The sequence below is a fragment of the Marinobacter sp. B-12 genome (genome assembly GCF_056857915.1).
On the sequence record NZ_JBSXOB010000059.1, the window covers coordinates 1 to 57,671 of the forward strand.

At 55.8% G+C, this 57,671-nt stretch carries 49 protein-coding genes, 1 tRNA gene and 1 pseudogene (1 of these 51 running past the window's edge); 20 read left to right on the forward strand and 31 right to left on the reverse strand.

All coding sequences use genetic code 11. The features are described 5' to 3' along the window. Positions 1–132 precede the first annotated feature (132 nt). Complete coding sequence (locus tag AC13D2_RS13520) at positions 133–1,500, forward strand: hypothetical protein (protein ID WP_482938759.1); 1,368 nt, start codon at positions 133–135, stop codon at positions 1,498–1,500. 13 nt (positions 1,501–1,513) lie between these two features. Here AC13D2_RS13520 and AC13D2_RS13525 read toward each other — a convergent pair whose 3' ends face one another. Beyond that, a complete protein-coding gene (locus tag AC13D2_RS13525) occupies positions 1,514–2,914 on the reverse strand; it encodes an SEC-C metal-binding domain-containing protein (protein ID WP_482938760.1) in 1,401 nt (466 codons plus the stop codon). Between the two features lie 185 nt (positions 2,915–3,099). Here AC13D2_RS13525 and AC13D2_RS13530 point away from each other — a divergent pair, with 185 nt between their 5' ends. Continuing rightward, a complete protein-coding gene (locus AC13D2_RS13530) occupies positions 3,100–3,723 on the forward strand; it encodes a hypothetical protein (RefSeq protein WP_482938761.1) in 624 nt (207 codons plus the stop codon). 282 nt (positions 3,724–4,005) lie between these two features. Here the strand turns inward: AC13D2_RS13530 and AC13D2_RS13535 are convergent. Then, positions 4,006–4,096 (reverse strand) — tRNA-Ser (locus tag AC13D2_RS13535). Positions 4,097–4,315: 219 nt separating this feature from the next. On the opposite strand from AC13D2_RS13535, the gene AC13D2_RS13540 reads away from it, so the two are divergent. The 5 genes from AC13D2_RS13540 (at position 4,316) to AC13D2_RS13560 (ending at position 6,542) form a co-directional block, all read left to right on the forward strand. Then, positions 4,316–5,011 (forward strand): Bax inhibitor-1/YccA family protein, encoded by a 696-nt coding sequence (locus tag AC13D2_RS13540; RefSeq protein WP_420388839.1) that lies wholly within the window; start codon positions 4,316–4,318, stop codon positions 5,009–5,011. Positions 5,012–5,137: 126 nt separating this feature from the next. Next, on the forward strand, positions 5,138–5,554 hold the full coding sequence (tusD, locus tag AC13D2_RS13545; RefSeq protein WP_482938762.1) for a sulfurtransferase complex subunit TusD: 417 nt from the start codon (positions 5,138–5,140) through the stop codon (positions 5,552–5,554). A 7-nt stretch (positions 5,555–5,561) separates the two neighbouring features. After that, entirely contained in the window at positions 5,562–5,912 is a 351-nt protein-coding gene (locus AC13D2_RS13550; protein ID WP_292050185.1) for a DsrE family protein, read from the forward strand. Positions 5,913–5,943: 31 nt separating this feature from the next. Further along, on the forward strand, positions 5,944–6,225 hold the full coding sequence (gene tusB, locus AC13D2_RS13555) for a sulfurtransferase complex subunit TusB (RefSeq protein ID WP_420388842.1): 282 nt from the start codon (positions 5,944–5,946) through the stop codon (positions 6,223–6,225). Beyond that, positions 6,225–6,542: a TusE/DsrC/DsvC family sulfur relay protein gene (locus AC13D2_RS13560; RefSeq protein ID WP_292050183.1), complete on the forward strand. Its 318-nt coding sequence runs from the start codon at positions 6,225–6,227 to the stop codon at positions 6,540–6,542. Before tusB ends, AC13D2_RS13560 begins: the two co-directional genes overlap by 1 nt. On the opposite strand, the gene AC13D2_RS13565 is transcribed toward AC13D2_RS13560, so the two are convergent. The 3 genes from AC13D2_RS13565 to nfuA form a co-directional block, all read right to left on the reverse strand. Continuing rightward, on the reverse strand, positions 6,537–6,866 hold the full coding sequence (locus tag AC13D2_RS13565) for a hypothetical protein (protein ID WP_292050182.1): 330 nt from the start codon (positions 6,864–6,866) through the stop codon (positions 6,537–6,539). The genes AC13D2_RS13560 and AC13D2_RS13565 overlap by 6 nt on opposite strands. Before the next feature lie 48 nt (positions 6,867–6,914). Beyond that, on the reverse strand, positions 6,915–8,081 hold the full coding sequence (locus AC13D2_RS13570; RefSeq protein WP_420388843.1) for a DUF445 domain-containing protein: 1,167 nt from the start codon (positions 8,079–8,081) through the stop codon (positions 6,915–6,917). A gap of 285 nt (positions 8,082–8,366) precedes the next feature. Then, complete coding sequence (gene nfuA / locus AC13D2_RS13575; protein ID WP_007152088.1) at positions 8,367–8,954, reverse strand: Fe-S biogenesis protein NfuA; 588 nt, start codon at positions 8,952–8,954, stop codon at positions 8,367–8,369. Positions 8,955–9,139: 185 nt separating this feature from the next. On the opposite strand from nfuA, the gene metH reads away from it, so the two are divergent. The 4 genes from metH to AC13D2_RS13595 all read left to right on the forward strand — a co-directional run bounded on the left by metH (position 9,140) and on the right by AC13D2_RS13595 (position 15,636). Beyond that, complete coding sequence (metH, locus tag AC13D2_RS13580; protein WP_482938763.1) at positions 9,140–12,847, forward strand: methionine synthase; 3,708 nt, start codon at positions 9,140–9,142, stop codon at positions 12,845–12,847. A 42-nt stretch (positions 12,848–12,889) separates the two neighbouring features. After that, positions 12,890–13,156 (forward strand): DUF2970 domain-containing protein, encoded by a 267-nt coding sequence (locus tag AC13D2_RS13585; RefSeq protein WP_300494572.1) that lies wholly within the window; start codon positions 12,890–12,892, stop codon positions 13,154–13,156. Between the two features lie 331 nt (positions 13,157–13,487). Then, positions 13,488–15,140: a nitrite/sulfite reductase gene (locus AC13D2_RS13590; protein ID WP_300494543.1), complete on the forward strand. Its 1,653-nt coding sequence runs from the start codon at positions 13,488–13,490 to the stop codon at positions 15,138–15,140. Beyond that, positions 15,133–15,636: a DUF934 domain-containing protein gene (locus AC13D2_RS13595; protein ID WP_300494540.1), complete on the forward strand. Its 504-nt coding sequence runs from the start codon at positions 15,133–15,135 to the stop codon at positions 15,634–15,636. The genes AC13D2_RS13590 and AC13D2_RS13595 overlap by 8 nt, the downstream gene beginning before the upstream one ends. A 183-nt stretch (positions 15,637–15,819) precedes the next feature. Here the strand turns inward: AC13D2_RS13595 and AC13D2_RS13600 are convergent, their stop codons facing one another. Both AC13D2_RS13600 and sohB read right to left on the reverse strand, forming a co-directional pair. After that, on the reverse strand, positions 15,820–16,818 hold the full coding sequence (locus AC13D2_RS13600; protein WP_292050177.1) for a YhdH/YhfP family quinone oxidoreductase: 999 nt from the start codon (positions 16,816–16,818) through the stop codon (positions 15,820–15,822). 24 nt (positions 16,819–16,842) lie between these two features. Continuing rightward, complete coding sequence (gene sohB, locus AC13D2_RS13605; protein ID WP_300494536.1) at positions 16,843–17,907, reverse strand: protease SohB; 1,065 nt, start codon at positions 17,905–17,907, stop codon at positions 16,843–16,845. 231 nt (positions 17,908–18,138) lie between these two features. Between sohB and AC13D2_RS13610 the strand changes: the two genes are divergently transcribed. After that, positions 18,139–18,453, forward strand: coding sequence for an SCP2 sterol-binding domain-containing protein (locus AC13D2_RS13610; RefSeq protein ID WP_007154761.1), 315 nt, complete (start codon positions 18,139–18,141; stop codon positions 18,451–18,453). Positions 18,454–18,544: 91 nt separating this feature from the next. On the opposite strand, the gene AC13D2_RS13615 is transcribed toward AC13D2_RS13610, so the two are convergent. The 4 genes from AC13D2_RS13615 to AC13D2_RS13630 form a co-directional block, all read right to left on the reverse strand. Further along, positions 18,545–20,251 carry a FimL-related protein gene (locus AC13D2_RS13615; protein WP_420388849.1) on the reverse strand — a complete coding sequence of 569 codons (1,707 nt, stop codon included), beginning with the start codon at positions 20,249–20,251 and terminating at the stop codon, positions 18,545–18,547. A 247-nt stretch (positions 20,252–20,498) separates the two neighbouring features. Then, positions 20,499–21,209 (reverse strand): DNA polymerase III subunit epsilon, encoded by a 711-nt coding sequence (gene dnaQ, locus AC13D2_RS13620; protein WP_420388850.1) that lies wholly within the window; start codon positions 21,207–21,209, stop codon positions 20,499–20,501. Between the two features lie 48 nt (positions 21,210–21,257). Beyond that, positions 21,258–21,704, reverse strand: coding sequence for a ribonuclease HI (gene rnhA, locus AC13D2_RS13625; RefSeq protein WP_420388851.1), 447 nt, complete (start codon positions 21,702–21,704; stop codon positions 21,258–21,260). Continuing rightward, on the reverse strand, positions 21,704–22,525 hold the full coding sequence (locus AC13D2_RS13630; protein WP_292050172.1) for a class I SAM-dependent methyltransferase: 822 nt from the start codon (positions 22,523–22,525) through the stop codon (positions 21,704–21,706). The genes rnhA and AC13D2_RS13630 overlap by 1 nt, the downstream gene beginning before the upstream one ends. A gap of 93 nt (positions 22,526–22,618) precedes the next feature. On the opposite strand from AC13D2_RS13630, the gene gloB reads away from it, so the two are divergent. The 7 genes from gloB to AC13D2_RS13665 all read left to right on the forward strand — a co-directional run bounded on the left by gloB (position 22,619) and on the right by AC13D2_RS13665 (position 31,792). Next, positions 22,619–23,413 carry a hydroxyacylglutathione hydrolase gene (gene gloB / locus AC13D2_RS13635; RefSeq protein ID WP_420388852.1) on the forward strand — a complete coding sequence of 265 codons (795 nt, stop codon included), beginning with the start codon at positions 22,619–22,621 and terminating at the stop codon, positions 23,411–23,413. A gap of 174 nt (positions 23,414–23,587) precedes the next feature. Then, entirely contained in the window at positions 23,588–25,312 is a 1,725-nt protein-coding gene (locus tag AC13D2_RS13640) for a lytic transglycosylase (RefSeq protein ID WP_482938764.1), read from the forward strand. Positions 25,313–25,392: 80 nt separating this feature from the next. Next, positions 25,393–27,162 carry an extracellular solute-binding protein gene (locus AC13D2_RS13645; protein ID WP_482938867.1) on the forward strand — a complete coding sequence of 590 codons (1,770 nt, stop codon included), beginning with the start codon at positions 25,393–25,395 and terminating at the stop codon, positions 27,160–27,162. Positions 27,163–27,200: 38 nt separating this feature from the next. Beyond that, complete coding sequence (locus AC13D2_RS13650) at positions 27,201–28,286, forward strand: microcin C ABC transporter permease YejB (RefSeq protein ID WP_482938765.1); 1,086 nt, start codon at positions 27,201–27,203, stop codon at positions 28,284–28,286. 2 nt (positions 28,287–28,288) lie between these two features. Beyond that, positions 28,289–29,311 carry an ABC transporter permease gene (locus AC13D2_RS13655; protein WP_482938766.1) on the forward strand — a complete coding sequence of 341 codons (1,023 nt, stop codon included), beginning with the start codon at positions 28,289–28,291 and terminating at the stop codon, positions 29,309–29,311. 1 nt (position 29,312) lies between these two features. Then, positions 29,313–30,902: an ABC transporter ATP-binding protein gene (locus AC13D2_RS13660; RefSeq protein WP_482938767.1), complete on the forward strand. Its 1,590-nt coding sequence runs from the start codon at positions 29,313–29,315 to the stop codon at positions 30,900–30,902. A 104-nt stretch (positions 30,903–31,006) separates the two neighbouring features. Next, positions 31,007–31,792: an enoyl-ACP reductase FabI gene (locus AC13D2_RS13665; protein WP_036205512.1), complete on the forward strand. Its 786-nt coding sequence runs from the start codon at positions 31,007–31,009 to the stop codon at positions 31,790–31,792. A 47-nt stretch (positions 31,793–31,839) separates the two neighbouring features. Here AC13D2_RS13665 and AC13D2_RS13670 read toward each other — a convergent pair whose 3' ends face one another. Together AC13D2_RS13670 and AC13D2_RS13675 are read right to left on the reverse strand one after the other, a co-directional pair. Next, entirely contained in the window at positions 31,840–32,250 is a 411-nt protein-coding gene (locus AC13D2_RS13670) for a PilZ domain-containing protein (protein ID WP_292050165.1), read from the reverse strand. A 29-nt stretch (positions 32,251–32,279) separates the two neighbouring features. After that, positions 32,280–34,103 carry a DUF1631 family protein gene (locus tag AC13D2_RS13675; RefSeq protein ID WP_292050164.1) on the reverse strand — a complete coding sequence of 608 codons (1,824 nt, stop codon included), beginning with the start codon at positions 34,101–34,103 and terminating at the stop codon, positions 32,280–32,282. A gap of 124 nt (positions 34,104–34,227) precedes the next feature. On the opposite strand from AC13D2_RS13675, the gene AC13D2_RS13680 reads away from it, so the two are divergent. Continuing rightward, positions 34,228–35,301, forward strand: a complete 1,074-nt coding sequence (locus AC13D2_RS13680; protein WP_292050163.1) for a 3-deoxy-7-phosphoheptulonate synthase — start codon at positions 34,228–34,230, stop codon at positions 35,299–35,301. A 2-nt stretch (positions 35,302–35,303) separates the two neighbouring features. On the opposite strand, the pseudogene cobA reads toward AC13D2_RS13680, so the two are convergent. The 18 genes and pseudogenes from cobA to leuB form a co-directional block, all read right to left on the reverse strand. Next, positions 35,304–36,125 (reverse strand): annotated as a pseudogene (gene cobA, locus AC13D2_RS13685) (uroporphyrinogen-III C-methyltransferase); the annotation flags it as partial. A gap of 14 nt (positions 36,126–36,139) precedes the next feature. Continuing rightward, positions 36,140–37,414: a serine--tRNA ligase gene (gene serS, locus AC13D2_RS13690; protein WP_482938768.1), complete on the reverse strand. Its 1,275-nt coding sequence runs from the start codon at positions 37,412–37,414 to the stop codon at positions 36,140–36,142. Between the two features lie 90 nt (positions 37,415–37,504). After that, a complete protein-coding gene (locus AC13D2_RS13695; RefSeq protein ID WP_420388857.1) occupies positions 37,505–38,848 on the reverse strand; it encodes a replication-associated recombination protein A in 1,344 nt (447 codons plus the stop codon). Continuing rightward, the gene (gene lolA, locus AC13D2_RS13700) at positions 38,848–39,504 is read right to left on the reverse strand and encodes an outer membrane lipoprotein periplasmic chaperone LolA (protein WP_292050160.1); all 657 of its coding nucleotides are present in this window, start codon (positions 39,502–39,504) and stop codon (positions 38,848–38,850) included. The genes AC13D2_RS13695 and lolA overlap by 1 nt, the downstream gene beginning before the upstream one ends. A 12-nt stretch (positions 39,505–39,516) precedes the next feature. Continuing rightward, positions 39,517–42,096, reverse strand: coding sequence for a DNA translocase FtsK (locus tag AC13D2_RS13705; protein ID WP_292050159.1), 2,580 nt, complete (start codon positions 42,094–42,096; stop codon positions 39,517–39,519). A gap of 6 nt (positions 42,097–42,102) precedes the next feature. Continuing rightward, positions 42,103–43,344 carry an O-succinylhomoserine sulfhydrylase gene (locus AC13D2_RS13710; RefSeq protein WP_292050158.1) on the reverse strand — a complete coding sequence of 414 codons (1,242 nt, stop codon included), beginning with the start codon at positions 43,342–43,344 and terminating at the stop codon, positions 42,103–42,105. Positions 43,345–43,373: 29 nt separating this feature from the next. Beyond that, positions 43,374–44,897, reverse strand: a complete 1,524-nt coding sequence (gene purF, locus AC13D2_RS13715) for an amidophosphoribosyltransferase (protein WP_292050157.1) — start codon at positions 44,895–44,897, stop codon at positions 43,374–43,376. A 35-nt stretch (positions 44,898–44,932) separates the two neighbouring features. Further along, positions 44,933–45,502, reverse strand: a complete 570-nt coding sequence (locus AC13D2_RS13720; RefSeq protein ID WP_292050156.1) for a CvpA family protein — start codon at positions 45,500–45,502, stop codon at positions 44,933–44,935. A 95-nt stretch (positions 45,503–45,597) separates the two neighbouring features. Next, positions 45,598–46,257, reverse strand: a complete 660-nt coding sequence (locus tag AC13D2_RS13725) for an SPOR domain-containing protein (protein ID WP_482938769.1) — start codon at positions 46,255–46,257, stop codon at positions 45,598–45,600. A 112-nt stretch (positions 46,258–46,369) separates the two neighbouring features. Beyond that, positions 46,370–47,695 carry a bifunctional tetrahydrofolate synthase/dihydrofolate synthase gene (folC, locus tag AC13D2_RS13730; RefSeq protein WP_482938770.1) on the reverse strand — a complete coding sequence of 442 codons (1,326 nt, stop codon included), beginning with the start codon at positions 47,693–47,695 and terminating at the stop codon, positions 46,370–46,372. Beyond that, positions 47,679–48,605: an acetyl-CoA carboxylase, carboxyltransferase subunit beta gene (accD, locus tag AC13D2_RS13735; RefSeq protein ID WP_292050153.1), complete on the reverse strand. Its 927-nt coding sequence runs from the start codon at positions 48,603–48,605 to the stop codon at positions 47,679–47,681. Before accD ends, folC begins: the two co-directional genes overlap by 17 nt. A gap of 40 nt (positions 48,606–48,645) precedes the next feature. After that, positions 48,646–49,458 (reverse strand): tryptophan synthase subunit alpha, encoded by an 813-nt coding sequence (trpA, locus tag AC13D2_RS13740; RefSeq protein WP_292050152.1) that lies wholly within the window; start codon positions 49,456–49,458, stop codon positions 48,646–48,648. Between the two features lie 73 nt (positions 49,459–49,531). Then, complete coding sequence (trpB, locus tag AC13D2_RS13745; protein ID WP_292050214.1) at positions 49,532–50,740, reverse strand: tryptophan synthase subunit beta; 1,209 nt, start codon at positions 50,738–50,740, stop codon at positions 49,532–49,534. Beyond that, positions 50,733–51,362, reverse strand: a complete 630-nt coding sequence (locus AC13D2_RS13750; RefSeq protein WP_300494508.1) for a phosphoribosylanthranilate isomerase — start codon at positions 51,360–51,362, stop codon at positions 50,733–50,735. The genes trpB and AC13D2_RS13750 overlap by 8 nt, the downstream gene beginning before the upstream one ends. Before the next feature lie 7 nt (positions 51,363–51,369). After that, on the reverse strand, positions 51,370–52,266 hold the full coding sequence (gene truA, locus AC13D2_RS13755; protein ID WP_300494505.1) for a tRNA pseudouridine(38-40) synthase TruA: 897 nt from the start codon (positions 52,264–52,266) through the stop codon (positions 51,370–51,372). Between the two features lie 106 nt (positions 52,267–52,372). Beyond that, entirely contained in the window at positions 52,373–55,561 is a 3,189-nt protein-coding gene (locus AC13D2_RS13760) for a FimV/HubP family polar landmark protein (RefSeq protein WP_482938771.1), read from the reverse strand. 383 nt (positions 55,562–55,944) lie between these two features. Next, positions 55,945–57,060, reverse strand: coding sequence for an aspartate-semialdehyde dehydrogenase (gene asd, locus AC13D2_RS13765; RefSeq protein WP_292050147.1), 1,116 nt, complete (start codon positions 57,058–57,060; stop codon positions 55,945–55,947). A 133-nt stretch (positions 57,061–57,193) separates the two neighbouring features. Beyond that, on the reverse strand, positions 57,194–57,671 hold the 3' end of the coding sequence (gene leuB, locus AC13D2_RS13770) for a 3-isopropylmalate dehydrogenase (RefSeq protein ID WP_292050146.1). Its footprint extends 596 nt past the window's final position; the window shows 478 of its 1,074 coding nt (coding positions 597–1,074); its start codon lies off the right edge, out of view; its stop codon occupies positions 57,194–57,196.

Here is a 57,671-nt window from a genome sequence, read left to right on the forward strand (position 1 = left end):
GTCTGCCGCCTTCAACCTCTTTCAGGATCTTGACGATCTGGGACTCGCTGTACCGTGACTTTTTCATGTCGCTCTCCGTTTGCCTCATTGTAGGCCGGAGAACTCTAATTACGCATGCACCGATTTTAGGGGATGGTTACAGAGTTAGCGTATTTGCTTTTAAACAAAGCCCGACGTTCCGTTGTAGAAGCATCTTTGCGAGAAAGGTTGAGGGGCTGCGCATTTGAGACTGAGATAGTCGAAATCTTGCAGATCTTTTGGCTTGCCAGGCTCAAAGACCCGAAATTCTCAATCGATCCCGGCATTGGTGATGAGATCAACGCTCGATCACTGTTATCCGATCAATTCCTCATGAGTTTGAACCCGGGTACAGAGCGATTCGGGAAGAACCTAGCACCTTTTAAAGCAATTCAAGATTGCTTCAAAGTCCCATCTGACCTATTGAACGCTGAGTCTGTTCACTTCCCCATCATCTTGAGGAATACCTTAAGACTCATGGAGGCCGCATCAGGCGAACCATTTGAAGCCCAATTTTTTTATGAATGGGAAAACAGCAAATCGAGGATACCCTTACGGTGGAGTTTGATGCATCACTTTCTTGAAGGACGACCAGGCTCTACTACAGGTCAATTTTTTAGTAGTGTTAGCGCCCGAGCCCGATCTGCTTTTCTAAGAACGCTCACAGTTTCGCATGAACACAACTGGCTTTCGACGCGAGAACTCGAAGATAGAGCAATAATGACTCTACCTCTTGATCCTTCAACAGCATGGCTGCGTAGCAATGCCCCCCCGTTTTCCCTTCCGCAACTAGCAAGTTCAGATGCCAATTCCGATCCTGAGGAGATCGTTAGACAGCTATTGACCGCATCCGTCAGCGGTAAACAGATACTTGGAGCCATTTCTTGGCCCGTGTTTTACTCAAAATATGAATTTGTAGAAATCGAAATAAAGCTCTACTGGCTTGAGAACAAGCTAACAAAGACTAAACCGCCCCGGAACACCATTCCTAATTTATTGAGCGGCGAAGCGCTTAATTTGGAGTCAACCATTCTCTACCCGGCCTCGAACGAACCGATCCACGGCCGCTCAGATTATAAACCTATTACGCATCTGATTTTCCCCTGGAGATGTGGATACGCTCAAGCGGATATAAATTTCAGAGGCCTATACGCGCCCACATCGATTGCTCCATCTACCGTAACTGCTATCCCCCATCGTGACTGTATTCAGTTCTACGAGGATAAAAAATTACTTGGCTCTGGAGGCTATTGGACAAATAATTGGGAGCCATGCTATCCGGTTGGCGCGAAGCCTAGAATTGGAACCTATTTAATGGTTGAAAAAACGTTTTTATCTGACCTAATTGCAGCCCAAAAAAAGGAAGGAGAGATAGTTTTCCATTGGGTTGCGGAATCATTTCACAAGAAAAATGAAATTGATTCCTATGAGACATCCCAACTAGAAGGAAAAATATCTCTGTCTGAAATCACAAAATTATAAGTATTGAACCAAGTCATAGATCAGTTAAGGCGAAATTTATTGGTTTATCCCGGCAACATTTTTTATATTTTTTTCCTGAACCACAAGGACATAGATCATTAACTCCGACTTTTTTAGTGGCTCTCTTTGGCTCAACTTTTTGTTCTTTTAGAGTTTTCTCAAGTTTTTGACCCAATTCATAAAAGTAATCTGCCATATGCGAAGCCAAATCGTGGAACTCGACGGTATAATAAACCCTAGCCCTTATGCTGCCAGCATCAATGGCTTCGACTAGAAGCTTTTCCGCTCTCTGATCATCTTTTTGGACGCCTAATCCCTTGTGGTAGGCTTCGCCTAATTCGGAAATGCAGTCAGGACATCCCAGACTAATCCCCCTATTTACATATTCCAATGCATGGTCAATGTCTGGCTGGCGTGCCTTTCCTTCTGCAAAATATTTAAATAAAAATCTAAGTGCTAAAGGTTCATCTTGCTTCTCAGCTTCCTTGAGATAACTTATGGCCTCATCAAATCGTGATTCTACGTAGGAGTAAGCTCCATAAAGCGCCTGTGCAGGAGCATATCCCCTATTGGCAGCGACTTTCATGAGGTTATACCCCGAGGCTTTACGGTCGTCGCCTAAATATCCTTCACTCGTTAGTATCGAGAACCTAAAGAGAGGTTCCACATCTCCATGATTTTTTGTGAACGTCTCTAATTCTTCGATTTCACCACTTACCATTAAACCCCGTATGCGCCCATCAACGTCAGCACTAATTTTGTATGCGGCTTCATACAGAGAAGCCGCAATCTTATAGAGCGATTCATGATGGTACGAGAAGGCCTTTGAGACTACTGCAATTTGATCAGGCGATGCCTCTTCTGCCAACTTTTCTAAAATAATGCCTGCTTGAAGCTTCGGTTGTTTTTCTTCGGATAAGAGACCATTAAAAATGATATCTTTATATTCTTGAGACTTAATCTCTAATTTCTCTGTTTTCGGCAACGTTTTTCCAATATCCAGTAGCAAAAAAAGATCCTCAAAAACACCAATTACAAGATCTCTTGCATGACGCGCCTTTTCTATAAGATCCTTTTTTCTTTCAGCTATGAATTGAGGATCGATTTTACTCGAGTCTTCAGTATGGACGCCTTTGTTTCCAAGCTTCCTAGCTTCGTGAAGTTGATTCTTTAGCGATCTAGATATAACTTGGCATTCATACAAATAGTTGATTTGATCGTGTAGCTTTTGGGTCGAGATCTCCACTTTGAAGCCATCAGCTACCTTTAAAACAAGCGCCGATAGAACCAACCGGAATTTGAAGAGGGCATAGTCAGGGTGTATTTCAATGAACTCAACTGCAGTCTTGTAGGTGTCACATACATACTCACCAAAAATCCTACTCAAATCGAGATCACTTTTTACAGCGGACATATATACCCTAAGTTTGACGAATAAATGGTGAGTTTACCAAATCTGGTAGCCAAAAAAAGTTTCCGGTTCTCAAGGCTAGTAGCTCATTTTTGAGGCTCAGATATCGAGAAACGCGAAAGGTCCGCATAGGTTAATAGTTAAAAAACGGAAAGTTCCCTATTGATTTCGAAAAAAAGGAGCGTTGGATGGGAGGCATATTTAGCGGAAGAAAGCCTTCAAAAACGGCAAAACCTTTTCCGGAACAGTTCCCCGCACTCGATATTCGAAAGCTTCAGAGAATCGATGGACTCGACCCCGGTGAAGCTTACGACCTGCATCAGTACAAACTGGGTAAAAAGTGGGGGACATTTTCGATAGTCGTTCACGAAGGCTGGCTTGAGCTGCAATACAACGCATTTAGTCACAAGGTAAACCAGCTTCCGTCCCAAATTATTAAGATCACTCGAACCCACTGTCATTTTGGCGGAACTCGTCCCTGGTTTCTCTGCCCGGGCGACCAATGTGGTAGAAGAGTGGCAATTCTCTATGGACCTAATTCGATGCTCTGTCGGCAGTGCTCGGGGATCGCGTACCAGAGCCAACGAGAAAATCGAATTCAGCGAATGTTCCGCAAACTACGGTCAATCGAAGCTAGCTACACCGGCCGGCCTAACGAATCAGCTCCCAAAGATCGAACGCGTCCGAAGGGCATGCACCATCGCACATTTGAGCTATTGCAAGAAAAGCATCAACGGCTGACTACCGATATTCAGTACGCTCAAATAGAGGAGTTGAGGAGGTTGGACGACATGCTGCCCGACTGGGCCTGAGCGATTGAAGACTCAGCAACTCCTTCACAAACCGGCACGACTTCAAGACATTGAAGACATTAAAGTAGGGAGTTTTTCGTGCTATGAGGGGATTGGGAGGCCTGCGGCATTAAAAATTACGCTTTTTTAGCGATTGGTTCGCCATGTAGACGGCGTTTATGAAGCCCCTGATCGCCTCAAATCAGCCTGCGAAAGCCTGGATTTTAACCATTTCCTTATTGATAGGTAGGAAGGCGGTTACATAAACCATTGGCACTTAACGTACTGATTATTTAAGAAAAATGGCGGTGGGCCAGGGATTCGAACCCCGGGAAGGCTACTAACCTTCGGCGGTTTTCAAGACCGCTGCATTCAGCCACTCTGCCAGCCCACCGTTTTCTCCACAGCCGTCATTGCGACAGCGGGGAGCATGATACCGGAATTCCTTTTCCTGTCAACGCCCTGGCCACATCGTCTTCCCTCCGCTTCAACATTAACGCTATTTAATGGAATCCGCGGAGCCGTTTTCTGTCGTAAATGATTGAAAGTTGTATATCTGGCATTATGATGAGTGTTAGATTCAAACGGTTGTGACACACAGACGGAGAAGATAATGGAAGACAGACGATTTGGCGTCCAGCAAAACCAGGGAGCCTATTCGACCACAGAAAAAGGTCAGGCGACGGGTATCAGCGCAGATGCCATGAATGTGCTGCGCAATACCTACATGCTGCTGGGAATGACTCTGGCATTCTCCGCACTGACCGCGTTCCTGAACATGAACGGCACACATCCCGGCTTCCTGATCACGATCGTAGGCTATATCGGCCTGCTGTTCGCGACCTATAAGCTCAAAAACAGCCCTTGGGGTATCGTAACGACCTTCGCCCTTACCGGCTTCATGGGCTTCACTCTTGGCCCGATCATTGGTCAGATGGTGGCCGCAGGCGCTTCCCAGATCGTCGCGAATGCCCTGGCCCTGACAGCGACCGCGTTTGTGGGTCTGTCGGCAACGGCCATTATCACCAAGAAGGACTTCAGCTTCCTGTCCAGCTTTCTGACAGCAGGCGCCTTCGTGCTGATCGGTGCGATGCTGCTGGCGTTCTTCATGCAGAGCTCCATCCTGCATCTGGCGGTGTCTGCCGGCTTCACCATCTTCGCTTCCATCATGATCCTGTTTGAAACCAGCCGGATCATCAACGGCGGGGAGCGCAACTACATCATCGCCACTGTTGGCCTGTATGTGGCCATCTACAACCTGTTCGTCAGCCTGCTTCACCTGATGATGGCGTTCAGCGGCGACGACTGATCACCTTGATATCACCCCGATATCATTCTGGTGACAGGTAAATGCCAGAAAACCCCGGCCCCGGTCGGGGTTTTTTCATTCATGAGGTAAACTGTTCTCTGAACTCCAACAGGCAAACATGCGCATATGAGCCCGCACACACCCTGCTCCTTCACCCTGGTCGTTACCGGGGCGCCCTACTCATCCCAGGCACCACAAACAGCGCTCGCCTTCGCCAGGGCAGCACTGGCAAATGGCCATCGAATTGATCGGGTATTCCTCTACGGTGATGGCGTTCATCTGGCGTCGGCACTGACCAGCCCGCCTTCGGATGAGGTGAACTGGTCGCAAGCCTGGCAGGATTTCCTCGGAAGCCACGATATTGCCGGCTTTGCCTGTATTGCGTCGGCGCTTCGGCGAGGCATTGTGGATCAGAGCGAACAACAACGCTATGAGCTGCCCGCCAACAACCTTGCCACGCCGTTCACCATTGCCGGCTTGGGCGAGTGGGTGGACAGCGTGGCGCATTCTGATCGCGTTATCTATTTTCACAACGGGGGTTGAGCCAAACATGGAGACGTTGGTTATCATTAGCCACGCGCCGTATTGCGACTGGGCCGGCCGTGAGTCGCTGGACATGGCCTTTTCACTGGCCGCATTTGACCAGCCGGTGACGTTGCTGTTCACCGGCGAGGGCGTTAACTGGCTTCGCAAGGCCCAGCAGGCGGACGCCGTGCAGCAGAAATCGGTGGAGAAGAATCTGTCAGCCGCGCCTATTTTCGGCGTTTCCGCCCTGATGGCCGATCATAAGGCTTGTGAGCGCTATGGCCTCGACGAAGAGAATATGATGCCGGGCGTTACCGTGGCAGATCTGTGTGCCGACCTGCTTGAGCATTACGCCCACGTGGTCAACCTGAGTTGAACAGGCAATTACCCACCCGGAGAGCACATTGATGGCAACCATCCATACCCTGCACATCGTCAACAAGCGGCCGGATCACCCGGCGTTTGGAGCGTGCCTGTCAAGCATCACCGACCAGGATGGCCTGTTGCTGACGGAATCAGGTGTACTCGCCCTTGCGGACCGTGAAGCAGTGCTAAAAGGCACCGTTTATGCGCTGGCCCCCGACCTGCAAGCCAGAGCCATCACCGTCGATGGACTTGACGTACAAACGATTGATTTTGACACAATGGTGGCCCTGACCACCGAGGCAACCAGAGTGATCAGCTGGTAATGACTATTCCGACGAGAAACAACGAAGGGTTCCTGGAGAACGCCTGGGCGTGGTCACCTGACGTGGCCCGTGAAATTGCAGCGGACGACAACATTGAATTAACCGATAATCACTGGGAAATCATCGAATTCCTGCGGGAATTTTACAAACAACATGAAATATCACCACCCTCAAACAGGTTGTTTGTAAAAGCGGTCAGGGAGGCGTTTGACGAAGAGAAAGGCAACAGCATCTACCTGATGCAGCTCTTTCCCGGTACACCGGCCAAAACCGCCTGCCGCATAGCGGGCCTGCCAAGGCCAACGAATTGTCTATGACTCCTTTCGGGGCTTTCTACCGGGGTCAGGCACCTCGCCCAGAAAGCTACTGAGGCCGTTCTCGAACAGCCCCGAACCGAACCTGAGAAACTGGCGGGTAGACTCTTTCGCCGTACTTTCCGGCAATTCACGAAGGGTTTCTTCCACACCTTCCCGTACACCCTGCCTGACCCTGGGCTCTATCTCCCGCGACGCGTCGATAAGCTCCGCCACCTTGCGATCAAGATGTGGTCGCACAAAGCCGAGCCAGAAGCCTGCTAGCACTGAAAGAACGACGCATCCTGTTACCAGGGCCTGTATCGCGACTGCCCATACAAAATCCATACTGCCCTCCTGGTCAGCTCATTACGCAAGGAACAGTGCTCCAAGCGCCTAATTCAAAACGTTGCTCATGATCAAAAACTGAATCGCGCCCGCCAGGGAACCCAATACTCCCCCAACCAGCATGAGTTGAATCTCTTCCTCTCGAAAAGCCGGCCGCAGGATATCCTGAAACTCCGCCGGCGCCAGCGACTTCATCTGCCCGGCCAACACCCCGGCCACCACCGGTGCCCGTTCGCGGTTAAACGCGGGATCCCCGAAAACATCACGAGTGGCCAGCACCGCCTTATGGTTCATGGCTTTTTTAAGTTCGGTGTACCCCGTCATCCCAACAGTAACCTGGGCGCCGAGCTTCATGACCATCGAATTGTCCAGCAATGGCCTCAGATGCTTCTGGATAATCGCCCGTGTACGGTCCCCACGGTTGCCGTTGATCATGGCGTCAGCCACTTTCTCCACGGTGATCAACTCCTCCGCCACCAATCTGGCCCATACCTCGCTAATCTCAGGCTGGCGCTGCAGGAACAGGCCCTGTAATCGCCAGAACAGGAAGCGTCTGGGTTTGAGCGGGCGAAAAATCAGATTGATGGCAATCCAGTTGGTCAGAAACCCCACCACAAAGCCACCGACCGGCAATAGCCATGGTTCGGGGTAGCGTACCCAGGCGGGGGCCAATAAGGCCCCCAACAGGCCGCCAATGATTGCCCCTCGGTTGATAACCGACCGAAGCTCGACCGAGCCTGCTTCCCTGAAAATCCGGTTCATCAGATCCGGATGGGTTTTCAGTTCCCGGCTCAGTAATGCCTTCAGGTCAATGAGGTCGTTGAGGTCATCCCCAAAATCCTCCACCAGAGACTCTATCCTCGACGGGAGCTGTTCCCGACCCCACCGATAGATTCGGTTCTTCATGAACAGCGGGAGGTTGTCCCAGAGCACCGGTTGGATTTCATACATCACTTCGTCAATGTATTCGTCCATGCGGGGATTCACCTGGGATATCACCTGCTCAACGATTCGCTGTGGCTCCAACTGCTGATAGACGGCGTTCAGATCACCAAACTGCTGTAGGGTGCGGTCAATACAGATATGAGCCATCTTCTCAGCCTTGCGGGGAATCACTCCCTGCCAGCCAATAACGCCAATACCCACAAACTGTATGGGATTGAATGACATCTGAATCGCCAGCCAATTGGTAAACCAGCCGACAACAGCTGCCATGAGTGGCACAGAGAACAGTGCTACATCAACCAAGACAAACCCCAGTGTGTGATTGGCGGGCACGGTGGTGAGGACGCGCCGTGATTTTTTATGACAGGTATCTCACCCATCGTTCGATTCAGATTATGTGACTGATAATGAAGTAAATCGAATTATTCGACATTGGCCGTTCCGCCACAGCAACGACGATAGCGCGGCACGCATAGCACTGACAAATACCCGCACCGAAAACAAAAAAGCCGGCATTAGCCGGCTTCATGTCATACTTTTAGAGTCTGCCTTATCTTACTGATAATAAGCATTTTCTGTATAGGTATGATCGGTAACGTCGCGAACGGCCGTTATCTCAGGAACACGCTCTTTCAACGTCGATTCAACACCCTGCTTCAACGTGAGACTCACCGCACTGCAACCCTGGCAACCCCCACCAAACCTCAGAACCGCAATGGATTCTTCGGCCACTTCCACCAGCGAAACTTCACCGCCGTGAGCCGCAAGGTTGGGATTGATTTCCGATGCCAGAATATACTGGATGCGGTCAGGCAAAGGCGCGTTCTCATCAACGTTAGGCACCTTGGCGTTAGGTGCTTTGATGGTCAGCTGCCCGCCCATCTGATCCTTGGAGTAGTCCACAAAGGCCTCTTCCAGGAACGGCACCGAATTATGATCGAGAAACAGCGTAAACTTGCCCAGATCAACCTGCTCGTCCGTCGGCACGATTTCGTTCGGCGGGCAGTAGGCAAGACAGGTCTCGGCGTTCTTTGTGCCGGGCTGGGTTACAAAAATACGGACACCCATGCCCTCCACATCCTGTTTTTCAATAAGTTGTGCAAGGTAATCCCGAGCGGGATCTGTCACCGTAACCAATGCCATAGTTGCAACCCGTTTGAAAGTGTTCCCTTATTTTAAGTGAGATCGCTGCAACATGAAAGACCAAGTAAAATAGTCAGACTTTAAGTGCTCCATTGACCAACATCATCAGGTCGTGGGACGACAACCGCCATTTTTGCTATGATCGCGCGCCATTGAGACAAAAACGACTTCCGGAAGTAATTGATATGACCGACCGCAACTCTCGTCTGGACCGCCTGGAACAGCTTGAAAACGCCCTGAAAGAACGCATCATCGTTCTCGATGGTGGCATGGGCACCATGATCCAGAACCTGAAACTGGACGAGGCAGCGTTCCGTGGCGACCGGTTTGCAGATTATGACCGTGAGGTACAGGGCAACAACGACTTGCTGAACCTGACCCAGCCCGCCCTGCTCCGCAATATACACGCGGACTATCTTGAGGCCGGCGCTGACATTATTGAAACCAACACCTTCAATTCCACCCGGCTGTCGCAGGCCGACTATGGTCTCGAATCGATTGCGAAGGAATTGAATGTTGAAGCCGCAAAACTGGCGCGCCAGATTGCGGACGAATTCACCGCCCGCAACCCGGAGAAGCCGCGTTTCGTGGCCGGTGCGGTTGGTCCGACGTCCCGCACTGCGTCCATTTCACCAGACGTGAACAATCCGGGGTACCGCAACGTCGATTTCCAGACCCTGGTCGACAATTATTACGAAGCGGTGGAAGGCCTTGTTCAAGGCGGCTCTGACCTGATCCTGATCGAGACCATTTTCGATACATTGAACGCCAAGGCAGCGATCTACGCCACCCAGCAGTACTTCATCGACAGTGGTATCGAGTTGCCAATCATGATTTCCGGCACTATTACCGACGCTTCAGGCCGTACCCTGTCTGGCCAGACCACCGAGGCATTCTGGAATTCCGTATCTCACGCCAGGCCTGTTTCGGTCGGTCTGAACTGCGCCCTCGGTGCTGACGCCCTACGCCCCTATGTGGAAGAGCTGGCCAATAAATCAACGACCTACGTCAGTGCTCACCCCAATGCCGGGCTGCCGAACGAGTTCGGCGAGTATGACCAGACGCCGGAAGAAATGGCGGAGATTATTGAAGGCTTTGCCCGTGACGGGTTTCTGAACATCATCGGCGGTTGCTGTGGCTCACGCCCGGACCATATCGAAGCCATCGCGGAGGCGGCTTCCAAGTATCCGCCCCGAAAAATACCAGAACAGAAACCCGCTCTGCGGCTGTCCGGCCTTGAACCGTTTACGGGTGACGAGAACACCCTGTTCATCAACGTGGGTGAGCGTACCAATGTGACGGGTTCCAAGCGGTTCCTGCGGCTGATTAAAGAGGAGCAGTACGAAGAGGCCCTCAGCGTCGCCCGCGACCAGGTGGAAAACGGTGCCCAGATCATCGATATCAACATGGATGAGGGCATGCTGGACTCGAAGGACGTCATGGTGACGTTCCTCAATCTGGTTGCATCGGAACCCGACATTTCCCGCGTTCCGATCATGATCGATTCCTCCAAGTGGGAGGTGATCGAAGCCGGCTTGCGCTGCATACAGGGCAAAGCTGTGGTGAACTCCATCAGCCTGAAGGAAGGCGAGGAGGAATTCCTCAAGCGCGCCCGGGACTGCATGCGCTACGGTGCGGCTGTTGTAGTCATGGCGTTCGATGAGGATGGCCAGGCGGATACCTTCGAACGCAAGACTGAGATCTGTAAGCGCTCCTACGATCTTCTCGTTGGTATCGGTTTCACTGCCGGCGATATCATTTTTGATCCCAACATCTTCGCCATCGCCACTGGCATCGAGGAACACAACAATTACGCGGTGGATTTCATCAACGCCAGCCGCTGGATTCGCGACAACCTGCCCCACGCGTCCATTTCCGGCGGTGTGAGCAACGTGTCGTTCTCGTTCCGTGGCAACGATGCCGTGCGCGAAGCCATCCACTCGGTATTCCTGTACCACGCCATCAAGGCTGGTATGAATATGGGCATCGTCAACCCCAGCCAGCTCGTGATCTACGACGAAATCGATCCGGAGTTGAAGGAGTTGGTGGAAGACGTGGTGCTTAACCGCCGCGACGACGCCACCGACCGCTTGCTGGAAATTGCTGAGCGCTATCGCAGCAAGGGCGGCAAAACCCAGGAAGAAGATCTGGCCTGGCGCGAGTGGCCGGTTGAGAAGCGAGTGGAGCACGCCCTCGTCAAGGGTATCACCAACTACATCATTGAAGACACGGAAGCCTGTCGGCAGCGTGCCGAACGCCCGATCGAAGTCATTGAAGGCCCTCTGATGGACGGGATGGGCGTGGTTGGCGATCTCTTTGGCGACGGCAAGATGTTCCTGCCCCAAGTGGTCAAGAGCGCCCGCGTCATGAAACAGGCGGTGGCACATCTGATTCCGTATATTGAGGCCGAGAAATCCGAAGGCCAGAAAGCCAAGGGCAAGATCCTGATGGCAACCGTCAAAGGCGACGTACACGACATCGGCAAGAATATCGTGGGCGTGGTGTTGCAGTGCAATAACTATGAGGTTCTCGACCTCGGCGTGATGGTGCCCTGCGACAAGATCCTGGACGTCGCAAAGAAGGAAAATGTCGACATCATCGGCCTCAGTGGTCTGATCACACCGTCGCTGGATGAGATGGTCCACGTCGCCAGGGAAATGCAACGGCTGGACTTCAACATCCCGTTGATGATTGGCGGCGCCACCACCTCCAAGGCTCACACGGCGGTCAAGATCGAACCTCAGTACAAGAACGACATCGCCCTGTATGTCTCCGATGCCTCACGCTGCGTGAACGTTGCCTCCCAGTTGCTGAGCAAGACCGCCAAACCCTCATTGGTGGACGGTGCACGCACGGAGTACGACGAAATTCGGGAGCGCCGTAAAAACCGGGGGGAACGCACCAAGCTGGTCTCATTGAAGGAAGCCCGGGACCGCGCGCCGGAAATCCGGTTCGACGACTACCAGCCGCCGAAGCCAGCCTTCACCGGTGTACGGTCCTTCGAAACCTATGATCTGAAAGAACTGGTGGACTACATCGACTGGACGCCCTTCTTTATCTCCTGGGACATGTCTGGCAAATACCCAGCCATTTTCGATGATCCGAAGCGGGGTGAAGCCGCCAGGACGCTGTTTGAGGACGGTCAAAAAATCCTTCAGCAGATGATCGACGAGAAACGCGTTTCCGCCAAGGCGGCGATCGGCTTCTGGCCCGCCAACCGCCGCGGCGATGATATTGTGCTCTATACCGACGAGACCCGGGAAAAGGAGCTCACCACTCTTCACCATCTGCGACAGCAGGATGACAAGGCGCCGGGCAAGCCGATGATGACGCTGTCGGATTTTGTAGCACCGGAAGGTGACGGCCCCGTGGACTACGTGGGTGGCTTTGCCGTGACCACCGGCATTGGCGCTGAGGAGTTTTCGCTGGAATTCAAGGATCGCAACGACGATTACAACGCCATCATGGTCAAGGCCCTGGCCGACCGCCTTGCGGAAGCCTTTGCCGAACACTTGCACGAACGGGTACGTAAGGAATTCTGGGGTTATGCCGAAGACGAGGCGCTCAGAAACGACGACCTGATCCGTGAACGGTACCGAGGTATCCGGCCAGCGCCCGGCTATCCCGCCTGCCCGGATCACACGGAAAAGGCCACCCTGTTCGACCTGCTCGACGCACCGGTAAACGCTGGACTGGAACTGACCGAACACTTCGCCATGTTCCCGACCGCGGCCGTTTCCGGATGGTACTTCTCCCATCCTGAATCAAAGTATTTTGCGGTGGGTAAGATTGGCGTGGATCAGGTTGAAGACTACGCAACTCGAAAGGGAATATCCAAGGCCGAAGCGGAGCGCTGGTTGGCGCCCAGCCTTGCGTACGACCCGGCGGAATAACCATCGCCGGGGTCCGCCTTAACACACTAGCGGAAACCAAGCATGACGGATAAGAACGAAAACGAGCAATCACCCGACAAGTCTGCTGAGCCTGCCAAACCGGCAAAGACAGCAAAGACAGGACCGGGGATTTTCAAGGTGATGCAGAGCATCCTTGCCGGCGCGCTCGGCGTTCAGTCCGACAAGCGCCGTGAGGAGGATTTCTCAAGCCACAGTCCCTGGCCATACATCATCGCCGGAATTCTGTTTACGGTCGGCTTCGTCGTCACCCTCGTGGTGGTCGTCAAGCTGGTGCTTGCCGGCCAGTAGCGATTACTGCCCGGATACCCAGACTACGGCGAAGGCAACGACCAGCATTACCAGTAAAACGGCGGCAACGGCGTCGGCCTGACTGTCGGTTCTCGCGGTCTTCTTCATACTCTTTCCTCGCTATGTCGTTATTGTCTGTTTTGTCGCACACGCCTCTATAAATCTAGGCGGGAAATTGTAATCAGTCCAGCAATATCTGGCTTTCTATATCACCTAAGTCGATAAACATATTTGGAAATAATCATTTTAAGAATAATGACACGGTGATATTCTCCCACGCAAGAAATGGCACTAAAGCCGTATTTCCAGCGTTTCAGCAGGACGTTCCACTATGTATGTTTATGACGAACACGACCGGCAGATGGCTGCCGAGCGCGTTGCACAATTCCGTGACCAGACCGAGAGAGCTCTGGCTGGTGAGCTGAGCGAAGACGAGTTTCTTCCACTGCGACTTCAGAACGGATTGTATGTACAGCGGCTTGCCCCGATGTTGCGCATCGCGGTGCCGTACGGAATGCTCCGTTCTGCTCAGCTTCGCCGCCTGGCACGCATAACCCGTGACTATGACAAAGGTTATGCGCACTTTACAACCCGCCAGAATGTTCAGCTCAACTGGCCGGAAATCGAAGATGTGCCGGATATCCTCGCCGAATTGGCGGAAGTGGAAATGCACGCCAACCAGACCAGCGGCAACTGCATCCGCAACACCACCACGGATCAGTTTTCCGGTGTGCAGGCTGACGAAATTACCGACCCGCGCCCTTACTGCGAGATCATCCGCCAGTGGTCCACCTTCCACCCGGAATTCGCCTTTTTGCCGCGCAAGTTCAAAGTGGCCGTCAATGCGTCTGAACAGTCCGATCGTGCCGCTATCCAGGTTCATGATATCGGCCTGCAGATGTTGCGCAATGATCAGGGGGAACTCGGTTTCCGTGTTCACGTCGGCGGTGGTCTTGGACGTACGCCGATGGTTGGCCCTGTTATCCGTGACTTCCTGCCGGAACTGGATCTACTCACGTATCTGGAGGCTGTACTGCGCGTCTACAACCGTTACGGTCGCCGCGACAACAAGTTCAAGGCCCGCATCAAGATTCTGGTGAAGGCGCTGACGCCCGAAGGATTCGCGGCGAAGGTGGAAGAGGAATGGTCCCACATCAAGGGCTCCCCTACGCGCCTGACCCGTGAAGCCATTGACCAGTTCAAAGGGTATTTCACCGAGCCGGACTACCAGCAGGTTCCGGATGTGAAGGACGTCTTGGCGACTCAACGATTCGAGAACCGCGAGTTTGATCAATGGATTGGCCACAACGTGGACACCCACAAGAATCCGGGTTACGCCATTGTGACACTGACCATGAAGAAAACCGGTACGCCGCCGGGCGATGTCAGTGATCGTCAGCTCGAGCAGATTGCCGACCTGGCGGATCAGTACAGCTTTGGCGAGGTACGGGTTACGCATCAGCAGAACGTGGTTCTGGCGGATGTCCGGAAGGATCAACTGCTTGAGCTGTGGCAAGCGATCACACCAATGGACTTTGCCACTGCGAACCTGAATACGCTGACCGATGTTATCTGCTGCCCCGGTGGCGATTACTGTGCCTTGGCAAATGCCAAGTCGATCCCCGTGGCGGAGTCCATTCAGCGCCAGTTCGATGATATGGACTACCTGTACGACATCGGCAACATAGATCTGAACATTTCGGGCTGCATGAACGCCTGTGGGCACCACCACGTGGGCAACATCGGCGTTCTTGGTGTTGATAAGAAGGGTCAGGAGTTCTACCAGATCAGCCTGGGCGGCTCCTCTCACCACGATGCCGCGATTGGCAAGATTCTCGGACCCTCTTTTGCCCGGGAAGACATGCCGGAAGTGATGCAGAAAATCATAAATGTGTACGTCGATAACCGGACTGAGGAAGAGCCTTTCCTGGATACGTATCGCCGTATTGGCATTGAGCCATTCAAGGAGCGGGTTTATGCCTGATGTAATCACCAGTGACGGAAGCATCCGTCCTGACGATTGGGTTGTTGTGCCAAGGCCAGCAGACGGGGAGTCTCTGGATATTCCCGAGCAACCTGCCCTGATTCCGGCCGATCTGTGGTTGGCGGGCAAGGAGCACTTTGAAGACCGTGACGATATCGGTGTGTGGCTCGACAGCCATGAGGAACCGGAAATTCTGGCTGGCGTGGTGAATGAGTTGCCGGTGATTGCGGTGAACTTTCCGAAGTTCAGCGATGGCCGCGGTTACAGTATCGCACGGCTGCTTCGGGAGCGCCTGAGTTACCGGAACGAACTTCGTGCGGTCGGTGACGTGCTTCTTGATCAGTTGCAGTTTATGAAGCGGTGCGGTTTTGATACGTACGTACTGCGCGCCGACAAGGATATCAACAAGGCAGCTCGTTGCCTGAACTTCTTTACCCAGGGGTATCAGGCTGCGACGGATACGGACGAGCCGCTGTTCCGCCGTCGGGCTTCCTGACTCTCAGTATTCTTTTTACTCCCCAGACGAACAAAGAGGGAGCTGATCACCAAAACACGCCTCAAGACGTCCTGTTCGGCTTGGGCTCCGCCATCCATGGCTCCGCACAGTTTTGGTCATCAGCTCCCTCTTCGTTCTGGCGGACTTTTTTAGAAACCCGCCTCTGAGAGGTCTCGTCGTTCCTTACTTGGAATGGTCGAGAACAATTTTCCCGGATGACTCCCCTTTCAGGAACGCCTTCAAAGCCCCATCCAGCTCACTACGCCCGATGTCGCGGGCAGACGCTTCCGTTTTCTTGCACGCCCAGTCACCGGCAAACTTGTCCCAGACTGACTGTTTGTCGGACAGGGGAATTTCAACCGAATCCACGCCCAGCAGGTTGTTGCCCCGCAGGATAAACGGCAGAACGGTGGTTTCCAGTTGTGGCCCAGCGACCAGACCACAGCAGGAGACAGAACCGCCTGGGTGGATCTGTTTCAGCAACTCGGCCAACGGGCCGCCGCCAACGGTATCGACGGCATTGGCATAGACCGGTTTCAGCATTGGCTTCTTTTCGGCTGCCAGAGCTTCGCGCCCCAGCACTTCCGTAGCACCAAGGTTTTTCAGCGTATCGGCATGGTCTTGTTTGCCACTGATGGCCACTACTTCGAAGCCGAGGCTCGCAAGCAGCTCAACCGCTACGCTGCCGACAGCGCCACTGGCACCACTGACGGCGACTTTGCCCTGCTCGGGGCTAGCCCCCATGGTCAACAGCTTTTGTACGCACAAGCCCGCCGTGAGGCCGGCTGTGCCGTATATCATGGCGGTGCGGGCGCTCCAGCCCTTGGGCATTGCCACACACCACTCGGCCGGTACCCGGATGTATTCGCCGAAGCCACCGTCGGTGTTCATACCCAGGTCGTAACCGGTTACCAGCACCTGGTCGCCGGCGGAAAAAGAGCCGGAGGAGGCCTCTACAACTTCCCCGGCGGCATCGATGCCCGGAGTGTGGGGGAAGTTACGTGTAACGCCCTTGTTTCCGGACGCGGACAAGGCATCCTTGTAGTTCAGGGACGAATGACTGACTTTGATAAGGACGTCGTTTTCGGGCAAATCGGATACGTGCAGCGTCTGCTCGGAACCCGCGAACTCGCCGCCCTGCTCCTGAACGCGCCATGCCTTGAACTCGGTGTTGTTTGTCATGACTCTGTTCCCGTTACTGTAGGTTTACTGAATTTTCTGGTTGCGGAACGCGCCCAGTACCCGCCATACGGTGTGTTCAAGTGCCGCGCTGGTGGCCAGGCCGAGCTTTTCCGGCAACGTGCGTTTGCGCTGGAAACCTACCGAGATTACGTCTGCCCTGTCACAGGCCTCAATGAGAAATTCGTCTGAGGTCTTTATCTCATCCACCAGTTTGACCTCCAGGGCGCGCCTGCCAAACCAGATATCGCCATTTGCAACCGCGGCAATATCCAGTTCCGGGCGGCGTTCACCCACGTATTCTTTGAACAACACGTGGGTATCTTCCAGGTCTTCAAGAAACTTGGTTCTACCTTTATCCGTGTTCTCCCCGAATACGGTCATGGTGCGCTTGTGCTCACCGGCCGTCAGAATTTCGAAGTCGACGTCGTTTTTCTTGAGGAAACGATGGAAGTTGGGCAATTGGGCAACAACACCAATGGATCCGAGAATCGCAAATGGCGACGCGACGATCCTGTCAGCCACACACGCCATCATGTAACCACCACTGGCGGCAACTTTATCGACGCAGGCCGTAAGCCGGATACCCTTGGCGCGAATACGGTCCAACTGGGCAGCCGCAAGTCCGTATGAGTGAACCAGGCCGCCGCCACTTTCAAGACGTATCATCACTTCATCGGTTTCGGGCTCCGCAACGCTCAGCACCGCTGTGATCGAGCGGCGTAAAGAGTCCGTATCGCTGGCCTTGATATCACCATCAAAGTCCAGCACGTAAACCTTGGGGCGGGGTTTTTCTTCAGCATCGCCGGATTTGCGCTTCGCCTTCTCGGCTTTCTGCTTGGCCTTATCTTCTTTTTTACGGGCTTTTTCAAAAGCCTTGCGCTCCGAGTCGCTGCGCAGTTTGGCCTGAAGTGACTCCCTCAGCTTGCGGTATTTCTCGTTGAGTTTGCGAACCCGCAGCTCCCCATCACTCCCCTGATCATCCTTGTCCTTATGGGCAGCGGATAAAACCACTGAAACAATGACCAGAAGTGCCACCACAAGGGTGACCGTTTTCGCAATAAACAAACCAAACTCTGTCAGAAATTCCAAGTTGCTTCTCCAGGATTATTCTTGAGCGCTCGATTGTAACCGAGGTGCCCTGAGGTACAAGCCATAGAACCAATAACAAATTAAAACAAGCGTTCGATCGAGCTTGACACCAGTAATGTCTAACCCTAAAGTCGAATGGCTACGTCGGCTCACCCGGGCTTCCATGCAGGCGAAAGGCAAGGAACCAGAAGCCGTCAATACGCCACGACAACCATCAATAAGGGTAAAATAATGTCTGTAGCTCAGATATTCGAGAAACTCGAACAGAATTTTAACGCGGACGCAGCTGAAGGCCTGGATCTGGTATTCCAGTTCGACATCGAGGACGACAAGACCTATCACCTGGTTATCAAGGATGGCACCTGCAAGATGGCTGAAGGCGCCCATGACGACCCTTCCGTCACCCTGATCATGAACTCCGAAACCCTGCAGGGCATCGTTTCCGGCGAAACCGATGGCATGCAGGCATTTATGGCCGGTCAGCTGCGCGCTGAGGGCGACATGATGCTGGCAACCAAACTGGGCGAGCTGTTTAATATGGGCTGATCGCTCTACGGGCGAATGGTCCGTTGTCTGCCCATAAAAAACCCTGCACACACGGCAGGGTTTTTTTTATTGGGTTTGAACCGCGCAACGGCTAGAGCCCCACGTCCTCCAATGAGGATTCCGCCAGTTTCAACAAGTCCGCATTGCGATCTTCCCGCCTGCCAACGCTCTCGATGTAGTATTCGAGGGACGTTAATGCGTCCGCCAGCGCTTCCAGCACCTGAGCCTGAGGCGCCTCCCTGGCGTCCAGTAATCGCTCCTGAATGGACGCTGCCACGCGTTCCAACACCGAGGCCGCTCCGGGATCGTTCAGCATGTGGAGCCCACCCCAGATACTGTGCAACGTGGTAGGCAGATTGGCGAGGTGGAGCTTGTCGTAGTCCGACTCGATAAACGCCGTTATGGCGCGTTTTGCGAGGGTCAGTGCACTTTTCGCTTCGTCGGCTACCACATAGGTGGCCTCATGGAGGTAAAGGGATTCTTCACGGGTACGCTGACCACCCGCAAGGGCGTCGGTTTCCGAGGTAATACCACGGACCACAATTTGCATCACGGCATCCTCGATACCCAATACGGAATCCGCCAGCTTGTAGAGTTCATCGTCCTCTGGCAGACGATTCTCTTCCTCCCAGGTGCGCAACTTCGCGGCTTCCCCCCGAGCCATGGTTCCCAACTGGTTGAGATCCAGCATGACCAGCGTGTTGGCCAGACGCTCCAGGGCGCCTGCAATGGAGGACAGCTCCGCCAGGTCCGGCTCGATGCCACGCTCAACAATGTCGAGCTTGTCCTTGAGCTGATTCAGTTCGTCCTGCAATGCCGTCGACAATGACTTGAGAACATCGGTGCCCGGGCCATAAAGGCGACGGGCATGGGCATCAAGCATGGAGTCCGGGAATTCCGCAGGCGTCAGCCGATAAGCTGACAGTACAGAGGTCACCTCGGGATTTGCCGATCCACTCCTATAGAGCAGATACACCAGATCACGAATGAGAGAGTCCGGCGCATCCTTGGCCGTAGCCACCTTACCAACGTACACGACTTCCCGGGAATATTTCTCGATACGCATGAACATGCGCTTTCGGGCCTTGCTGAACCCCATGACACGATCAAGCATGGTATCCGCCACAATGGCAACCAGACACCACATCTGCCCCATGGGCTGCCCCTGACAAAGCCGAGCAAATCCACGCGCTGCCCGGCCAAAAAGTTTCTTGCTGACCACATCGCTCTTTTCGCGAAGCACACCCAGCAGTGCAACCTGGAATGTCAGCCGCATACGGCGGGCCAATATTTCGTAGTCCGCCTCGTTACCATCAAACGCCTGGAGGGAAAGCCCCGAGCAGAAATCCGGCCGCTCCTTGACGTCCACATCAAAGAAACAGGATTCCGGGTAAGGTTTTTCCTTACGGGCTTCGCGCAGATCATTGATAACCGGCAGCAACAACTCCGGATGATCCGCTCGCTGCTGATGATAATATTCAACGTAACGGCGCAGAATGAACAGCGCGCTGTTGAGGGTCGTCAGAAGGATATTCTTGTCGTCGTTGGCGCCAACGGGAACATCATTGGCCATACTGACGGCTTCCTGGCACAGGAGGGTGCCGGCACGCAGTTCGACAAGAATGAAAATACCGCGGAGCTGATTCAGAAAATCCACACAGTTCTGCAGATCCTCACCGCTTTCACGGTTTTCCTGAAAGCGTTCAAGGCTGGACTCTGCCTGTTTGATGGTCTGCTCAATCTCACTTTTGACCAGATCAAATGACTGTGATTTCGTCGCCAGAGACGATTGAACCATAAACGCTTCCTGTAATGTATGCGGAAACTACCGCGTCCTGTTCTTGGAATGTGATCTTGTCGGTTGTTTGAAGAATCACTTTATGAGCCAGATTTACCCTTCCCGGCTAAAACAAAAAAGTTCGCGAAAACTCGCGAACTTATCATTACTTATAACATAAAACTCAAGTAGCTCAAGAAAGCAGGAATGTAACAAAACGTACAGCGCGACACACAGTTCACACTGCCAAAACATAATCCGGCTCAGCTTATTCTTCAGCGGACAGCTTATCCCATACGGTCGCACCAGCCTGTTTCGCCAGCAACGCCATGAATTCGTCGTGAGCGGCACGCTCGTCGTCGCTGGCGCTGAGCACAGGCAATGGATTGCGATCTTCTGCCAGGCGACGGATACCGCCCTCACCCCCGGCTTCGTCACCGCCCGCATCCAGAGAAAGTGCAGTCTGACCGCCTGTCAGCAAAAGATAGACATCAGCAAGTATTTCCGCATCCAGCAGCGCACCGTGAAGCTCACGGTTGCTGTTGTCGATCCCGTAGCGCTTGCACAACGCGTCCAGATTGTTCTTCTGGCCAGGATGCTTCTTGCGGGCGATGGCGAGGGAGTCCACTACGCCGCAATGCTCCGTCGTCCTGCGAACGGGCTTCAGGCGAGCGAACTCGGAATCCATGAATCCGATATCGAACGCCGCGTTGTGGATAACCAGCTCGGCGCCTTTAATGAACTCAAAGAACTCGTCGGCTATTTCGGCGAATTTTGGTTTATCCGCCAGAAACTCGTTGGTGATGCCGTGAACTGTTATAGCTTCCGCCTCCACTTCCCGCTCGGGGTTAATGTAGACGTGATAGTGCCGACCGGTGACCTGACGCTCCATCAGTTCAACGCAGCCAATTTCGATAATCCGGTGACCTTCCGCCGGGTCGATACCGGTGGTTTCCGTATCCAGTACAATCTGTCTCATGGTTTTCCTATCGGTTACCCCATTGGTTACCCATCGGTCACGCCGTTGCTATCCGGCGTTCGCCAGTTCTTCCACACCGCGGTTGGCGAGCTCGTCAGCCAGCTCGTTGTCGGGATTGCCCGAGTGCCCCTTCACCCAGTGCCAATTGACCTTGTGGCGAGCCACCTCGTCGTCCAGCTCCCGCCACAGATCTTCATTCTTGACCGGTTTTTTCGCGGCTGTTTTCCAGCCATTTCGTTTCCAGCCCGTCATCCATTCGGTGATGCCCTTGCGGACATACTGGGAATCGGTATAGAGCTCTACGTCGCAAGCGCGCCTGAGTGCTTTCAAACCCTGTATTGCAGCCATCAACTCCATGCGATTGTTGGTGGTATTCGCCTCACCGCCGTGCAGCATCTTGTTGGCATCGCCGTACCGCAGAACAACGCCCCAGCCTCCTGGTCCGGGGTTACCCTTGCAGGCCCCATCGGTATAGAGAACAACCTTTCCGGCCATCAATACTCCTCGACATGCTTGTGTTTCAATATGGCGCACCGACCATTTTCGGGGTGCCCCGGGTAGCCACGCGATGCCCCCACTGCGCCCCTTCCTGGCAGGGCGGTGACTTTCTGTCCTTGCCAGGTTGGCCGACGTTGTAATCTGGAATAAACGCGCTTTTTGGCAAGGATACAGTAATAAGCCCCCACCGGCAGGAAACGGTTTCCGCACAACCTTTCCATCAGGCCCCTGCGCTCCGCGAGAACCGCCCGTTGAAGCGGAACCTGGAAAAACGAGGAACCCGATGACTCGACGGAAAAATCCAGTAGTCGGAGCCAGTCTTCCATGCGCCCCTTCATCAAAAAACGACCACCCCAGGGGCCCTCACTATGCCTGGAAACCAATTTCCGTAGGCCCCATAGACTAAACGGATTGAATCCGATCAGAACCATCATGCCCTCCCCTCTAAGCACCCTGGAGGCCTCCCGCAGCGCCTGGTGGGGATGCGGTGAGAAATCTGCCGTGTGGTGGAGGATTACCAGATCCATGGAATCACCGGGAAAAGGTAACTCGTCGGCATCGCAGACCGCCACACCGTCGGGAATGGATGACTGCCAGTTCGGCGTCGTCAGAACACGTTGGGCAAAATCAGTTCCGCTGGCCAGTGGCAGGCGATGGCTGACTGCAACCTGCAACTGCCTCGCTCCGGACAGGGCGCGAACATGGTGTTCAACGCATGCACGCTGATCGGCCAATAGCGAACGGCCCAGGGGCGTCTGGAACCAGCTCTCGAAGCTGCCATGTCGGGCAGAATAGTCAACGTCACCTGCTGGGCTCATTGCTGCGTTCCCCTGGCTTGTTTCTCCGGTGTTGGGACACCGGGATTAATACACTATGATAACAGTCACACTCGTATCGCACATGTGGAGCCTATGCTGACCATTAACGCTATTCCAGCCTTCAATGACAACTACATCTGGTGCCTGTCCAACAGTGAGGACCGCAAGGCATTGATCGTGGACCCCGGGCAGGCGGAGCCGGTCATCGAATTCCTGGCAGACAACGGACTGCAACTGGACACCATCCTGGTGACCCACCACCACCCCGATCACGTGGGCGGCGTGAGCAAACTTGCCGGAACAGTATCCGAATGCAGGATCATCGGCCCGGCGAATTCTCCCTTCAAGGGCGCCACCAGCGAAGTACACCCCGGCGATGAGGTGGTCTGGCAACAGCTCACATTCGATGTGCTCGGTGTACCCGGGCACACACTTGACCATATTGCCTATTACACCGACGTGCGTGTCAACGACCGTCCGGTCCTGTTTTGTGGCGACACCCTGTTTGTATGCGGTTGCGGGCGCCTGTTCGAAGGGTCTCCGGAGCAAATGAAACGCTCACTGGAAAGCCTGCGGGGCCTGCCAGACGACACGGCCGTGTACTGTGCTCATGAATACACTCTGGCCAACCTCAAATTCGCTCGTCACTGGCTACCGGACGACGAGCTGCTCAGGGAATTCGAGGCCCGCTGCCAGAAACGTCGGGACGATGGCATGCCCACCGTTCCATCCATCCTCGGTGAAGAGAAGCGACTGAACCCATTCCTGCGCTGGGACGATGAGGCAGTAGTCGCCGCCGCGCACCAATATGCACAGAAAGCGGGCCTGGCCGTTGAATCGGACAACGACGTGTTCGCAGCAACAAGGCACGGCAAGGATACGTTTTAAAGGAAACGCGCTAGAGGTAGGTAACAATTTCTATCAATGACGTAACGCGAGTCTTGTTGACCCTCTGAAAAGCGTTCCAATAGAATCCGTGTAACTTTTGTGTCATAACTCATTAAATATGCCGGGTTTTCATACAGTCCATCCCGGCTTCGACCAGCCACCGGAAGTAGTCATATGACGGTCTCGCGATTCTCCACCCTGTTTCTCCTTGGCGCACTTGCCAGTGGCTGCAGCGCTCTTGATCCTTTTACAGAGTCTTCATCAAGTGACGTACTCGCCTCGGAAAAACTGACCGTGGCGGCCGGAGACGACGAGCTAAAAGAGGCGATAGAGTCCTCACCTGATGACGACCCAACGGGCCGCGCGTCCCGAACAAAGCTCGACGACGCCATCGACCCAACGCTCAAGAAAACCGCGGAAGACGCCAGAGAAAAGCTGGACGAGCCCGACCAGAAGATCGCGGAAGAGAATGATGCTACTCCCGACCTGTGGCACCGCCTGCGGGCAGGATTTGAGCTGGATCATGACGCCAGCGAGCCCAGGGTCCAGGCGCAATTGAACTGGTACAAAAAGCATCCACGGTACATTGATCGAGTCGTTGATCGTGGCAGCCGCTACTTGCACTATATTCTGTCCGAAGCCGAAAAACGCGGACTACCCACGGAACTGGCTCTGCTGCCAGTGGTGGAGAGTGCCTTTGATCCGTTTGCCTACTCTCACGGTCGTGCTGCTGGCCTGTGGCAATTCATTCCCTCAACAGGCAAGTATTTTGGTCTGAGCCAAAGCTGGTGGCATGATGATCGCCGCGATATCGTTGCCGCCACCGATGCGGCGCTGACCTACCTTGATCGACTGGCAACGCGATTCGATGGCGACTACATGCTGGCGCTTGCGGCCTATAACAGCGGTGGCGGCACGGTTTCCAGCGCCATGCGCCGCAACCGTAAGCGTAATGAGCCAACGGATTACTGGTCCCTCGACCTGCCTCGGGAGACCCGCCATTACGTCCCCAAACTGATCGCCCTGGCGAAGATTTTCGATGATCCACAGGCTTATGGCATTGAGCTGCCTCCGCTGGACGACGAGCCCTACTTTGAAGTAGTGGACACCGGTTCACAGCTCGATCTGGCACAGGCAGCGGAACTGGCTGGTGTCGATATCGACGAGATTTACCTGCTCAACCCCTCTTACAATCGCTGGGCGACGTCACCGGATGGCCCCCACCGGCTGCTAATCCCCCGTGAGCACGCTGAAAACTTCGCCACGGCCCTCAAGGGTATGGATCCGGCGAAACGCGTTTCCTGGCGAAACTACAAGGTGAAATCCGGCGATACGCTGAGCACCATTGCCAGACGTTATTCCACCACGCCGTCGGTGATACAACAGGTCAACAACCTCGACAGTCACATCATCCGCATCGGCCAACGGCTGATGATTCCCTCCGCTGCCGAACAGGCGGGCACTTATTCCCTGAGCGCCAGTGAACGACTCGCCAGGAAACAGGAACGGAGCGGCAAGAGCAGCAACGGTACTCGGGTTGACTACACGGTCCGCTCCGGGGACACCTTCTGGGACATCGCCCGCGAACACCGGGTGTCCGTCCGTCAGTTGGCGTCCTGGAACGGCATGGCCCCCGGTGACCCGCTGATGCCCGGCAAGAAACTGGTCATCTGGTCGAAATCCAAGCAGCCTGCCATGCTGGCCAGCAACAATCGTGGCAAAGGCATGGTGCGCAAAGTGGGCTATCAGGTCCGCAAAGGCGATTCCCTGTCAACCATCGCCAGCCGCTTTGCAGTTAATGTGAGAGACATCGCAAGCTGGAACGACCTCAACACCTCCCGTTATCTTCAGCCCGGGCAAAGTCTGGTACTCTATGTCGACATAAGAAACAGCCCCTGAGTCTGAACCGGAAACGTGCGAGATCTATGACAAGAACACGGAAAGCCTCATCCCTCATTAGTGTTTTTACCGTTACCGCCATGGCTCTCCTTCCATGGCAATCTGCTTCAGCCGAGCCGGAGGCGAGACACGGCATTGCCATGCACGGCGACACCCAATACGCCGAAGGTTTCCCACACTTTGACTACGTTAACCCCGGGGCACCCAAGGGCGGCGTCCTTCGAATGGCCGTGGTGGCCAATGGATTCGACACCTTTAACCCTTTCGTTATTCGCGGTGTAGCCGCGGCGGGCATTAACACATACCTATACGATACGCTGATGGAACCGTCGGCGGACGAACCTTTTTCCGCGTATGGCCTGATTGCCGAGTCCATTGAAACCCCGGAAGACCGCAGTTACGTTACCTTTCATCTCCGTGATGAAGCCCGGTTCCAGGATGGTGAACCCATTACCGCGAAGGACGTGAAGTTCTCGTTCGATGTCCTGACCACCGAAGGCCACCCTTTCTATCGCAACTATTATGCAGACGTGTCCGAGGTAATCATCGAAGACGACCAAACTATCCGCTTCGAGTTTGGTGACACCAACAACCGCGAACTGCCACTGATTCTCGGCCAACTGCCCGTGCTTCCAAGCCATTACTGGAAAGATCGCGAATTTGGCGACAACGGTCTGACACCGCCCGTTGGCAGCGGTCCGTATCGCATTGGCGACTTCGAGGCGGGTCGCTCCATCACCTTCAAACGGGTGGAGGATTACTGGGCCAGGAACATCGGAGTACGCAAGGGACGGTTTAATTTCGATGAAATACACTATGACTACTACAAAGACGACACCGTCGCCCTTGAATCCTTCCGTGCCGGTAATTTCGATTTTCGAGTAGAATCCTCGGCCAAGAACTGGGCCACGGCCTACACCGGCACCCAGTTCGACTCCGGCAAGGTGAAAACCGAGGCCGTCGAGCATGGCCGTCCCGCCGGCATGCAGGCCTTCGCAATGAACACCCGCCGCCAGGTTTTCAGTGACCCTGGTGTAAGGGAGGCGCTGGCTTACGCGTTCGACTTTGAATGGGCCAACAAAAACCTTTTCTTCGGGCAATACACCCGCACCTCAAGCTACTTCGAGAACAGCGAACTGGCGTCGTCCGGCCTGCCCGAAGGACGCGAACTGGAGATCCTCGAACCCTATCGCGATCAATTGCCCGACGACGTTTTCAATGAAGCGTATCAGCCGCCTTCCACGGCGGGTAAAGGTGGGCTCCGCGACAATCTCCGTAAAGCGCTGACGTTATTACGAGAGGCTGGTTACGAGGTCAGGGATGGCACCATGGTGAATCGGGAAACCGGGGCCCCCCTGGCGTTCGAGATCCTGCTCTTTCAGAAAACCTTCGAACGGGTGGTGCTGCCCTTCAAGAACAACCTCGAGAGGCTGGGCATCGATGTGTCCGTGCGTCTGGTGGATACCAACCAGTACATACAGCGCCTTCGCGAGTTCGACTACGACATGACGGTCCAGGGCATCGGCCAGTCCGACTCCCCCGGCAACGAGCAGCGTGAATACTGGCATTCCTCCAATGTCGATGTGAAGGGCTCGCGCAACTATATGGGGGTCAACAGCCCGGTGGTTGATGAATTGGTCAACCTGGTGATTCAGGCGCCTACCCGGGAGGAGCTTGTTCACCGTACGCGTGCGCTGGACCGGGTTCTGCTGCACGGACACTACGTGGTGCCAAACTGGTACCTGCCCAAGGATCGGATCGCCTACTGGTCGTTCCTGCAGCGGCCGGAGACGGTTCCCAAAAACGGTGTGGACGTTAACAACTGGTGGGTAGAAAGCACTGACCAATGACGCAGATCTCTGACACAACCTTGACGGAGTTCCGCTGAATGGGCAGTTATATCCTCAGGCGCCTGGCGCTGATTATCCCCACGTTACTCGGGATCATGCTGCTCAACTTCGTGATTGTTCAGGCCGCCCCTGGCGGTCCCGTTGAGCAGTTGATTGCCGAAACGGAAGGGCACGGTGGCGGTGCCCTCGCCAGGGCCAGCGGCGGCGGTTCCGGTGGCGAGGTTACTTCATCAAGTGGCGACAGCCGCGGTTCCCGAGGCCTGCCGGACGAGCTTCTCAAAGAGATAGAGGTTATGTACGGCTTCGACAAGCCGGCCCATGAGCGATTCCTGAAAATGCTCGGCGATTATGCCACCTTTGATTTTGGCGAGTCCTTTTTTCGGGACCGCTCGGTGATCGAATTGATTCTGGACAAAATGCCGGTGTCCATCTCCCTGGGATTGTGGTCTACCCTGATTATCTACCTGATCTCGATCCCCCTCGGTATCCGCAAGGCCGTCACCGACGGATCGCGATTCGATGTCTGGAGCAGTTCCGCCATCGTGGTGGGCTACGCCATACCAGGCTTCCTGTTTGCGATACTGTTGATTGTCCTGTTCGCTGGGGGCAGTTATCTGGACTGGTTTCCGCTACGGGGGCTGACCTCGTCCAACTTCGGTGAACTCAACTGGTACCAGAAAATCGGTGATTATTTCTGGCACCTGGCGTTGCCTGTCACGGCCAATGTCATCGGCGGCTTCGCCACCCTCACCCTGCTGACCAAGAATTCCTTCCTTGATGAGATCAGCAAGCAGTATGTGGTGACCGCCAGAGCCAAGGGTCTGGAAGAGAAACAGGTGCTTTACGGGCATGTGTTCCGCAACGCCATGCTGATTGTCATTGCCAGCCTTCCCGGCGTGCTTGTGTCGTTATTCTTCACTGGCTCGTTGCTGATTGAAGTGATTTTCTCCCTGGATGGCCTTGGACTACTGGGCTTTGAGGCGGCCTTGAATCGGGATTATCCGGTGATATTCGGCACCCTCTATATCTTTACGCTTATGGGATTGGTACTGAAACTGATCAGCGATATCACATACGTTCTGGTGGACCCCCGCATTGATTTCGAAAGCCGAGAGGGGTCGTAGGCATGGTAACGCTCTCTCCTATCCAGCATAGGCGGCTTCGCAACTTCCGCAATAACCGTCGTGGTTTTTGGTCCCTGTGGATATTCCTGGCCCTCTTCGGGCTCTCGCTCATCGCCGAGGTGATTGCGAATGACGTACCGCTGGTTGCCTATTACAAAGGGGATGTTTACTTTCCGATCGTGGAAAGTGTGCCCGAGGAAACGTTCGGCGGGTTTCTGCCCACCGAAGCGGACTATCGCGATTCGTTTATTGCCGATGAAATCGAGGCAAACGGCTGGATGATCTGGCCACCCATTCGTTTTAGTTACAACACCACGAACTATAACCTTGAGGTACCGTCGCCGGCCCCCCCCAGCGCTGAAAACTGGATCGGCACCGATGACCAGGGCCGGGATGTGGCCGCGCGGGTGATTTATGGTTTCCGCATTTCCGTACTCTTTGGGCTCGTACTAACCATTCTCAGCTGCATCGTGGGTGTGGTTGTGGGTGCTATCCAGGGCTACTACGGCGGCAAGGTTGATCTACTGGGGCAGCGGTTTATCGAAGTCTGGTCCGGGCTTCCAGTGCTCTACCTGCTGATTATCCTGTCCAGTATCGTGCAACCCAATTTCTGGTGGCTGCTGGGCATCATGCTGTTGTTCAGTTGGATGGGGTTGGTGGACGTGGTTCGCGCGGAATTCCTGCGCGCCCGTAATTTCGAATACGTGAAGGCTGCGAGGGCCCTGGGGCTGGGTAACCGAAAAATCATGTTCCGCCATATCCTCCCCAATGCCATGGTGGCCACCCTCACCTTTCTACCGTTCATCCTGACCGGCGCGATTACCGGGCTGACGTCGCTGGACTTCCTGGGCTTTGGCCTACCGTCCGGGTCACCCTCCCTGGGCGAGCTGATCGCGCAGGGGAAATCCAACCTCCATGCCCCGTGGCTGGGTATATCGGCGTTTGTGTCCCTGTCCATCATGTTGACGCTGCTGGTGTTTGTCGGTGAAGCCGTGCGTGATGCCTTCGATCCGAGAAAGAACTGATATGTCGAAACTGCTGGAAATCCGGGATCTGTCCATACGTTTTGATGACACCATTCAGGCTGTGGATCAATTATCGCTGAGCATCGACAATGGTGAAACTGTCGCTCTGGTGGGAGAAAGCGGTTCCGGGAAGTCCGTATCCGCCCTGTCTATTCTCCGGCTGCTCGACGAACGCCACGCCAGCTATCCGTCCGGCGCCATCCTTTTCCAGGGAGAGAACATGTTGAAGGCCAGTCAGAAACGCCTTCGACAGATCCGCGGTCGTCATGTCAGCATGATTTTCCAGGAGCCAATGACCTCGCTCAATCCGCTGCACACAGTGGAAAAGCAGATCAGCGAAACCCTCGCCCTGCATAAGGGGCTGCGCGGCCCACAGGCCCGTGACCGTTGCGTGGAGCTATTGGAACTGGTCGGCATTCCCTCGCCTGAGGAGCGGTTGACGAGCTACCCTCATCAGCTCTCCGGCGGCCAGAAGCAGCGGGTGATGATTGCCATGGCCCTCGCCAACGAGCCGGACCTGCTGATCGCAGACGAGCCCACAACAGCCCTTGATGTCACCGTCCAGAAGCAGGTACTGGAGTTGTTGAAAGACCTGCAACACAAACTGGGCATGGCGATTTTGCTGATTACCCACGACTTATCCATCGTTCGGCGCTACGCAGACCATGTCGTGGTGATGGGACAGGGCCAACTGATCGAGGAGGCGCCGACAGCGCAGCTGTTTGAAGCCCCACAGCATGCCTATACCCGGCGCTTGCTGGACGCAGAACCTCCGGCCTCGCCGTCGGGCATCATGGTCGACAACAGGTCGCTGCTGGATGTGAGCAATCTTGATGTTCGCTTCGTCACCCGCAAAAGCCTGCTTGGTCGGCCTCAGTCGTGGTTTCAGGCGGTCGACGACGTCAGCTTCTCGCTCTCCGAAGGCGAAACCCTGGGTATTGTTGGTGAAAGCGGAAGCGGCAAGACCACCATCGGCCACGCCCTGCTGAAACTCACCTCCAGTCGCGGCAGCATTCGGCTTAGCGGTGAAGAACTTGGCGCGCTCGACCAGAAACAGTTCCGGCCATGGCGCAGCCGTATCCAGATCGTTTTCCAGGACCCGTTCGGCAGCCTTAGCCCGCGGATGTCAGTCGCCGAAATAGTGCGGGAAGGCTTGGAGATACACGTACCGGCGACACCCGAAGAACAGGACCGGAGAGTGATACAGGCGCTCACAGACGTCGGCCTCGACCCACAGGCCCGTCACCGCTATCCCCATGAATTCTCGGGTGGCCAGCGCCAACGCATCGCCATTGCCCGGGCGCTGGTACTGCAGCCCGAGCTCATCATTCTGGACGAACCCACCTCTGCCCTGGACCGGACCGTGCAAAAGCAGGTGATTAACCTGCTACGGGATCTACAGGACAAATATGGTCTAAGCTATGTGTTTATCAGCCACGATCTGGCCGTGGTCCGGGCGCTGAGCCATAAATTGCTGGTACTGAAGAACGGTCGGGTCGTGGAATACGGCGATGCCGCCGAGATATTCAATACACCAAAGCACGATTACACCCGTGAACTGCTTGGGGCGGCCCTGTTCTACAGCCAATAGAGGGCAGCTACAGGCCACGCCCGATCACTACGACCAATTGAGCGTTACCCGCACCGCTGCGGTTCATGGATAATGCCTTAAACTGAAACACAGGGAGAATCGTTATGGGATTACTCAGTGGCAAAAAAGCACTGATTGTCGGCGTTGCAAGCAAACACTCCATCGCTTATGGCATCGCGGAAGCCTTTGCCAAGCAGGGCGCCGAGTTGGCATTCACCTACCAGAATGAAAAGCTCAAGTCCCGGGTAGAGAAATTTGCCGAAGGCTGGGGCAGTTCGCTGATTTTTCCATGCGATGTCGCCAGCGATGACGAAATAGAAGCCGTGTTTACTGAGCTGGGCAAGCACTGGGACGATATCGATATTATTGTCCATTCTGTGGGCTACGCCCCAGCCAACGAGCTGGATGGCAACTATGTGGACGTCACCACGCGGGAAGGCTTCCGCATCGCCCACGACATCAGCTCTTACAGCTTTGTTGCCCTGGCCCAGGCTGGTCGCAAGATGATGCATGAAAACAGCTCCCTGCTGACCCTCAGCTACCTGGGTGCCGAAAAAGTGCTGCAGAACTACAACGTCATGGGCCTGGCCAAGGCTTCCCTCGAGGCGAACGTTCGCTATATGGCCGGCAGCCTGGGACGTGATGGTATTCGGGTGAATGCCATCTCAGCGGGGCCGATCAAGACTCTGGCGGCCTCTGGTATCAAGAGTTTCCGCCGTATGCTGGCCGAGAACGCCAGGCGGGCACCGCTTCGCCGCAACGTGACCACTGACGAAGTGGGTAACGCCGCTGCTTTCATGTGTTCCGACATGGCCAGCGGCATTACCGGTGAAATCATGTACGTTGACGCCGGCTTCAACATTACCGGCATGGGCGAGCTGGAAGACTGAACCCACCAGCTTTTCCCGGCAGGGCTTGCGGGCCTTGCCGGGGCGATTCACCCCTCTGACATCGCCTTTGCGACAGCTTCCACCCACTCCAGAAACGATGTGTCATCCGACTCCAGTATCTGAAGTCCCACCAACCAACTGGTTTCAGTGCTTGCTCGACACCAGACAACCTCCGCCATCAGACCGAACGGCTCATTATCATCGTCCAGGGTGACCCAGGCGGGAAGCAGCGCACCTCGGATTACCGGTTCTGCGGTCGTCAACCGGATTCCACGGGCGGAGACATCGCGGGTGCGTGATACCAGCGTCCGTCCAGACTGATCACCTTGGGCCTCCGGAATCGGTGATTCCAGCTCCAGGGTCACACTTGCACTCGCCGTCAGCCGGTATTCAGAACGATTATCCCCGGATTCCGGAGCATCGTCATAGTCGCCAAACCTGTAATCGATATCGCTCATGATCATTTATCCGATACTGTTTTATCCGATCAGTTTCGACCAACCCTGATTCGGCCGACCACCCGTGACAGGGCGTCATCAAAATCTGCGGAGCTTCCCAGAACGCGTACCCGGCCCATCACCACGTGATCCACAAGCTCATCCACCAGGAATTCGCGACGATTAAGTCCCAGCCGGTCCACAAACACCAACTTACGGGATGCATTGATCCGTACAGCCAGCTTCAGGCGAGCGGCGTCCTTGCCCTCACCAGTGCTTTCCTCGACGATCCAACCGCCCAGCTTGATGCCTTCTACCAGTTCCCTCGCAGCGGTTTCCCGCTCTAGCAACAGGCGCTGCTGTTCGGCTTCTTTGTCAGCGACGCGTCGATCGTCCGCCTCTTTCTTCTGCCTCGCGAGTTCGGCCAGCCTGGCGGCTTCCTCCTGTTGGCGCAATTGCTCTGCTTCTGCCTTTTCCCGACGCAAGGATTCTGCCCGCGCTCTCGCCTCCCTGGCGGCTTCTTCCCGCTGCAACGTCTGACGTTCAAGCACCACGGATAACGAGGTAATGGTTTCTGCCAGTACCTGCCCAAAAGGGGTTAAAGGTGGCATTGGTCGCAGGGTGCCGCTATCGAGAGCCGCGGAGAACCTTGACCAGGGCATCAGCCCCAGCTTGACCCCGGCACCATTGGTCCAAAGCACTTCGCAGGTATCCGGCAGCAGGGCGAAGAAAAACCGACGTCGCTCCGCGGCGCCCTCGCCTTCCACAAACCAGTCCCCCAGCAAGGGCTCAAACTCGGTTTCAGGCGGTGTGGAAAGCGACAACCAGGAAGAATCCCATGAGAAACGATCGTCCTCCGGCAATGCGGACACCAACTCGGGTGTTTCGCCCCTCAGACGATCCACCATAACCGACTGGACGCCCTGCAGCGCCACATCATCCAGGGGTTTTCCATTGACGCGATTCCAGACATCGCTGATCCGGTCGCCAATCTGCTCCCCTACCGTGTAAAGGCGGTTCCTGTCCTTGTCGGAAAGTGCCGGATCGCCGATCCAGACCAGCCATTCCAATAGTTTGCTGGCATGCCGCCAATTGTCGCCCTCGCTGCCTTCCTGCCAGACGATCTGTTTGATCAGGGCAAACCAGTGATCAAAGATAAACCGAACCACGGCTTGCGGCAGTTGACGATTCTGGAGGGCTCGGCCCACCAGCGCCCTCGCCGTCTGTTCCGCCTTCCTTTGGCGGGCGGCTCCCTGTTCTGTTTCCAATAACCGCTGACGTAAACGCTCATTCTGCTGTTCACGCTTTCCGGCATCCTCTTCCCACTGACGGCAGAACTCGATAACCGGCCCGACGTCCCCGGAATCAAAACAGCCTGAAACCGCTATGGTCAGCGAATCCAGCTGGTCCAGAAGGGCTCTCCCTGAGCGCCCGCCAGAACCACTCCATCCCCTACAGTTCTGCAGGCTATCAAGCCAGTGCACGATGGTATCGTTGAGCGCTTCGGCACCCTCCAGGTTCATTCGCCAGGCGAAAAAGAACCGAAGGCGGGCAATTCGCAGGGCCAGTTCGGGATGGAGACCGCTGGTTTGGAGAAACACATCCATAATTCGGTCCGCCACATAGGCGGAATTAATCTGCCTGACCGACCAGGTCAAAGAGACCGAGCGGATAACGCGGGTGACGGGCTCATCCCGCTGCTCCGTCCAGCAGGACAGCAACAGTGGCCGCCAGTCGCTGGCCGTGTCTGCAGCTACCTTGCCTGCAGGATAGGGAAGATCGGGTACACGAATGCCTGAGAGCACGTCCCCAATCCTCTTTACGACCTGTTTCCGGGACAGTACCTTGCGCTTTGTCTGCGTGCTCTGCTGCATCCGTTCCCCGCGCGTCAGAAGCGTTGAAAAGGTTCATCAAATAACGCAGTATAACCAACTCGCCGGGGTTTACCGCAACTAAGCGCCGGCCAGTCATGTTTTATGCGACGGGGATGACAACAGAATGTCGGGCACCAAACTAGAGAATCTGAATGTGGCGAGTCAGGAACCTTTAATTACCCCTGAAGCGCTCAAGCAGGAGATGCCACTTTCCGGCAAGGCCGCGGAAACCGTGGAGAAAGGCCGAAAGGCCATCTATGACATCATGGACGGCAAGGACCATCGCCTGTTTGTGGTGGTGGGCCCCTGCTCCATTCATGATGTCGAAGCTGCCCGGGAATACGCCGCCAAGCTGAAGAAACTTGCAGACGAAGTCAGCGATACCCTGCTCATCGTTATGCGGGTATATTTCGAAAAGCCCCGCACCACCGTAGGTTGGAAGGGCCTGATTAACGACCCGCACCTCAACGACACCTTTGACATCGAGCAGGGCCTGCACATTGGTCGTCGTCTGCTTCTCGACATCTCCGAGCTGGGACTGCCAACCGCCACGGAAGCGTTGGACCCTATCTCCCCGCAATACCTGCAGGATACGATCTCCTGGTCCGCCATTGGCGCGCGCACCACTGAATCCCAGACACACCGGGAGATGAGCAGCGGCCTTTCCATGGCCATTGGCTTCAAGAACGGTACCGACGGCAGCCTGGATGTTGCGGTTAATGCCATGAAATCGGTCTCTCATCCCCACAGCTTCCTGGGTATTGACCAGCAGGGCAAAGTCGCAGTCATCCGTACCCGGGGCAACAACTACGGCCACGTGGTTCTGCGCGGCGGCGGTGGCAAGCCCAACTATGACTCAGTCAGCGTTGCCCTGTGTGAGCAGGCATTGGAGAAATCCAAACTGCGCCAGTCGATCATGGTGGATTGTAGCCACGCCAATTCCAGCAAGGACCCAGCCATCCAGCCGCTGGTCCTGCAGGACATTACCCACCAGATCGTTGAGGGCAACCAGTCCATCCAGGGCTTGATGGTGGAAAGTAATCTGAACTGGGGCAATCAGTCGATTCCCGAAAACCTGGCTGACCTAAAATACGGTGTGTCCGTGACCGACGCCTGCATTGACTGGGAGAGCACTGAAAAGGCCCTGCGCGATATGCGGGAAAAGCTGAAGGACGTTCTGCCGAAGCGTCGGGGCTGATTTCAGCCCCCGACCCAGTCGAGCCTGCTTCTCAAGGTCACCACGTTGCCGATGATGACCAGCGTGGGGGCAGGCACGGCATTCTTCTCCACCCTTTCCACGATGTTTGTCAGGTCCCCCGTCACCACCTGCTGGTGCGGCGTTGTTCCCCTTGAAACGAGCGCTACCGGCATCTCCGGAGACATACCGTGGGCAACCAGTTGTTGGCAGATAATCGGTAGCCCCACCAGGCCCATGTAGAACACCAGGGTCTGGTTATTCTGAACGAAATCCTTCCAAGGCAGGTCACAGGTGTCGTTCTTCAGGTGGCCAGTCACAAACCGAACCGACTGGGCGTGGTCCCGGTGCGTGAGCGGAATGCCAGCGTAGGCCGCGCATCCGGAAGCTGCGGTAATCCCGGGCACCACCTGGAAGCGCACGCCGGCCGCTGCGAGGGTTTCAATCTCCTCGCCGCCACGGCCAAAAATAAAGGGGTCACCGCCCTTGAGTCGCACCACCTTGCGTCCCCCACGGGCGAGCTCCACCAGGCGGCTGTTGATCTGATCCTGAGGCAAGGTGTGGTTAGCACGCTGCTTGCCCACATGAATACGTTCGGCGGATTCGGGAATAAGTGACAGGATTTCCGGCGACACCAGGCGGTCGTACAAAACCACTTCTGCTGACTGGATGAGGCGCCACGCCTTCAACGTCAGTAACTCCGGATCACCAGGGCCGGCACCAACCAGTGCGACCTCTCCTTCGGAGCTATTCGGGTTTTCCGTTACCGGGTTCTTGTGGTACCGAACTGGTGCAGGCTTTGCACCAACGCCCTTCCATGGTGCATCGTCGAGTCTGTCACTCATTGTATTCTGTCTACGCCTCCCATATACGGTTTAAGGACCTCGGGAACCAGGATGCTGCCGTCTTCCTGTTGATAATTCTCCATCACCGCAATCAGTGCGCGGCCAACGGCAAGTCCGGAGCCGTTCAGCGTATGAACGGGTTCCGGCTTATTGGTTTCCGGGTTACGCCAGCGTGCATGCATGCGCCGTGCCTGAAAATCCCGGGCGTTGGAACAGGAGGAAATTTCACGGAATTTGTCCTGGCCCGGCAACCAGACTTCGAGGTCGTAGGTACGTGCGGCCGCAAACCCCATGTCGCCGCCGCAGAGGTCAACCAGCCGATACGGTAGTTCGAGGAGCTGCAGCACTTTTTCGGCGTGTCCGGTCAGCGCCTCGAGCGCCGCTTCGGAATCCTCGGGCCGAACAACCTGCACCAACTCCACCTTGTCAAACTGGTGCTGGCGGATCATACCGCGGGTATCACGGCCGTAAGAGCCGGCTTCGCTACGGAAACAGGGGGTGTGGCAGACCAGTTTCAGGGGCAGTTCGGACGGATCAAGAATGGTATTGCTAACCAGGTTGGTAGCCGGAACCTCCGCCGTCGGAATCAGGTACAACGGCTTCTCCCCGTCCATGCGAAAAAGGTCTTCCTCGAACTTGGGAAGCTGGCCTGTACCAAAGAGCGTGTCTGCGTTTACCAGGTACGGCACGTAGGCTTCCGTATACGCATGCTCGTCCGTGTGAAGGTTGATCATGAACTGGGCAAGCGCCCGGTGCAGGCGCGCAACCGGGCCGCGCATTACCGCGAAACGGGAATGGGCCAACCGAGTGGCGGTCTCGAAATCCAGGCCACCCAGCGCTTCTCCCAATGCAACGTGGTCCTTTGGTTCAAAATCGAAACGCTTGGGGGTGCCCCAGCGACGAACCTCAACGTTGTCGTCTTCGCTGTCTCCGGCTGGCACGGTATCGTCAGGCAGGTTCGGTATGCCGGCGAGGAAGTCGTTCAGTTCCTCCTGTAGTACCCGCAGCCCGTCTTCCGCTTCCGACTTCTGTTTCTTCAGGTCTTCCACTTCGTCCAGTAACGGTTGGATGTCTTCACCGGCCGCCTTGGCTTTGCCAATGGATTTTGACCGGCGGTTCTGCTCCCCCTGCAAAGTTTCCGTTTTCAGCTGGATCGCGCGACGGCGCTCCTCAAGCTGATCGAAAGTGGCTTTGTCAAAGGCGTACCCCTTGATGGCAAGGCGACGGGCGATCTCTTCAGTCTGGGTGCGGACACGTTTGGGATCGAGCATGATTATCCTGTTTCTGTTGTTCACGATTAACTGGGCATTATACCTGCGCGGCGAGCTATGACCACAGCGGGCGGGAGCGTGTGGCAGATTTCAGCGTTGCGGGTAGCGTTTGCGGTCGCTGTTGCGGTTCCAATTATCGAGCCGGTCGCGTTTTTCGGCGAGTTTGATTTCCAGGCCACGATGGACGGGCTCATAGTAACGGCGCTGATGAATGGCCTCAGGGAGATAGGATTCCCCGGCGGCGAACGCTTCCGGCTCGTCATGGGCATAGCGGTATTCATCACCATGTCCCATGGACTTCAACAGTTTGGTGGGAGCATTACGCAGGTGAACGGGCACCTCGTAGTCAGGATCATTGCGGATGTCGGCCATACACTGGTTGAAGGCGGAATAGACCGCGTTGCTCTTGGGCGAAAGAGCAAGATAGGTAACTGCCTGGGCAAGCGCCAGCTCACCCTCGGGGGAACCCAATCGCTCCTGGGCCTCCCAGGCGTCCATGGCAATCTGCAGCGCCCTGGGGTCGGCATTGCCAATGTCCTCGCTGGCAATCCGCGCCAGGCGTCTGGCTACGTACAACGGGTCGCAACCGCCATCCAGCATACGACATAGCCAGTACAGGGAGCCATCGGGGTCGGAACCCCGTACCGACTTGTGCAGAGCCGATATCTGGTCATAGAAAACATCGCCACCTTTATCGAAACGCCTAAGACTGGTTTGCAGCACCTGTTCCAGATGATCAGACGTAATTCTGGCGGCATCGTCTTCATCGGGCTCGGCAAGATCCGTTGCCACTTCCAGAATGTTCAGCGCACGTCGGGCATCGCCGCCCGACGCGGTTGCCATCAGCTCCAGGACACTCTTTTCGACGGTGAATCGCCCTGCCAAACCCTCCGGCGAGGACAGCGACCGCTCAAGCAGTTCCAGAATGTCGGTTTCTTCAAGGTTCTTCAGTACGTAGACGCGGGTACGGGACAGCAACGCACTGTTCAGTTCAAAGGAAGGATTTTCCGTGGTCGCACCGACAAAGATAAAGGTGCCGTCTTCAATGTGTGGAAGAAACGCATCCTGCTGGCTCTTATTGAAACGGTGAACTTCATCGACAAACAGCAGGGTATCGCGACCTTCGCTGCGCTTGCGTTCTTTCGCCCGCTCCACGATGAGGCGAATATCCTTTACGCCACTGAGAACGGCCGAGACTGTCTCAAAGCTCAGATCACTGAGGTTGGCGAGCAGGCGTGCAAAGGTGGTCTTACCAACACCCGGAGGCCCCCACAGGATCATGGAATGGAGCTGTCCCTGCTCAACAGCCCGGCGGAGCGGTTTGCCCTCGCCCACCAGGTGCGCCTGGCCGACGTATTCATCCAGGCTCGCCGGGCGCATTCGCGCAGCCAGCGGGCGGAAACCCTGCTGTTCCGCGAACAGGCTATCCTGCATCAGGCCCCGTCCCGGATCACATCCACGCTGTCAGGGTAATTCAGGGTAAACGCGTTGTCCTCCACCGGAGCGTTCAGGCGAATGTCCTCAAAACTGAGAACGCTCAGCTGCGCCAGCGAATCCTGCATGCGCATTTCCTGAAGCTCACCGTTATGGAAGGTCAGTCTCAGGGACACGAACAGGGAATCCTCGCTTCTCGGTTCCAGTGTGAACTCTCGGGTGCTCTCTCCGGGTGAGCGGGAGGACACGCGGTAGGTCTCATTGAGGTTATCAACCTCACCACTGAGCAGAAGGGCCGGTGTTGTCTGAACACGCTCGTCCAGGTTGTGGATGGTGACCTGTTCGAGGTCCGGATCGTAGACCTCCACCGTTTCGCCGTTGCTGACTACAAACTGGGAATGGGGTTCACGAGTTTCCCAGTAGAACAACCCAGGACGTTTGGCCTTCAGGGAACCCCGGCTCTCCTGAACGCGATTGCCATTTTCATTAACCACAATCTGAATAAAGTCGGACTGGAAGGATTCGTAATTCTTGAGCAACGAAGACAGATCCGCTGCGGCCTTTGCACTGGCATCGTCCGCCATGGCTGGCGTGATCACCGATATCAGGGCGGAAAACGCTGTGATCAACCAAACGGCTTTTGCTGAAACTCTCATGAATCGCTACTCCTAATCTCTCGGTGGCGGTGGTGCCAGAACTTCCCGGGCGCCATTGTGCCCGGCTGCGCTGACCACACCGGATGCTTCCATGGCGTCGACCAGGTTGGCGGCCCGGTTATAGCCGATCTTGAATTTACGCTGTACGGATGAAATTGACACCCGCCTACCTTCGGTAACGAAGGCAACCGCCTCATCGAACAGCGCATCTCCCTCGCTGTCGCCCCCGCCTTCGCTCAGGTTAGGCACGCCAGGCAGGTTCTCGCCTTCTGCCCCATTCAGTACATCGTCCACATAAACGGGCTCCCCACGAGCTTTCCAGGCACTGACAACCCGGTGGACTTCGTCATCGTCGACAAAGGCCCCATGCACCCGCACCGGCAGACCAGAGCCCGGAGGCAGGTAGAGCATGTCACCATGCCCCAGAAGCTGCTCCGCCCCGCCCTGGTCCAGTACCGTGCGGGAATCGATCTTGGACGATACCTGGAATGACATGCGCGTGGGGATATTAGCCTTGATCAGACCAGTGATGACGTCCACTGACGGCCGTTGCGTCGCGAGGATCAGGTGGATGCCTGCAGCACGGGCCTTCTGGGCAATCCGGGCAATCAATTCCTCGACCTTTTTGCCGACGATCATCATCATGTCAGCAAATTCGTCGATGACCACCACGATGAACGGCAGGGTTTCCAGTTCCGGGCGTTCCTGCTCGTCGTCCGCCAGATACTCATCCGGTTTCCAAGTTGGATCGAGCAGTGGTTCACCTGCTGCGGCTGCATCCTTAACCTTACGGTTGTAGCCCGCCAGGTTACGCACACCCAGGCTTGCCAGCAGCCGGTATCTGCGTTCCATCTCCGCCACACACCAGCGCAGCGCATTAGCGGCGTCTTTCATATCGGTGACCACCGGAGCCAGCAGATGCGGAATGCCGTCGTAGATGCTCAATTCGAGCATCTTGGGGTCGACCATGATGAAACGGACTTCTTCCGGAGTGGCTTTCAACAGCATGCTCAGCAACATGGCGTTAACACCCACCGACTTACCGGAACCAGTGGTACCCGCGACCAGCAGATGCGGCATCTTCGCCAGATTAGCCACCATTGGGTTGCCGCCAATGTCGTTGCCCAACGCCAGGGTCAGCGCAGACGAAGAGTCCTGGAACACCCGAGCGTTAAGTACCTCACTGAGCCGGACCATTTCCCGTTCTTCGTTTGGTATCTCGATACCCACTACCGACTTGCCCGGAATCACTTCAACCACGCGAACACTGAGAACCGCCAGGGAGCGGGCGAGGTCCTTCGCCAGATTGGAAATCTTGCTGACCTTGACGCCGGGTGCGGGTTTTATCTCAAACCGGGTAATAACCGGCCCGGGATTAACCTCAACCACTTCGACGGTAACGCCAAAATCCGCCAGTTTTTCTTCCAGAAGACGCGACATATGTTGAAGCGATTCCTCGGAATAGCCCTTTTCCTTATGCTCCTCCGGTGGGTCCAGCAGGGTAATGGGCGGAATCGTGCTTTCAATGTCTTCCAGCAGAGACGCCTGCTTGCTTTTGGCGCCATTGGTGCTGCCTGAGGACGGATCATCGCGCTTGAAGGGCGATATCTTCAGGGATTTTCCGGCCGGCTTGGAGTTCCCCTTTGCCGATGGTTTGGCCACCGGTGTCGTGTCGTCATGGGAGCTGAAGCTTTCCAGTCGCGCTGGTTCGGCATCATCAACTGGCAGTATTCCTTCCAGGCCCGGCTCTTTTCGCTCCGGGCGGGGTGTTGACGCTTTGTCCTTATCAGCTCGGGGCCCAAGGCCCAGCAGGCGCCGCCACCAGGATTTTCCGGTCGCAGGAGATTTTTGGGTTACCACCCTGTCCCGCACCGTGGGTGGCTCTGGTGGCTTCTTCGCGGGTTCGGGCGCAGCCGGGGCTTTAGCCGCTGGCTTCGGCTTTTCCTTGCCGGAAGAGGAGAACAGATTTTTGATGCTGTTAACGGTACGGAGCGTCAGGTTGCCGACCTGATCCATCAACCAGAACCAGGACAGCCCGGTGCTAACCGTCAGCGCAAACAGGAAAATTGCGATGAGCAGCAGGGTCGTGGCCGGCAGGTTGAAAAAGCGCACCATAGCTTCGGACACCGCAGCGCCCAGCACCCCGCCGGACGTCACGCCCAGCCCGAACACCGAATAGAGCGACAATAGACTGGTGGCCGACAGAAGAATCAGCAGGAAACCGCCGAACCGCAGCAGGAACAGCGGCATGTGCATGTCGATGGAATCATTGCGGCGGCGGATCAGCATTAACGCATAGCCGGCGATCATCACGGGAAACAGAAAGGCGACGTGGCCAAAAAAGTCACGCAGAAGACTGGCCAACCAGGCACCGGTTCTGCCTGCGTAATTCTGCACACTGGTGTCGTGCCCGATGCTGGCCCAACCAGGGTCCGAAAGGCTGAAGGTAACTAGCGCCATTCCCAGATAAATGCACAGGGCGATTAGGGCGATTACCGCGCCTTCCCTGGCCCCCTGGGCCAGGAAGCGACGGAACCGTTCCTGTTTTTCGGTCAGTTCGCCGGATTTTTTTGCTTTTACGCTCTCAGCCATGAATGCTCAGACAGTTCCCTGACGGTAATTTTCAAGAGCCTCAAACCCGCGTTGCAGATCGGTCTTGAGATCCTCAATGGCTTCAATACCCACCGAGATCCTTACCAGATTTTCGGTAATGCCCGCCTGTTGCTTGTCTTCGGGGGACAGGCGGCCGTGCGTGGTTGTAGCCGGATGGGTAATCGTGGTTTTTACGTCGCCAAGATTGGCGGTAATGGAGATCATCCGGGTTGCATCGATGAACGCCCATGCCTGTTCCCGGCCACCTTTGACAGTAAAGGCAAGGACACCACCAAACCCGCTTTGCTGGCGTTTCGCCAGTTCATGCTGTGGATGGTCAGGCAAACCGGCATAGAATACCTGGTCCACCGCGCCCTGTCCTTCAAGCCACGTTGCCAACTCTAACGCATTGTCACAATGGGCGCGCATACGGATTGGTAAGGTTTCCAGGCCCTTAAGGAAAACCCACGCGTTGAATGGGCTCAGGGTGGGACCGGCAGAACGAAGGAAACCGTAAACCTCCTCCATCAACTTGTCGGGACCAACAACCACACCGCCGACACAGCGCCCCTGGCCATCCAGATACTTGGTGGCGGAGTGAATGATGATATCGGCACCATGCTCAAATGGGCGCTGCAGCACGGGTGTACAAAAACAGTTGTCCACGACAAACAAGGCGTCATTCGCCCGGGCCAATCCGGACAGCGCCTCCATATCAGCAACTTCGCACAACGGGTTCGTTGGCGTTTCGATGAAAAGCATCCGGGTCTCAGGACGCACCGCAGCCTGCCATTGCGACATATCCGTCAGACTCACAAAGGTGGTATCCACACCAAATTTCGCCAGGTACTTCTGGAACAGGACATTGGTGGTACCAAACACCCCCCGTGAGCAAATCACGTGATCACCCGCTTTCAACAACGCCATGCAGGTCGCGAGGATGGCCGCCATGCCGGACGATGTCGCGACCGCACGCTCACCACCTTCCATCGCCGCGATACGGGACTCAAACGCCTGAACCGTCGGATTTGTAAAGCGAGAGTAGATATTGCCAGGCTCTTCACCACCAAACCGCGCTGCAGCCTGGGCGGCACTGCCATAAACGAAACTCGACGTTGGGAATATCGCGTCGCTGTGCTCCAGTTGGCCAGTACGGATCTGACCGGCACGGACCGCGAGGGTGTCCACCGCCATGCCCTCAAGATCCGACTCGGGGATCAGAACATGCTCTTCGCGGCGATAGGTCATGACAAACTCCTGTTTATGGCCATGATGGATCAGTCTTCGTCGTTATACAGATCAATAATGCCGTTGTCGGAAGAATCCCCGGCACCGGCCTGGAAGCGGTTTTCGTCGTTGCGAGCGGCCTCCAGTTTGTTGAGGTAGGCTTCGTCCACATCACCGGTGATGTAATTGCCGGTAAAGACGGAACACTCCCAACCCTCAATCTCCGGATTAACGTCATTAACGCAGGTAATGAGGTCATCCAGATCCTGGTACAACAACCAATCCGCGCCGATGAGCTCGCCGATCTCCTGGACACTTCGATCGTGCGCGATCAACTCATTAACCGACGGCATATCAATGCCGTAGACATTGGGGTAGCGAACCGGGGGCGCTGCCGAGGCAAAATAGACTTTGCGGGCACCGGCGTCCCTTGCCATCTGTACAATTTCCTTGCAAGTGGTTCCCCGTACGATGGAATCGTCCACCAGCATGACGTTCTTGCCCCGGAACTCCAGATCGATCGGGTTCAGCTTCTGGCGTACAGACTTCTTCCGCATCTTCTGGCCCGGCATGATAAACGTTCGGCCAATGTAGCGATTCTTGATAAAGCCTTCACGGAACTTCACCCCCAGCCGATGCGCCATCTGCATGGCAGAAGTGCGACTGGTATCCGGGATCGGCATCACCACATCAATATCATGGTCCGGACGCTCCCGCAGAACTTTCTCAGCCAGGGTTTCCCCCATCCGCAGCCGTGCCTTGTACACCGACACCTTGTCGATAATGGAGTCCGGCCGGGCAAAGTACACGTGCTCGAATATACAGGGATAAAGATGGGCTTCCTCCGCGCACTGCTGAGTATAGAGAGTACCATCGGTTTCAATGTACACCGCCTCACCCGGCGCGATGTCCCGCACCAGTTTGAAGCCCGCGGCACTCAGCGCCACGCTCTCGGAGGCAATCATGTACTCCTCACCCTCTTCAGTCTTGCGCACGCCATAACAGGCCGGACGAATGCCGTTGGGGTCACGGAAACCAACAATGCCGTACCCGGTGATCATGGCGATAACCGCATAGGCGCCGCGGCAGCGTTTGTGCACGGCCCGTACGGCCGCAAAAATCTCTTCCTTGGTCGGGTCGAGTTTACCCAACTTCTGAAGCTCATGGGCAAACACGTTCAGCAGGACTTCAGAATCAGAATTGGTATTGATGTGACGGAGATCGGTACGAAACAGGTCACGACTAAGGTCGTCGGCGTTAGTCAGGTTGCCGTTATGGGCCAGCGTAATGCCGTACGGACTGTTGACATAGAATGGTTGCGCCTCGGCAGAACTGGAACTGCCAGCCGTGGGATACCGAACGTGGCCGATACCAACATTACCCACCAGCCGGCGCATGTGACGGGTACGGAACACGTCGCGGACCAGCCCGTTGTCCTTGCGCAGGTAAAAGCGCTCATCCTGAAACGTAACAATTCCCGCTGCATCCTGGCCCCGGTGTTGTAATACGGTCAGCGCGTCGTAAAGCGACTGATTCACGTTGGAAGTACTGACTATGCCGACAATGCCACACATGGATACGGTAATCTCCGAAGCGTTAATACTGAATGTTAGCGGGACGCGGAAGCGGGTTCCACGTTGTCTTCCTGCTGAGAACCGGAGGGGTTATCCTTTTCCCCGCCTGCCGGCCCGAGAAAGCGGGCAAATTCATCTCCGAGGGTTCTTCTTGACCAATCCTCCACCACGGCCAGACGGTCTATCATGACGGACGTACGCCACCAGGTGTCTTCCGAAAGCGGCGTGTAGCGGGTAAGCGCAATCCCGACAATCACCACCACGACGCCCCGTAAAAGGCCGAATCCCATGCCGAGCACTCTGTCAGTGGCGGAAAGGCCGGTCGCCCTGACCAGGTGACCGATCATGTTATTGATTATGGCACCAACGATAAGGGTACCAAAGAACAGAATCGCGAAGGCAGCGACAAGCCGCACAAGCGGCGTTTCAACGGTACTCTCAAGGAGAGATTGCATCTGAGGGTGGAATGTACGGGCAAGGATAAACGCCCCCACCCACGTGATCAGCGAGAGCGCTTCTTTCACAAAGCCACGCTTCAGGCTGATTAGGGTGGAAACCGTTATCAGGGCAATGATGACCCAGTCAATCCAGATCAGCGCATCCATGGAAAACCCGGTGGAAATAAGGAAGCGCGAATTCTATCAGGAAACGTCACCCGACCAAACCGCCCTGTGCGCATAAGTAACAGGAGAAGCCCGGGTTATTTGCCGCCCGAGGTAACCAGGCTGTTGAGACCAAAGGCTTTGTCGAGCGCCTGTTTTGCCCTTTCAGCCTCATCCTTTTCCGCGAAAGGGCCACTGAAAACACGGGTCAGTTCGGTATCACCGCGCGTAACCTGTTGCAGATGGGAGCTGTAACCCTTGTCACGCACTTCGTCACGCAACCGCCTGGCGTTGTCCCCACTGCCAAAGCTGCCTAACTGGACAACCCAGGCACCCTCAAGGGAGCGGGCGTACTCTGCCGAATCGGTGTCGGCGACCGGGCCTTCGGAGCCAGTGCTGTCAGATGATGATGGTTCTGGAGGTGGTTCTGGTGGATTCTGTAGTTCTTCGACGGGGTCAGCAGCGGCTGGCTGTGGCTCAGTATTCGCCATCTCGGCATCGCTTGCTGGCTGGTCATTTGACAGTTGGGGAGCCTGGTCCGGCTCGCCAGAGGCATCACTTTCCTCAAGCCGGTATGCCGGGGCATCGGAAAGCTCCGGCTCGGGCGCATCTACCTCGGGGAATGGCGGTTCTTCCGGAATCTTGATCGTGGTGGATTCGCGTTCAGAGTGTGGCTCATCGAACATCATCGGTACAAAGATTACGGCAAGTGACACCAGTACAAGAGCCCCGATGATTCTTTGTTTCAGTCCGTCCACGTTAGGTTGTCCCCTGTTTGTTCCTGCCCCGCCATCATTGACGACTTTCTGTGCCCGATACTAACCGCCCAATGCGGATAACTCAAAGCTTCGACGACGGAATGAAGGATATTTAAGACGCCGCTTTCCCCAGGGCAATCCGGGCCTGCGCTACCGTGTAGAAGGACCCGAATACAATCACCATATCCTCCGGGCCGGCGCCATCCAGAGCATTCTCCAGGGCCACCTCGACTGAGTCGGAAACTGTGGCTGCAGGCTTCCGAAGCTGTCCACCTAAACGATCAACCAGCTCAAAACCGGACAACCCACGATGAACGCCCAGGCCTGCGAGATGCCACTCGTCAACCACCGAAGCCATCGCACCGGCCACCCCTTCCACATCCTTGTCCGCGAGGGCGGCGTAGACAGCAACAACGCGACCAGGCCCAGACTCCCGCCGCCCGATGCGGGCCGCAAGCCACCTGGCGGCATGGGGATTATGGCCAACATCAACCACAACCTTAGGTTGCTGCTGCAACACTTCATAGCGACCTGGCAACGTCAGCTGGGCGATAACCTGCTCAATGGCCCCGGGCTCTAACTCCGGCTCCAGTTGTCTTACCGCAACAACCGCCGCAGCAAGACTGTGGACGGGAAGTCCGTTGTCGGGAAGCAATACCCGATCGCCGTAGCGCGCCTGCTCCAGCCACATGCTGCCAACTGGCGCAAACTCCGAACCACACGGTACCAGCTGATAAGTTTTACCTGGCCGTTCAAGCTGAACCTTCTGTGCGGCTGTCTGCTGCAACACCGAGGAAGGTGGATCGATATCCGCATAAACAGCGGGTATTCCGGGGCGAAGAATGCCAGCCTTCTCAAAACCGATGACCTCACGGTTGTCTCCGAGGAAGGCAACGTGATCGATATCAACCGAGGTAATAATGGCCAGCTCTGGATCCAGCACATTGACGGCATCCAGGCGCCCACCCAGCCCAACTTCGAGAACCCAATCCTCGACGCCCGCCTCTTCGAACAACACAAACGCGGCAAGGGTTCCGAACTCGAAATACGTCAGCGTGGTATCACGGCGCGCTATCTCTACCCGGGAAAAAGCACGAACCAACTGGTCGTCGCTGGCATCCACCCCATTGATACGTACCCGCTCGTTATAGCTCTGAAGGTGGGGAGACGTATAGGCCCCGGTCGATCGCCCCGAAGCCATTAACAGCCTCTCAAGTGCCGCTACGGCACTGCCCTTTCCATTGGTACCTGCAATGGTGATGATTCGCCCTGACGGATTTCGCCGAAACAACCGCCGCAGCACCAGTAGTACCCGGTCAAGACCGAGATCGATTTCAGAAGGGTGGATCGACTCCAGGTAATCAAGCCACTGATCAAGCGTGGCTTCGACGCCCGGCACGGGAAGGCGCCGGGCGGAGTAACTATTCTGCGGGGACATCGGTTTCAGGTCGTTCCGAGACTTCAAACTCGATGGGCGCTTCCGTGGCTGGCTGGTCCAGATCGGTAAACTTGGCCAACACGGCAGCAATTCGCTCGCGCATCTGATGGCGATGGAGAATCATATCGATGGCACCGTGCTCCAGTAGGAACTCGCTGCGCTGGAAGCCTTCAGGCAGTTTTTCACGAACGGTTTGCTCGATAACACGAGGGCCGGCAAAGCCGATCAGAGCGTAGGGTTCTGCAATATTCAGATCTCCCAGCATGGCAAGACTTGCGGATACGCCTCCGAATACTGGGTCGGTCATGACCGAAATATAGGGAATACCCTCCTGCTTCATGCGCTCAAGCACGGCAGCCGTTTTGGACATCTGCATCAGCGAAAGAATCGCCTCCTGCATCCGTGCGCCGCCGCTGGCGGAGAAACACACCAAAGGAATCCGCTCCTCCAGGCACACATTGGCCGCCTGAACGAACTTTTCACCCACGACCTGCCCCATCGAGCCGCCAAGGAAGTTGAACTCAAAGGCCACCGCCACCAGCGGAATATCCAGGCAGGCACCACGCATGGCAACCAGGGCATCCTTTTCACCAGTGGCTTTCTGGTTCTGGCTCAAGCGATCCTTGTACCGTTTGCTGTCCTTGAACTTCAGTCGATCCCAAGGCTCCAGATCCGCGGAAATTTCCTGCCGGCCGTCAGCGTCCAGGAAAACATCAAGGCGACGACGAGCGGTCACTCTCAGGTGATGTTGACACTTCGGACACACATCCAGATTCTTGTCCAGCTCCGGCTTGTACAAAAACGCCCCGCACTTGGGACACTTCTTCCACAGACCTTCAGGAACTCCGGTCCGTTGTTTGGATTCCGAGCGGATTTTGCTCGGCATGATCTTGTCCAGCCAGTTACTCATGATCTCATCCTGTCCTTTGATGCCTGCGGTAACCTGACTGTCAGGAAGCCAGGCTGTCCAGTGCTTCTCGCATCGGGTGAAGCAGATCCGACAACGCCCGTTTGAGCTGATCAGGATCTGCCTGATTTCGGGCTATTGTATCGACCAGTACACTTCCGACAATTACACCATCGGATACCCGACCGACCGCTGCCGCTGTTTCGGCATCACGAATACCAAACCCAACTCCCACCGGAAGCGCAGTCAGTTCGTGAATATGGGAAACCTTCGAGGCCACTTCATCCACATCGATCTTACCGGCGCCCGTAACACCCTTGAATGAAACATAGTACACATAGCCCGAACTGTGCTCACTGATTGCACGAATCCGGTCGTCCGTCGTGGTTGGTGCCAACAGAAAAATCGCGTCAAGGTTCCGGGCCGTAAACAATGGTGCCACTTCGTCCGCCTCTTCCGGCGGTAAATCCACCGTCAGGATACCGTCAACCCCTGCCTCAACAGCCGCATCGGCGAACTTTTCCTGGCCCATGGCTTCCATGGGATTAAGGTAGCCCATCAGCACCACCGGTGTGGCATTATCTTTCTCGCGGAACGTTTTCACCATTCCCAGAACCTGCCGCAATGACGTGCCATGCACCAGCGCTCTCTCACACGCCTGTTGAATCACCGGGCCGTCCGCCATTGGGTCGGAGAAAGGCACGCCCAGCTCGATGATATCGGCACCCGCCGACACCAGCGTGTGCATCAGGTCAACGGTAAGATCCGGATGGGGATCGCCAGCGGTAATGTACGGAATCAGCGCCTTGCGACCCTGCCCTTTCAAGGCTTTCAGCACCCCTTCAATTCGACTCATGCCTGCTCCTGTGATTATCCTGCACTGCAGTCCGTACTGGCCCGGCGCCTGCCGTCAGATACCGGGCAACTGCTTAAACCTCGATGCCATCCAGTTGAGCGATGGTGTGTATGTCCTTGTCACCGCGACCGGAGACGTTGATCACCACCACCTGGTCCTTATCCATCGTGGCAGCGAGCTTGATAGCGTAGGCCACTGCATGGGCGGTCTCAAGCGCTGGCATAATACCCTCCACCCGTGTCAGCTTCCGGAAACCATCCAGGGCCTCATCGTCGGTCACCGAGACATAGTGGGCGCGGCCAATGTCCTTGAGCCAACTGTGTTCAGGCCCGACGCCCGGATAATCCAGGCCGGCACTGACCGAATGGGTGCCCGCAATCTGGCCGTTCTCGTCTTCCATCAGGTAAGTCCGGTTACCGTGAAGCACACCCGGACGTCCCGCACTCAGCGGCGCCGCATGCTTTCCTGTCTCAATACCCAGGCCACCGGCTTCCACACCATACATCTCCACGCTCTCGTCGGTCAGGAACGGGTAGAACATACCGATGGCGTTGGAACCACCGCCGACACAAGCCACCAGCGCATCCGGCAGTTTACCCGCCTGGGCCAGGGACTGTTCACGGGTTTCGCGCCCGATCACTGACTGGAAATCACGTACCAGCAGCGGATAAGGGTGAGGCCCGGCAACCGTGCCAATGATGTAAAAGGTGTCGTCAACGTTCGCCACCCAGTCACGCATGGCGTCGTTCATAGCGTCCTTGAGGGTGCGCGTTCCGCTCTGGACCGAGTGAACCTCAGCGCCGAGCAGTTTCATCCGGTAAACGTTCAGGGACTGCCGCTTTACATCCTCGGCGCCCATGAACACGTGGCACTCAAGGCCCAGGCGCGCGCACACAGTCGCCGTGGCGACACCATGCTGCCCAGCACCGGTTTCAGCAATGACCCGTTTCTTGCCCAGGAAACTCGCCAGCAGCGCCTGACCGATGGTGTTATTTACCTTGTGCGCGCCCGTGTGGTTAAGGTCTTCACGCTTCAACCAGATTTGAGCACCACCGGTTTCCCGGCTCAGTCTTTCAGCAAAGTACAGCGGGCTGGGCCGGCCGACATAATGCGCAAGGTCCCGATCAAACTCCGCCTGAAACTCCGGATCGTCCTTTAGCCTTTTGTACTCACGCTCGAGGGTCATCAGTGAATCGAACAGGGTTTCGGAGACAAATCTTCCGCCGTAGGCGCCGAAGTGACCCCGTGCATCCGGAAGCGCCTTGAGCATTTCTTCAGTCAGTTTCATCGACACGGTGAACCTCGTTTATAAAATCAGTGATCTTTTCGTCGTCTTTGATGCCTTTGCTGCTCTCCACACCACCACTGACATCGACGGCCCAGGGGCGCACCTGCGCAACAGCGCGGGATACATTATCAGAAGCCAGGCCGCCGGCCAATATGAGAGGCAATGGGCGCCTGGACGGTATCAATGACCAGTTAAAGGACTGTCCGGTACCGCCGTATTTATGCGGATCCCATGCATCCACCAGCAAACCGCTCGCATTACGGTAACGCTCAAAGGCATGTTCAATATCATCCGTTTCGCGCACCCGCACGGCCTTAATCCAGCGAACACCGAAACTGTTGCAAAATTCCGGAGATTCATCGCCATGGAACTGGAGAAGGCCCAGCGGCAACTGTGACAGCACCTCCCGGACGTAAGACGCGTCAGGGTTAACAAACAGCCCCGTTGCCGTTACAAAGGGAGGAACCGCATCAACCAGCCCCCTGGCCGCATCAGGAGTCACATACCTCGGGCTGGGCTCGTAGAATACGAAGCCCAAGGCATCCGCTCCAGCGTTGACAGCGGCAATAACGTCCTGCTTTCGGGTAATACCACAGATCTTGACCCGGGTTCTCATAAGCCGTCTATCGTTGTTTTCGGTGTATGTGAGTCGGACTGCGTGGTCGGTTTTCATCGGCCTCAAACCAGGGTGCGACGAACCCTGGCCCGCACTGCGCTGCCGGGATAGAGAACCCTTCCGGATACCCTACATCCACCAGATACAGCCCATGGGGCGGTGCCGTTACGCCTGCAACAGTCCGGTCCCTGGTCTCAAGTATCTCACGAATCCATTCCGGCCGCTGCTTCCCCGTACCCACGGACATCAGTGCACCGGCGATATTGCGAACCATATGATGCAGGAACGCATTTGCCTGCACATCTATTACGACGAAGTCTCCTTTTCGGGTTACATCAATGGCTTCAAGGAACCGAATGGGCGATCTCGACTGGCAGCCAGCCGCGCGAAATGAGGAGAAGTCGTGCTCACCGCAAAGAAACTGGGCAGCCTGATGCATCAGCGTCGCGTCCAGTGGGCGAAACGTCCAGCTCACCTGACCATGAAGGATGCCCGGCCTTACCGCATGGTTATAGACCACATAACGATATCGGCGATAGGTTGCAGAAAAACGGGCGTGGAAATCATCCACCCCATTACCGGCCCAATGAACCGCGATATCCTGCGGTAATGAGGTGTTGATGCCCATGACCCAGGACCTGGGATTACGCACCGAGGGTGTCTCGAAATGCGCAATCTGGTAACTGGCGTGCACGCCCGCATCCGTGCGGCCCGCACATACAAGCTCAACAGGATGGTCAGCAACCTTTGAAACCGCCTGAGTCAGCTCTCCCTGAACCGACCGCACGCCCGATTTCTGATATTGCCAGCCGTGGAACCCCCGGCCATCGTATTCGAAGGCAAGAGCGACTCGCCCCGCCCCGATGGCGCCGTTAGTGGTCAGTGGTTGTGGCGTTACAAACAATGAAGTGTCCGGATTGGCATGCTGATAACATAAAACAAAACGCCGGCTTTAATTCCGGGCAGCCCGGTAGCCGGCGTTTTGTGTTCCCTGTGCTGATTATATCGAATCAGGACAGATTTTTAAGGAGATCCTGCGCTTCCGCTTTTTGCTCCTCATTTCCTTCCAGAGCCACTTCCTCAAGGATATCCCTGGCTCCGTCAACGTCGCCCATTTCCACGTAGGCTCTGGCAAGGTCAAGTTTGGTTGACGCTTCATCGGTGCCTGTCAGGAAATCGAAGTCATCGTCGTCGCCAAGATCGGCTTCATCGATGTCACCCGCACTGGAACCAGCCTTTGAGGATGCGGAGTCGGACGCCACAGGAGGTTCTCCTGATTCATCCTCCGCGGACTCAGCGGCAGCAAGATCATCATCGCTGAGCTCGGGAAGCTCGTCTTCCACTTCCTCGACGCCTGCGACGACCTCTTCCGGATCCGCAGGCTCCTCGCCAGTCAAGCCGTCCTCAAGACCGAGCTCCTCATCCAGAGGCGTGGAATCGTCCTTCTGAGGATTGGCGCTCGCATCGGTACCGGCGGAATCGCCCGAATCAGCAAACTCTTCCATCAGTGCAAGGTCCTCATCGGAAACATCAAGCTCAAGGTCGTCAAGTTCACTTTGTTCGTCATCGGCAGGCGTTTCATCTTCGCCGGCGACCTTATCCAGCTCGGCATCCAGCTCGTCCAGGAAGGATTCGTCCAGGGAATCCAGGTCTCCCTCTTCCTCAAGATTTCCTTCCTCCAGGTCTCCGTCTTCCAGAGACTCGCTTACCGAGTCCTGGTCCGCCCGATCATCAGTGCGGGTTGTTTCCAGCTCGTCGTCATCCAGCCCCAATGAGTCGAACTCATCCGATTCTTCGAGCGCTTCGCCGGAATCCAGTTCCTCATCCGCGAAATCAAGACTCAGATCATCGCCGTCATCGGAAGTTTCCAACTCCTCGATTGACTCATCCTCAAGTGAGAAATCGAAAGCGTCGTCAGTCTTACTCTCAGCCTCTTCAACAGCCCCTTCTTCCTTATCGGACGTGTTTTCAATGCCAGACAGGTCATATTCAATCAGGTCATCTGGCCCTGACTCCCTTTCGGAACCCTCTGAGTAGGCCTCTTCAGTATCATCCAGATCAGAGAGTTCCGTTTCCAGGCTGCCGAACTCATCCTCAAGCTCATCACCCGCTGAAGAGTCAGAGCGCTCTGAAGCAGATTCATCGAATACCGGATCCGCTTCACTTGAATCGGTATCGAAAGAGTCCGATCTCAACTGCGATTCGAGATCATCAATGCTAGGCATTGATTCAGCCTCTTCCAAACGTGCCCGCATCTCGTGCGCTTCGGCGATAGCCTGGTCGTCGCCCAGGGCTTCAACCTCACCAAGCTGCTTCTCAAAGGATTGCCGGTCCTGGGTATCCGCATAGACACCAAGCAGCTTCAGGCGCAGGTCTGTTCGGCTGGGTTCGCGGGAAATCGCGGTTTCCAGAGATTGTGCGGCCTGATCCATACGGCCATATGCGATGTAGGCGTCGGCTTCCGCCAGAGGATCACCTTCCGGCGCTTCCCCACCGTCTTCGTCATCCAGGGTGAGATCGAAGGTATCCGCCTCCGCATCCGTTTCACTGTTCAGCTGGTCGTAAAACGACTTCTCACGATTGGCATTGCGACGCGCCAGCAACAGCAGTAACAGCAACAGAACAACCAAACCGCCGCCGAGGGCTATCTGATACATCGGATTGTTGGTAATCGCGCTAATGATGTTGTCCGGGAAGCCTTTGTCGGGCTCCGCCGGCGATGCCGATGCCTCGCTGGCCGGCTGCTCGGACGCTGGCGCTGCTACCTCTGCGCCCTGCTGACCGGCCTCTCCCTCAGTGGTGGATCCGGCATCCATGCCATCGGACGCCACGTCGTCCTCTGTCATGCCAGCATCATCACCCATCGCAGGTGCGCCGGAACCTTCTTCAGCCTCCGCGACGGTTGCTTCATCCATATCGGTTGCTGCTGGATCAACCACTTCTTGGTCAGCAGCCATATTGCCCGCAACATCCGCACCTTCTTCAACCATATCAGCAGCGTCGCCATCGGAGGACATTTCTGAATCCTCCTGGGCTACCTGCTCAGGCAATGCCTCCGATTGCGGCGCACCTGCAGGATCGCCGCTGTCGCCTTCAGCCTGCTGCATTTCGGCAAGCTGGGTATTTTTCAGTTCGAGCAGGCGCTGAAGTGTTTCTACCTGGTCCTGGAGGTCATCAACCCGACCACTCAGCTCTTCGTTTTCTCGTCGGGCACTTTCGAGCTCTTCCATGGCAACGGCGGAGCCTGCGTCCACGCCGCCGGCCGTATCGCCGCCACCGCCAGCAGAACCACCGTCTTCAGCATCACGAGTGCCGCTATCTTCGCTTGCCAGCAACCTCAGTTCATCACCACCGGCCTGCTCACCACCACTCTGCCCAGAGGCAACTTCGGAATCGGTGGCATCCACGGTGCGCTGTGGAGTCGATAACGCATCGTTCTGCGCGGCCACCTGCCGGTTGGCCTCGGCCGGAGAGCGACTGCGGATCTGTTCGATATCCGGCACCCGCAGCACTTCACCACGCTTTAGTCGGTTGATGTTGCCCGCAATAAACGCGTCGGGATTCAGGTCCTGGAGTGCGAGCATGACCTGTTGCACGGACACACTGCTATCCGGGCGAATGCTCTCAGCAATATTCCAGAGGGTATCGGAAGACCCGGTGGGCCCGAGAGTCCTCGCACGTTGGGTAGTTGTGCGCCGGGGTTCCTGGGATGTCGACCTGGCCTGCTGTTGGCGCGCAGGCTCTGAAGCCTGGGGGGTAGCCGGAGCGGCAACCTCTTCCTGCACACCGGACTCCTCGGCATACACCGGGGGATCAACCAGCACCGCGTATTCCCGCATAAGCCGCCCATTGGGCCACGTTACTTCGAGAAGGAAATTCAGGTAGGGCTCCCGCAATGGCTCACGGGACGAAACGTTCACCACCAGACTGCCATCGCTGGCGGTGGTGACGCGGAAATCAAGTTTGGTAAGGAAATAGTTCCGATCGATACCCACCCGTTCATAGGCCGAATCGGGGGCGATGTTTACAAATACATCACCAGGGTCAACGCCCTCGCTTTTACGCAGACTGATATCTGCGTCCAGAGGCTCATTCAGATAGGACTGTAATTCAATCTCACCCAGACCCAGGGCCTGTGCGATGCCAGAACCGAGCCCTCCCGCCAGAGCCAGAGCAACCGCAAGCTTGCGTACCTTCATGCTTTTTCCTTACCAGTCTCCGTTATTCGTTACTGTTTTTTTCAAACAGAATCGGACGAGGTTGGATGACTTCCGTCTTGATTACTATCGTTATTATGTAAAGTTTTTAATATTCAGCCCGGCAAGTATTGTTGATAAAACCTCTTTTATCAATCAATCAGCCGCAGTCCTTGCACCATTTTTTCATAAATGGTCGGGAACATATTGTTACCGAACGATGATCCGGTATCCCTGAATGGCCAAAGTCCAGCCCCCAAGCACCCATACATGTGCAAAAACCCTTCTGAAAATAACAGGGGCGGAGGCGTATTTCAGCCTCCGCCCCCAGCCGGTTCTCTGAAACCGGACACAGTTGGCATAATCTTGCCCACTGTGGGACTAAGTTACTGCTCCTGCAGTATGCGAAGCATCCGCCGAAGCGGTTCCGCGGCGCCCCACAGCAACTGATCACCGACCGTGAACGCTGAGATATACTCAGGCCCCATGGTCAGCTTCCGGATACGGCCAATGGGAACACTCAAAGTACCCGTGACCTTCGCCGGGGTAAGTTCCCTAAGAGTGGCATCGCGCTCATTGGGAATCACCTTCACCCAGTCGTTGGCTTTCGCCAGGATGGACTCAATCTCGGAAACCGGAAGGTCCTTCTTCAACTTGATGGTCAAGGCCTGGCTGTGGGAACGCATAGCACCGATACGAACGCAGATGCCATCGATGGGAATCGGATTGCTGCTGCGACCGAGAATCTTATTGGTTTCGACGCCCGCTTTCCATTCCTCCTTGCTCATGCCGTTATCAAGCTGCTTGTCGATAAACGGAATCAGGCTACCTGCCAGCGGCACTTCGAAGTGCTCGGTGGGGAAACCGTCCGAACGCATGGTTTCGGTTACCTTGCGATCGATATCGAGGATAGCCGAGGACGGATCTGCCAGCCCATCACTCACGCTGCCCTTCAGCTCACCCATCTGATTGAGCAGTTCCCGCATGTTCTGGGCACCCGAACCTGATGCCGCCTGATAGGTCATGGGAGATACCCATTCAATCAGGTCCTGCTCCAGCAAGCCACCAAGGGCCAGCATCATCAGACTGACCGTACAGTTACCACCAACATAGTCCTTCACACCCTTTGCCAGCGCATCGTCAATCACGTTGCGGTTGACAGGATCGAGAACGATGACGGAATGATCGACCATTCGCAGCGTGGATGCGGCGTCAATCCAGTACCCCTGCCATCCGGCATCGCGGAGTTTCTGGTACACAGCGCCGGTGTAATCTCCGCCCTGACAGGTAACCACCACGTCCAGCGTTTTCAGGGTATCGATATCGAAGGCATCCTGCAGTGTAGGTACGCCCTCTTTGCCGACGTCCGGTGCCGGTTTTCCAGCCTGGGAGGTGGTAAAGAAGATCGGTTCGATATCTGCAAAATCGTTTTCTTCACGCATGCGCTGCATGAGGACAGAGCCCACCATACCGCGCCAGCCAATAAGTCCAACTCGCTTCATGTGCGACCTTTGAACCTCGTTTTATGCCCGCCCGCTACCTGTATCGCTGGCAGGGACAGGATGGATGATCCCGCGACAACCGCATCGCGCTGCCGTCGGGTCTCAAAAACTTGCCGGCCTCAGATTGCCAGCCTCAGAGTGCCGCCAGAACGGCATCGCCCATCTCTCGGGTCGATACTTTCCGGCCGTCAGCAGACATGATATCCGCTGTCCTCAGGCCCTGATCCAGCACTTTGCTGACGGCCGCCTCTATCGCCTCAGCGGCCTTTTCCTCGCCAAGGCTGTACCGCAACATCATTGCGCCACTGAGGATCGTAGCCAGCGGATTGGCTATGCCCTTACCTGCAATATCGGGTGCAGACCCATGACAGGGCTCGTACATACCCTGCTTCTCAGAGTTAAGAGACGCAGAGGGCAACATCCCGATCGAACCCGTCAACATAGCCGCTTCGTCAGAAAGAATATCACCAAACATGTTGCCAGTCACAATCACATCAAATTGCTTGGGTGCCCGGACCAGCTGCATGGCAGCGTTGTCCACGTACATATGGGAGAGCTCAACATCCGGGTATTCCCGGCGCAGGTCTTCCATGATTTCCCGCCACAGAACA

What these genes read in the sequence shown, in the direction of transcription:
- AC13D2_RS13520 (WP_482938759.1), top strand. Translation starts at nt 133, where the DNA reads ATGGTTACAGAGTTAGCGTATTTGCTTTTAAACAAAGCCCGACGTTCC.
- AC13D2_RS13525 (WP_482938760.1), bottom strand. Translation starts at nt 2,914, where the DNA reads ATGTCCGCTGTAAAAAGTGATCTCGATTTGAGTAGGATTTTTGGTGAG.
- AC13D2_RS13530 (WP_482938761.1), top strand. Translation starts at nt 3,100, where the DNA reads ATGGGAGGCATATTTAGCGGAAGAAAGCCTTCAAAAACGGCAAAACCT.
- AC13D2_RS13540 (WP_420388839.1), top strand. Translation starts at nt 4,316, where the DNA reads ATGGAAGACAGACGATTTGGCGTCCAGCAAAACCAGGGAGCCTATTCG.
- tusD (WP_482938762.1), top strand. Translation starts at nt 5,138, where the DNA reads ATGAGCCCGCACACACCCTGCTCCTTCACCCTGGTCGTTACCGGGGCG.
- AC13D2_RS13550 (WP_292050185.1), top strand. Translation starts at nt 5,562, where the DNA reads ATGGAGACGTTGGTTATCATTAGCCACGCGCCGTATTGCGACTGGGCC.
- tusB (WP_420388842.1), top strand. Translation starts at nt 5,944, where the DNA reads ATGGCAACCATCCATACCCTGCACATCGTCAACAAGCGGCCGGATCAC.
- AC13D2_RS13560 (WP_292050183.1), top strand. Translation starts at nt 6,225, where the DNA reads ATGACTATTCCGACGAGAAACAACGAAGGGTTCCTGGAGAACGCCTGG.
- AC13D2_RS13565 (WP_292050182.1), bottom strand. Translation starts at nt 6,866, where the DNA reads ATGGATTTTGTATGGGCAGTCGCGATACAGGCCCTGGTAACAGGATGC.
- AC13D2_RS13570 (WP_420388843.1), bottom strand. Translation starts at nt 8,081, where the DNA reads ATGGCAGCTGTTGTCGGCTGGTTTACCAATTGGCTGGCGATTCAGATG.
- nfuA (WP_007152088.1), bottom strand. Translation starts at nt 8,954, where the DNA reads ATGGCATTGGTTACGGTGACAGATCCCGCTCGGGATTACCTTGCACAA.
- metH (WP_482938763.1), top strand. Translation starts at nt 9,140, where the DNA reads ATGACCGACCGCAACTCTCGTCTGGACCGCCTGGAACAGCTTGAAAAC.
- AC13D2_RS13585 (WP_300494572.1), top strand. Translation starts at nt 12,890, where the DNA reads ATGACGGATAAGAACGAAAACGAGCAATCACCCGACAAGTCTGCTGAG.
- AC13D2_RS13590 (WP_300494543.1), top strand. Translation starts at nt 13,488, where the DNA reads ATGTATGTTTATGACGAACACGACCGGCAGATGGCTGCCGAGCGCGTT.
- AC13D2_RS13595 (WP_300494540.1), top strand. Translation starts at nt 15,133, where the DNA reads ATGCCTGATGTAATCACCAGTGACGGAAGCATCCGTCCTGACGATTGG.
- AC13D2_RS13600 (WP_292050177.1), bottom strand. Translation starts at nt 16,818, where the DNA reads ATGACAAACAACACCGAGTTCAAGGCATGGCGCGTTCAGGAGCAGGGC.
- AC13D2_RS13610 (WP_007154761.1), top strand. Translation starts at nt 18,139, where the DNA reads ATGTCTGTAGCTCAGATATTCGAGAAACTCGAACAGAATTTTAACGCG.
- AC13D2_RS13615 (WP_420388849.1), bottom strand. Translation starts at nt 20,251, where the DNA reads ATGGTTCAATCGTCTCTGGCGACGAAATCACAGTCATTTGATCTGGTC.
- dnaQ (WP_420388850.1), bottom strand. Translation starts at nt 21,209, where the DNA reads ATGAGACAGATTGTACTGGATACGGAAACCACCGGTATCGACCCGGCG.
- rnhA (WP_420388851.1), bottom strand. Translation starts at nt 21,704, where the DNA reads ATGGCCGGAAAGGTTGTTCTCTATACCGATGGGGCCTGCAAGGGTAAC.
- AC13D2_RS13630 (WP_292050172.1), bottom strand. Translation starts at nt 22,525, where the DNA reads ATGAGCCCAGCAGGTGACGTTGACTATTCTGCCCGACATGGCAGCTTC.
- gloB (WP_420388852.1), top strand. Translation starts at nt 22,619, where the DNA reads ATGCTGACCATTAACGCTATTCCAGCCTTCAATGACAACTACATCTGG.
- AC13D2_RS13640 (WP_482938764.1), top strand. Translation starts at nt 23,588, where the DNA reads ATGACGGTCTCGCGATTCTCCACCCTGTTTCTCCTTGGCGCACTTGCC.
- AC13D2_RS13645 (WP_482938867.1), top strand. Translation starts at nt 25,393, where the DNA reads ATGGCTCTCCTTCCATGGCAATCTGCTTCAGCCGAGCCGGAGGCGAGA.
- AC13D2_RS13650 (WP_482938765.1), top strand. Translation starts at nt 27,201, where the DNA reads ATGGGCAGTTATATCCTCAGGCGCCTGGCGCTGATTATCCCCACGTTA.
- AC13D2_RS13655 (WP_482938766.1), top strand. Translation starts at nt 28,289, where the DNA reads ATGGTAACGCTCTCTCCTATCCAGCATAGGCGGCTTCGCAACTTCCGC.
- AC13D2_RS13660 (WP_482938767.1), top strand. Translation starts at nt 29,313, where the DNA reads ATGTCGAAACTGCTGGAAATCCGGGATCTGTCCATACGTTTTGATGAC.
- AC13D2_RS13665 (WP_036205512.1), top strand. Translation starts at nt 31,007, where the DNA reads ATGGGATTACTCAGTGGCAAAAAAGCACTGATTGTCGGCGTTGCAAGC.
- AC13D2_RS13670 (WP_292050165.1), bottom strand. Translation starts at nt 32,250, where the DNA reads ATGAGCGATATCGATTACAGGTTTGGCGACTATGACGATGCTCCGGAA.
- AC13D2_RS13675 (WP_292050164.1), bottom strand. Translation starts at nt 34,103, where the DNA reads ATGCAGCAGAGCACGCAGACAAAGCGCAAGGTACTGTCCCGGAAACAG.
- AC13D2_RS13680 (WP_292050163.1), top strand. Translation starts at nt 34,228, where the DNA reads ATGTCGGGCACCAAACTAGAGAATCTGAATGTGGCGAGTCAGGAACCT.
- serS (WP_482938768.1), bottom strand. Translation starts at nt 37,414, where the DNA reads ATGCTCGATCCCAAACGTGTCCGCACCCAGACTGAAGAGATCGCCCGT.
- AC13D2_RS13695 (WP_420388857.1), bottom strand. Translation starts at nt 38,848, where the DNA reads ATGCAGGATAGCCTGTTCGCGGAACAGCAGGGTTTCCGCCCGCTGGCT.
- lolA (WP_292050160.1), bottom strand. Translation starts at nt 39,504, where the DNA reads ATGAGAGTTTCAGCAAAAGCCGTTTGGTTGATCACAGCGTTTTCCGCC.
- AC13D2_RS13705 (WP_292050159.1), bottom strand. Translation starts at nt 42,096, where the DNA reads ATGGCTGAGAGCGTAAAAGCAAAAAAATCCGGCGAACTGACCGAAAAA.
- AC13D2_RS13710 (WP_292050158.1), bottom strand. Translation starts at nt 43,344, where the DNA reads ATGACCTATCGCCGCGAAGAGCATGTTCTGATCCCCGAGTCGGATCTT.
- purF (WP_292050157.1), bottom strand. Translation starts at nt 44,897, where the DNA reads ATGTGTGGCATTGTCGGCATAGTCAGTACTTCCAACGTGAATCAGTCG.
- AC13D2_RS13720 (WP_292050156.1), bottom strand. Translation starts at nt 45,502, where the DNA reads ATGGATGCGCTGATCTGGATTGACTGGGTCATCATTGCCCTGATAACG.
- folC (WP_482938770.1), bottom strand. Translation starts at nt 47,695, where the DNA reads ATGTCCCCGCAGAATAGTTACTCCGCCCGGCGCCTTCCCGTGCCGGGC.
- accD (WP_292050153.1), bottom strand. Translation starts at nt 48,605, where the DNA reads ATGAGTAACTGGCTGGACAAGATCATGCCGAGCAAAATCCGCTCGGAA.
- trpA (WP_292050152.1), bottom strand. Translation starts at nt 49,458, where the DNA reads ATGAGTCGAATTGAAGGGGTGCTGAAAGCCTTGAAAGGGCAGGGTCGC.
- AC13D2_RS13750 (WP_300494508.1), bottom strand. Translation starts at nt 51,362, where the DNA reads ATGAGAACCCGGGTCAAGATCTGTGGTATTACCCGAAAGCAGGACGTT.
- AC13D2_RS13760 (WP_482938771.1), bottom strand. Translation starts at nt 55,561, where the DNA reads ATGAAGGTACGCAAGCTTGCGGTTGCTCTGGCTCTGGCGGGAGGGCTC.
- asd (WP_292050147.1), bottom strand. Translation starts at nt 57,060, where the DNA reads ATGAAGCGAGTTGGACTTATTGGCTGGCGCGGTATGGTGGGCTCTGTC.